The organism is Nonomuraea sp. NPDC050328 (genome assembly GCF_044459405.1).
Classification (GTDB): Bacteria; Actinomycetota; Actinomycetes; order Streptosporangiales; family Streptosporangiaceae; genus Nonomuraea.
Genome location: NZ_JBITIW010000004.1, coordinates 332278 through 387089 on the forward strand (window position 1 = coordinate 332278; position 54812 = coordinate 387089).

Below are 54812 nucleotides of genomic sequence, written 5' to 3' on the forward strand. Positions count from 1 at the left end.
TACGACATCGGTCCAGGGGAGCAGCGAGGCGTGGTGCTCGGTGTCGAAGACGACCACGGTGGTGCCTTCGGGCAGGCAGCCGGCCAGCAGGTTGGTGGAGTCGGTGGTGTTCCGGGTGAAGATCACCGCGTCGTCGGGGCGGGCGCCGGCGAAGGCCCGCACGGTGTGCCGCGCCTGCTCGTAGCGGGCGGTGGTGAGCTGGGAGGCGTAGCCGGCGCCGCGGTGGACGCTGGAGTAGGCCGGCAGGGCGGCGGTCACGGCCGCGCTGACCGGCTCCAGACAGGGCGCGCTGGCGGCGTAGTCGAGGTTGGCGTAACCCACCAGCCGGCCGCCCTTGACCGGAACCTCCAGGTCGGCACCCAGGACCGCGGGCAACTCACGCGCGCCGGACTCGCCGGGCGAGGCGGCGGGGGAGGTGGTGCTCTGGGCGGGGACAGAGCTGAAGATGCTGAGCGTGGACACGGCGAACTCCTTCGAGGCCATGGGCCCCGATCCGTCCGTGGAGCCCGCGCTTGCCCGCCACACCTCGTGACGGACCAGGTCCTCACCCGGGGCACCCCGCCGCGGACGCGAGGGTTGCCGGCCAGCAAGCCGGGGCTGTGCGCTGGCACTCATGACCTTCGTCGGAACTATAACCGACACAGGGGCGGAAACCGCAAGTCGCGAACTTTCTCGAGTCGACGATCGTTGTGTGCAGATTGAGCAAGGAGGTACAGAATGCTGGACTGGGTGACCAACCCAGAGATCTGGATCGGGTTTCTCACCCTGGTCGCACTCGAGATCGTGCTGGGCATTGACAACATCATCTTCATCTCGATCATCGCCGGGAAGCTCCCGCCCGAGCAGCGCGACCGTGCTCGGGTGCTGGGTCTCGCCGCCGCGTTGATCAGCCGCCTGGTGCTGCTGCTCGCCCTGTCGTGGGTGATCAGGCTGACCGAACCGCTCTTCACCGTGCTGGGTCAGGAGATATCCGGACGAGATCTGATCCTCATTCTCGGCGGTCTGTTCCTGCTGGCCAAGAGCGTGCTGGAGATCGGCCACAGCATGGAGCTCAAGGACGGCGAGGGGGGCACCAAGCGCAAGGTCACCTCGTTCGCCTCGGCGATCATCCAGATCATGATCCTGGACATCGTCTTCTCGCTGGACTCGGTCATCACCGCGGTCGGCATGGTCGACGAGCTGGGCGTGATGATCGCCGCGGTCATCGTCTCGGTGATCGTGATGCTCTTCGCCAGCGGCCCGATCAGCCGTTTCGTGGACCGGCACCCGAGCATCAAGATGCTGGCGCTGTCCTTCCTCGTGCTGATCGGCGTCGTGCTGCTCGCCGAGGGCTTCGAGCAGCACATCAGCAAGGGTTACATCTACTTCGCGATGGCCTTCTCCCTGGTCGTGGAGATGCTGAACATCCGGATGCGGAGCAGGCACCGGGCTAAGCAGTAAGGGTCCGCTCGCCGCCGAACAGGCCCGCCGGGTCGAGGCGTCTCTTCGTCTCGGCCAGGCGCGCGCCGTACTCCGGGGTGAACGCCCGCGCGATCTGGTCGAGCCCGGCGGCGAAGTTGAACGGCGTGTAGCCGGTCGCGGCGGCGCCGAGTCCGGCCGAGAAGCGGCCGCCGAAGTCCTGCACGGCGGCGGCGACGTCCGGCCCGGGCGCGAGGCTGACCGCCTCGGCCACGAACTCGCCCTGGGCGTAGGCCAGCCCGGGGTCGAGCTGCGGCGCGCCGCCGATGTGCCGCACCAGCCACAGCAGGTACGGCTCGGCATCCCGGGGCGAGATGCCGGCGAGGTAGTCGATCGCTTCGTCGCTGAGCCCGGCCAGCATCTCCGCGCGCAACATGAACGGCAGCGGATCGGTCGGGTCGGCGGTGATCTCGTCGATCCGGTTCGAGGGCATCGGCCCGGTGAGGTCCATGACGAGTCCCGGCAGCGCCCGCAGCGGCGCGAGCAGCTCGTCCATGCCCGAGTGGTCGGGTCCGGGGTGGCACAGGCAGATCCGGGCGACCGACTGGCCGCGCATCGGCGGCGGCACGAAGGGCGCGTCCGGCACGTGCAGCACACCCACCGCGGAGGTCAGCTCGCGCGGCACGGTGGCCACCCAGTCGCGGTAGGCGAGGAGGACGTCCCTGGCCAGGTCGGCCGGCCACATCATGGACCCGGCGTAGAGCTGCGCGGCCGGGAACAGCCGGGTGCGCAGCGCGGTGACCACGCCCAGGTTGGGCCCGAAGCCGCGCAGCGCGGCCATCAGCCCGGGGTCGCGCTGGTCGTCGACCCAGCGGATCTCGCCGTCGGCGGTGACGAGCTGGAGTTCGACGATGGCCTGCGCGGCCAGGCCGAAGGGCCGGGCCAGGAAGCCCAGGCCGCCGCCGAGGCTGTAGCCGACGACGCCGACGTCGCTGGTGCTGCCCACCAGGGGCGCCAGGCCGTGCGGGTGGGCGGCGTCGATGACCGCCTTCCACTTGGCGCCGGGGCCGACCAGGGCGGTGTCGCCGTCGATGGCGACGGTGTCCATGCCGGAGGTGACGAGGAGCAGGTCGTCTTCGGTGGCGGGGCGCAGCGCGCCGTGCCCGGTGGCCTGCACGCGCACGCGCAGTCCGCGCTGGGCGGCGAAGACGACCGCCTCGGCGACCTGCTCGGCGGTCTCGGCGACCGCCACGTAGGCGGGCCGGTGCACGATGGCGGCGTTCCACGCCGCGCAGAGACCCGGATACTCAGAGTCACCGTGCTGGAGTAGGCGAAGTGGCATGCCTCGAGTGTCGAGGCATGCCCGCACCGTCCGCTAGCTGGGAGAACTACGTAGGAGCCGGGTCAGCAGCGGCTCCACCAGCCGGGCGGCCAGCGGTCCGAAGGCGGCCAGCACGAGGACGTAGGTCGCCGCCAGCGGGCCGAGATCGGGGTGGACCCCGGCGGCCACCGCCAGTCCGGCGATGACGATGTTGAACTCGCCGCGCGGGATCAGCCCGATGCCGGCTCTGACCCGGCCGGCCCGGCCCACGCCGGCCCGTCTGGCCGCCCAGGCGCCGGTCCCGAGCTTGGTCAGCATGCTGATCACCGCGAGCAGGATGGCCAGCCCCGCCACCGGCGGGATCTTCGTCGGATCGGTCTGCAGGCCGAAGAAGACGAAGAAGACCGCGGCGAACAGGTCGCGCAGCGGCGCGAGCAGGGCCCGCGCCTCGTGCGCGAGCTCACCGGACAGCGCGATGCCGACGAGGAAGGCGCCGACCGCCGCCGAGACCTGGAGCTGTTGCGCGAGCCCCGCGACCAGCAGCGCCAGGCCGAGCACCTTGAGCAGCAGCACCTCGGCGTTGGGGCTGCTCACGAAGGCCTCGATGAAGCGCCCGAACTTGAGCGAGATGATCAGCACGCCGGTCACCGTCAGCAGCGCGACGCCGACCGAGACCGCGCCCGCCACCACCCCGACGCCGGCCAGCAGCGCGGTCAGCACGGGCAGGTAGACGGCCATGGTCAGGTCCTCGAAGACCAGCAGGCTGAGCACGACCGGGGTCTCGCGGTTGCCGATCCAGCCGAGGTCGGACAGCACCTTGGCGGTGATGCCGGAGGAGGTCATGTAGGTCACGCCGCCGAGCGCGACCGCGGCCACCGGGCCCCAGCCGAGCAGCAGCGCGGCGATCACGCCGGGGGCGGCGTTGAGCACGAGGTCGACGACTCCGGCCAGGGCGTTGCCGCGCAGGCTGGAGACGAGTTCGTTGGCGTTGTACTCCAGCCCCAGGGTGAGGAGCAGGAGCACGACGCCGATCTCGGCCACGATCGAGACGAAGTCCGTGCTGGTGGCCAGGGGGAGGATGCCGCCCTTGCCGAAGGCGAGTCCCGCGACGAGGTAGAGGGGAATGGGGGAGATGCCGAATCGAAGAGCCAGCGCGCCGAGCACGCCGAGCGCGAGGATGATGGCACCGAGTTCGAGAAAGACGATCGCGGTGTGGTGCACTTAGCCTTCCGTCAGGATGTCGGCGACGGCGGCGGTGTTCTCCTCGTCGCCCACCACCACGGCGATGTCGCCGTCGGCGAACACGAAGTCGGGGCCCGGGCTGGTGTGCACCTGCCCGCGCCGCACCACCGCCACCACCGAGGCGCCGGTGCGGGTCCGGATCCGCGCCTCACCGAGGGTTCGTCCCGCGTACGGCGAGCCCGCCGGAATGGGCAACTGCAGGCTGACGAGCCCTTCGATCTCGCGGTGGAGGTCGTTGAGCCGCTGCACGATGCGCGGGGCGCCGAGCAGCTCGACGAGCGCGTCGGCCTCGTCGTCGTTGAGCTGGATCGCCTCGCAGGCCCGGTCGGGGTCCTCGCGCGAGTAGACGATCAGGTCACGGCGACCGGAACGGTGCGACACGACGGCGATGCGCCGGCCCGACTGGGTGTTGAACTCGTGTTTCAGCCCTATGCCGGGCAGGGCTGTCTGCTCGATCTCCACCCTTTTACCGTATCGGGGGACCTGCGTGGTTTCATCTCCGCTGGGTCAACCACCCGAATGCGCCCAGCCCGTGCGGATCGATGAGCTCCGCCTCCTCGCCGGCCGCCGACAGGGCTCGCACGTAGCCGCGCGGATCGTGGTGGGCGAGGTCGATCGGGGGGCGGGTGCCCGTGATGCCCAGCTCTCGCAGGATCTCGCGCTGTGTGGACAACTCTGTGGATATCGCGCCCGCTTCGGTCCCGGCCGCGGCGCAGGCGTCGAGGGCGACGTGGGCGGTGATGTCGCAGGTCCCGTCGGGTATGGGGGCGACGAGGCGGCCGTCGCGGTAGCCGGCGAGTGATCCACAGGGCGGCCGGTTATCCACAGGGTGTGCATAATCGATGGCGATCGCCTGACCCCTGGCCAGCCGTACCAGCACGGCCGCCCAGGCGGCGTCGCGGGTGCGGCCGATCTCGGCGCGCGCGCCCACCCGGGTGAGCGGCCACCAGCGGTCGAGCCAGGCGCGGTCGGCGGGTGCCGGCGGGTCGCCGAGGCGTTCCTCACCGGTGTCCGGGTCGACCAGGACCAGCCGTGGGCCGTCGGGGGTGAGTTCGACGACGTCGAGCGGGATGTTGTCGAGCCATTCGTTGGCGATCGCGAGGCCGGTCATCGCAGGGGGCAGGTCGTGCCGCCAGCGGATCTCCTCGGGCAGGCCGTCGGGGCGCGGGGAGAGGTCGACCGCGGTGACCCGCAGGCGTTCGCGCAGGCCGCCGGGTGCGGCGTCGAGCACCCGGCGGGCCAGCCGGCCCTCACCGGCGCCGATGTCCACCAGGTCGAGCACGGCCGGCGAGCCCAGGTCGCGATCGAGCCGTTCCAGGAGCGTCAGGATCGCGCGGGCGAAGGTGTTGGCCGCGCTGACCGAGGTCCGGAAGTGGCTGGACGGGCGCTCGCGCAGGTAGAAACCGGCCTGGCCGTCGAGATCGCCGTAGAGTGCGCGCTCCATCGCCGCCCGCCAGGTGAGCCACATGCCATGACTATCTCATGACACGCGGAGTGCTGAGATGGCTACGCGTGGTGATCGCTTTGCGCTAGCGTTACTCGCTGTTACCGGATGGTCGCCCGGCCCGGCCCCCAGCGGGCGCGGTCACACCCGGTGTGGTCCACAGCAGATCCGACGAAAGGAGCCCCCGTGCTCAAGAAGACCGCCGTCGTCGCCGGAGTCCTGGCCCTCATGGCCGTCGCCGCCCCCGCGGGCGCCGACACCACGAGTGGGGACAGCGGCATCCTGTCCGGCAACCAGATCTTCGCCCCGATCACCGCGCCCATCAACGTCTGCGGGAACGCGGTCGGGCTGTTCGGCGTCGCCATCGCCGGCTGCCAGGGCGGCGCCCACGCTCACGTGCACCACTGATACCCCCTGCATCCCTGGCACCACTGGCACCACTGACGGGCGCCGAAGACCCGGCCGGTCATGGACCGGCCGGGCGCACCTCCACGGGTAGCACATCGTCAAACGCGGACGCCGGTTCCAACCCGGAACCCGGGGTCCGCTCACATGCGATGGATCCACTTCCCCTCGTTCGATATTCGATTAGGGGGTGCGATGTTTGTATGCCCTTGTCGGATTTGTCGCTACCTCAACATGCGGCAAAACCCCAGTCACGGCCGATGGACCCGGGGCCGGTTACCCTGGTCGGCATGGAGGCTGGGGATCGGCCGGGTCGACTGTCGGTCGGCGTGCTCGGCACGGGGAAAGTCGGTTCGGCGCTCGGCGCGGCGCTCGCGACCGCCGGGCACCGGGTGGTCGCCGCGAGCGGGGTCTCCGACCGTGCGCACCGATGGGCCGCCGAGCGGCTGGGGGTCGAGCCGGTCCAGCCTGACCAGGTCGTCCGTGCCGCCGACCTGGTGTTGCTGACCGTTCCCGACGACGCGCTGCCCGACCTGGTGGCCGGGCTCGCCGCGACCGGGGCGGACCTGCACGGCAAGATGCTCGTCCACACCAGCGGCGCCTACGGCCTGTCGGTGCTGGAGCCGGCCACCCGTCGCGGCGCGCTGCCGCTGGCCCTGCACCCCGTGATGACCTTCACCGGCCGGGACGACGACCTGACCCGGATCACCGGCGCCTCCTTCGGCGTCACCGCCCCCGACGTCCTGCGGCCGATCGCCGAGGCCCTGGTCATCGAGATGGGCGGCGAGCCGGTCTGGATCGACGACGCCGACCGCGCGCTCTACCACGCGGCCCTGGCCGGGGCGGCCAACCACATGGTCACCCTGATCGCCGAGTCCTCCGAGCTGCTGACCAGGATCGGCGTGGACAACCCGGGCCGCATGCTCGGCCCGCTGCTCGGCGCCGCGCTCGACAACGTCCTGCGGATGGGCATCGGCGCGCTGACCGGCCCGGTCGTGCGCGGCGACGCCGGCACCGTGCGCAAGCACGTGGACGCGCTCATCCTCGCCGCACCCGAGGCGGCCGACGCCTACATCGCGCTCGCTAGGCTCACCGCCGACCGGGCGCTGGCGGCCGGCCTGCTCAAGCCCGAAGCCGCCGAGCGCCTCCTGGACGCGCTGGGAGGCAACATATGGACGTAGCACGCACCGGGGCCGAGCTCCGCGAACTGCTCAAGGGCGGCAGGGTCGCGCTGGTGCCGACGATGGGCGCGCTGCACGAGGGCCACCGCTCGCTGATGCGTCTGGCCCGCGAGCGCGCCGACCAGGTCGTCGTCAGCATCTTCGTCAACCCCCTGCAGTTCGGCCCGAACGAGGACTTCGGCCGCTATCCGCGCACCTTCGACCAGGACCTCGAGGTCTGCGCCGCCGAGGGCGTCGCGGCGGTCTTCGCCCCCTCGGTCGAGGAAATGTACCCGCCGGGCCGCCAGGTCAGCGTCTCGGCGGGGCCGATGGCCACCGTCTTCGAGGGCGAGGTGCGTCCCGGCCACTTCGACGGCGTGCTGACCGTCGTGCTCAAGCTGTTCAACCTGGTGCGTCCCGACGTCGCCGTCTTCGGGCAGAAGGACGCGCAGCAGCTCGCGATGATCCGGCGCATGGTCGCCGACCTCGACGTGCCGGTCGAGATCGTCGGCGCGCCCACGCTGCGCGAGCCCGACGGGCTGGCGTTGTCCAGCCGCAACCGCTACCTGTCGGCCGAGGAGCGGCAGCGGGCGCTGGCCATCTCCCGCGCGTTGCGCGCCGGGGAGATGGAGCGGGCGCCGTCGGCGGTGCTGGCGGCGGCGCGAGCCGTACTCGACGAGGAGGGTCTGGTCCCCGACTACCTCGCGCTGGTGGATCCGGCGACGTTTACCCAGGTGGACGACCGCTACTACGGGCCGGCGGTGCTGGCGGTGGCGGTCAAGATCGGGACTACCCGATTGCTCGATAACGTTCTGCTTGAGCTGTAATCGGCGCGCAAGCCCAAAAGGTCGCGCGGCCAGGCGAAAGGTGAACGAATGCTCAGGACGATGCTGTCCGCCAAGATCCACCGGGCCACGGTGACGCAGGCGGATCTGCATTACGTGGGGTCCCTCACCATCGATGAGGACCTCATGGACGCCGCGGGTCTCCTCCCGGGCGAGCAGGTGCACGTGGTGGACATCGACAACGGCAACCGGCTGGTGACCTACGCGATCACGGGTCCGCGCGGCTCGGGCGTCATCGGCATCAACGGCGCGGCGGCCCGGCTGGTCTCGCCCGGCGATCTTGTGATCATCATCGCCTACGGCCAGATGGAGGACGCCGAGGCCCGCGTCTTCGAGCCGAGGATCGTGCACGTCGACCGCGGCAACCGCATCATCGAGCTGGGCTCCGATCCGGCCGCGGCGGTCGAGGGGACCGTGCGCGGCGACGAGGTGTACGCGCACTGAGCACGAGCGCGCCGATGAGAAGCACGGCCAGGACCGGGCCGACGACGCCGAGCGCGTCGCTCCACGTCCGGTAGGCGGCGGCCTGGGTGTAGCCGAGGGTGACCACGGCGCCCGCCCAGGCCACCGCGCTGGGCACCACCGCCAGCGCGAAGGTCCGGTACGGCATGCCGCCCGCGGCCGAGATCCGCGGCACGAGGGTCCGCCCGGCCGAGCTCCAGTGCCCGACGGCGACCGCCCACCCCCGATGCCGCCCGACCAGGTCCCGGCACCGGTCGAGCAGCCTGACCGAAGGCAGCCCCGTGGTGCGCCCGCGCCAGAAGCCGACGTGCGCACCCGCCACCGTCCCCGCCGCTGCCAGCGGGATCGCCAGCGCCAGGGGCGTGACGCCGAGCTGCGACAGCACGCCGAGGATCAGCAGGATCGAGGTGCCCGGGACGAACAGCCCGGCCAGCAGCCCCGCCTCGACGACCAGGGCGAGCGTGGCCACGCCCAGCACCGCCGGGCCGGGCAGCAGCCCGAGCCAGCCCAGGATGGTCTCGATCATCAGAAGGCCAGCGCCGGACGCGGGGCGGCGAGCCGTACCGGCCGCTCGGCCAGCTTCAGCAGCCGCATCGCGACGACGACGAGCGCCCCGACCGCGAACGCGGCCATGGTCCGCTCGGCCAGCCCGATCAGGAAGCGGTCACCGAAGTAGGTCGAGGCGACGATGAGCCCGCCGGTGACCGTGGCTCCGGCGGCCATGGCGCGCAGGCGGCCGGTCAGGTCGCGCCAGTGCTCGTCGGCGCGCAGGCCATGGGCGAAGGTGAAGGTGGCCGCGATCAGCGCCACGAAGGCCAGGCTCGCCGAGACCCGGTGCAGCCAGCCCGCCGCGCTCAGCTCGACCAGGGTGAACGGGTTGTCGGTGGGCACCAGCGCGGTCACCGCCAGGCCGCCGCACCAGGTGAGCAGGAGCGCCTTGGTCCACCGGCCCATCGGGGCGGCGGCGCGGCGCAGCCCGGCGAACAGCGCCAGCGAGGCGGCCACGCACAGGAAGATGCCGATCGACACCGGCCCGCTGAAGTCCACCGCGGCGAAGTCGCTGATCGTGCTGCCCCAGGCGGTCAGCCGCGAGTCGGCGCCGACGTGCCCGAGGACGGTCATGCCCGCGGTCAGGCCGAGCCCGAGGTAGGCCAGGTGGGCAAGGGGGCGGAAGGAACCGTTCGTCATGGGTTCGACGATCCCCGCAGGCCCCGGGGCGGGTCGCTACCCCCGCGTTCCGACTGATGGTGCACTTTTCTGCACCCTGGAGAGTCCACCCTGAGCCTCTCTCAGGGGCCATCGAATCACCCCATACCCGGCATTACGGTTAGGCGATGTGACCGCCCTCCACCTCCCGGCCAGGCCCCGCCGCCTGCCCTGGTCTGCCCGTACGTGGCTCGACACCCTGCACGCGGTGACCGGGCTGCCGCTCGCGCTGCCCGCCTTCGCCGGGACGTTGCTGCACGCCCTCCTGGCGCTGACCCTGAGCTGGACCGTGTACCCGGCCAGGGCCGTCCTGGGGCGGTTGTCGGCCCGCACGCACGTCTACACCCACCGCCAGCGCGGCCGCTTCGCCGCCTTCCTCGGCGTGGACCTGCCCGCCCCCGCCCTGGAGCCGGGCCGCTTCGCCTGGCGCAAGGCCGAGACCTGGCGGCTGTCGCTCTACCACCTGCTGGTCGCCCCGCTGGTCGGGCTGGCCGGCAGCCTCGCGGTCACCGGGGCCTGGGCGGGCGGCCTGGTGATGGCCACCTCCGCGTTGTGGAGCCCGCAGCCACGCCGCACGCTGCTGGAGCTGACCCCGGCCGGGATCGTCCTGCTCGTGCTCGCGCCGTGGATCGCGCACCTCGTCGTCCGCCTGGACGTACTGCTGGCCCGCCGCCTGTTCGGCCCCACCCTGAGCGAGCAGCTCAGCGTCAAGGTGGAGAGCCTGACGGTCAGCCGCGCCGAGGTGGTCGCCGCCGCCGACGCCGAACGCCGGCGCATCGAGCGCGACCTGCACGACGGCGCCCAGCAACGCCTGGTCTCCCTGGCCATGAACCTGGGCATGGCCCGCGCCCAGTTCACCGACCTGCCGGAACCGGTGGCCCAGGCCATCGCCGCGGCCCACGAGGAGGCCAAGCAGGCGGTCAAGGAACTGCGCGACCTGGTCCGCGGGCTGCACCCGGCGATCCTGGAGGAGCAGGGCCTCGACGCGGCCCTGTCCGGCCTCGCCGCCCGCGTCCCCCTCCCCGTACGGCTCAGCGTCGCCGTCGAGCGCCGCGCGAGCCCCGCGATCGAGGCCGTCGCCTTCTTCGTCGTCTCCGAGGCGCTCACCAACATCGTCAAGCACGCCGAGGCCGCCCGGGCCGCCATCGAGGTGGTCGGCACCGCCGAGCGCCTGCGGCTGACCATCACCGACGACGGCAAGGGCGGCGCCCGGCCCGGCGCGGGCAGCGGCCTGCGGGGTCTCGCGCAACGGGTGGGCTCCGTGGATGGGATCCTCGACATCGACAGCCCCCCAGGGGGACCGACCACCATCACCGTGGAGCTGCCATGCGCGTAGTGCTCGCCGAAGACTCCGTCCTGCTGCGCGAGGGACTGGTCCGGCTGCTCGGCTCGGCGGGCATCGAGGTCGTGGCGGCGGTGGCCGACGCCGAGGAACTGCTGCGCGCCGTCGACGAGCACGAGCCGGACCTGGTCGTCACCGACGTGCGGATGCCGCCCACCCACACCGACGAGGGGCTGCGTGCCGCGCTGGTCCTGCGCCAGCAGCGGCCCGGGCTGGCCGTCCTGGTGCTCTCGCAGTACGTGGAGGAGCGCTACGCCACCCAGTTGCTGGCCACCGCGACCGCCCGGGTCGGTTACCTGCTCAAGGACCGCGTCGCCGACGTGACCGAGTTCCTGGAGGCGTTGCAGCGCGTGGCCTCCGGCGGCACCGCGCTCGACCCCGAGGTCGTCGCCCAGCTCCTCATCCGGGGCAACAGCGGCCCGCTCGACCGGCTGACCCCGCGCGAGATCGACGTGCTGCGGCTGATGGCCGAGGGGCGGGCCAACTCCGGCATCGCCACCACCCTGGTGATCAGCGAGAGCGCGGTGGCCAAGCACATCAACAACATCTTCACCAAGCTCGACCTCAGCTCCGACGGCATGGACCACCGCCGCGTGCTGGCCGTGCTGCGCTTCCTGGAGTCCGGCAGGTGATCTCCCGAGGCAGGTGGCTGGGCTGGGGCGCCTTCGCCACGGCGGTGGCCCTCCTGCTCGGCTGCTTCGCCGGCTGGCTGTGGCTGGAGCGGCCCCCCGAACAGACCCTCCGCAGCACCGCGACCTACCGGTCCGAAGGTCAGGCGCTGACCCTCGACACCTCCGCCGGGCACGGCCGGGTCGAGATCGCCGCCGGGCGGCCCGGCGAGATCCGGGTCGAGCGGACGCTGGCCTGGGACCGGGCCCGGCCCCAGGCGAGCCAGACCTGGCGGGACGGCGTGCTGTCGGTCGCCGTCGGCTGCCCGCGCACCGGCCTGGTCTCGCTGCCCGCCCGCTGCGCCGCCGACTACCGCATCTGGGTGCCGCCGGAACTGGCCGTACGGGCGCGGGTCGGCGACGGCGACCTGACGGTCACCGGGCTGCGGGGCGCGCTGCACCTCACCGTGCCGCGAGGCGACGTGGCGCTGAGCGAGATCTCGGGGCCGACGGTCGCGCGGGTGGGGGAGGGCAGCCTGGTCGCGCTCGGGGTGCGCTCGCCCACGGTCGAGGTGCACGGCGACGAGGGGCTGCTGTCGCTGGCGTTCGCCTCGGTGCCGCAGCGGGTGGAGGCGGTGCTCGGCCAGGGCTCGCTCTCGGTGGACCTGCCGGACGAGGGGCTCTACCGGGTCGAGGGCGGGGTCGTCGAGGGCAGCGAGCGCATCGACGTGGCCATCCGCGAGGCCGCGCCGAGCATGGTGATCGCCCGGGTCACCGAGGGCAGCCTGGACATCGGCTGACCGGACGACGGGGGCCTGTGGCAAAGCCGACCCCGGGAAGAGGCGTGCCGGCGAAGGCGTTATCGTCATAGTGACGAAAGGACGCCCATGATTCCCCTGAAGCTCACGGCGCCCGCCCCCGGCTGGACCGTCTCCGCCGACGTCGTGGTCGTCGGATCCGGCGTCGCCGGCCTCACCGTGGCGTTGCGCCGGGCCGAGCTGGACCCGGCGGCCAAGGTGCTCGTGGTCACCAAGGACGTGCTCTCCGCCGGCTCCACCCGCTGGGCCCAGGGCGGGATCGCGGCCGTCCTCGACCCGGCCGACAGCCCGGCGGAGCACCTGGAGGACACCCTCGTCGCGGGGGTCGGCCTGTGCGACACGCGTGCCGTACGGGCGCTGGTGACCGAGGGCCCGGACGCCCTGCGGCGGCTGATCGACCGGGGCGCGCGCTTCGACCGCGACGGCTCCGGGGAACTGCAGCTCACCCGCGAGGGCGGCCACCGCCGCAACCGCATCGTGCACGCCGGCGGCGACGCCACCGGCGCCGAGGTGCAGCGGGCGCTGATCGAGGCCGTGCGCGCCCACCCGGCGATCCGCGTCATCGAGCACGCGCTCGTCCTCGACCTGCTCAAGGACGCCGCCGGCCGGACCGCCGGCGTGACGCTGCACGTGATGGGCGAGGGCACGCACGACGGCGTGGGCGCGGTGCACGCGCGGGCGGTCGTGCTGGCCACCGGCGGCATGGGCCAGGTCTACTCGGCCACCACCAACCCGGTCGTCTCCACCGGCGACGGCGTCGCGCTGGCCTTGCGCGCCGGCGCGGTCGTGCGCGATCTGGAGTTCGTGCAGTTCCACCCGACCGTGCTCTGGCTCGGCCCCGACGCCACCGGCCAGCAGCCGCTGATCTCCGAGGCGGTGCGCGGCGAGGGCGCCCACCTGATCAACGAGGCCGGCGAGCGCTTCACCGACGAACTGCAGCCGCGTGACGTGGTCGCCAAGGCCATCATGCGCGAGCCGGGCCAGGTCTACCTGGACGGCCGCCACTTCGGCGAGCGGATGTGGCGCGAGCGCTTCCCGACCATCTACGCCGCCTGCCGCGAGCACGGGTTCGACCCGGTCACCGAGCCGGTCCCGGTCATGCCCGCCGCCCACTACGCCTCCGGCGGCGTCCGCACCGACCTGCGCGGCCGCACCTCCATCCCCGGCCTGTACGCCTGCGGCGAGGTCGCCTGCACCGGCGTGCACGGCGCCAACCGGCTGGCCTCCAACTCCCTGCTCGAAGGGCTGGTCTTCGCCGAGCGCATCGCCACCGACCTGCACACCGTACGGCAGGCGCCCGGCGAGGTCGTCGCGGACGAGGCCCCCGGCGGCCTGGTCGACCCGCGCGCCCGCACCAGGATCCAGGCGCACATGAGCCGAGGCGCCGGCGTGCTCCGCTCGGCCGACACCCTGCGCGGGACCGCCAAGGCCCTGGCCGACGCCCTGTGGACCCCGGTCGCGGTCCGCCCCGGCGTCGAGTCGTGGGAGGCGAGCAACCTGCTCACCGTGGCCACCGCCCTGGTCACCGCCGCCCGCCTGCGCGAGGAGACCCGCGGCTCGCACTGGCGCGAGGACCACCCCGGCCGCGACGACGCCGACTGGCTGGGACACATCGACATCGAGCTGACCCGGGAGGGTTTCCGGATGACCTACACCCCGCACACGCTGCCCGAGCCGCTCGTCGCCGAGCTGTCGGCCGCCGGGCTCGACCCGGCCGAGGTGCAGGAGGTGATCGACCGGGCCATCGACGAGGACCTCCAGGCCGAAGGCGACGTCACCACTCTGGCCACCATCCCGGACGACCGGCGCGACGTCGCCGAGGTGGTCGCCCGCGCCGACGGCGTCGTCGCCGGTCTGGCCGTGGCCGAGGCGGTCTTCGCACGCTTCGGCCTCGGCCGCTTCGAACGCCTGGCCAAGGACGGCGAGCAGGTGCGCGCGGGCGACGTGCTGCTGCGCGTCGAGGGACCGGTCCGCACCCTGCTGACCGCCGAGCGCACCGCGCTCAACCTGCTCACCCACCTGTCCGGCATCGCCACCCAGACCGGGCACTGGGTCGAGGCCCTCGCGGGCACCAAGGCTCGCGTGCGCGACAGCCGCAAGACCCTGCCGGGACTGCGGGCGCTGGAGAAGTACGCGGTGCGGGCCGGCGGCGGCACCAACCACCGGATGTCGTTGTCCGACGCCGCGCTGATCAAGGACAATCACGTGGTGGCGGCGGGCGGAGTGGCCGAGGCGTTCCGCGCGGTGCGCGAGCGCTACCCCGAGCTGCCCATCGAGGTCGAGGTCGACCGGATCGACCAGATCGAGCCGGTCCTGGCCGAGGGGGCGGCGGAGATCCTGCTGGACAACTTCACCGTCGAGGACCTGGCGCGAGCCGTACGGATCGTCAACGGCAGGGCACGCCTCGAAGCGAGTGGCGGACTCACCTTGGAAACCGCCAGGGATGTGGCGGAAACTGGCGTGGACTACCTTGCGGTGGGAGCGCTCACGCATTCGGCACCGGCGCTCGACATCGCTCTGGACCTACGGGGGCATTAGTGCTGCTCACGATCGACGTCGGCAACACCCACACCGTGCTCGGCCTGTTCGAGGGCGAGGAGGTCATCGAGCACTGGCGGCTGGCCACCGACGCCCGCCGTACCGCCGACGAGATCGCCGTGGTGCTGCAGGGGCTGCTGACCCAGTCGCCCCTGCTGAAACACGCTGACATCTCCGGGATCGCCATCTGCTCGACGGTCCCGAGCGTGCTGAACGAGATGCGGGAGATGTGCCGCCGCTACTACGGCGACGTCACGGCCGTGATCGTGGAGCCGGGCGTGCGCACCGGCGTGCCGGTGCGCATGGACAACCCCAAGGAGGTCGGCAGCGACCGCGTGGTCAACGCGCTGGCCGCCATCGACCAGTACGGCGGGCCGTGCATCATCGTCGACTTCGGCACCGCCACGTCCTTCGACGCGGTCTCGGCCAAGGGCGAGTACGTGGGCGCGGTCACGGCCCCGGGCATCGAGATCTCGGTGGACGCGCTGGCCGCGGCGGGCGCCCAGCTGCACAAGGTGGAACTGGTCCGGCCGCGGTCCGTGCTGGCCAAGAACACCGTGGAGGCGCTCCAGGCCGGGATCATCTACGGGTTCGCCGGCCAGGTGGACGGCATCGTCGAGCGGATGGCCGCCGAGTTGTCGCCCGACGACCCCGACGAGGTCACCGTGGTCGCCACCGGCAGCGGGGCCGCGCTCGTGACGAGCGAGGCCCGCTCTATCGACGTGCACGAGCCGTGGCTGACGCTGATCGGCCTGCGGCTCATCTACAAGCGGAACACCATGTGAGCCGGCGGCGTCACATCTGCTCGTAGGAGTACACGTACTGCCAGTGCTTGGTGCACTTGGTGACGTACTGGCCGTGCTTGTCGGTCTGGCAGACCTTCACGCGCAGCGCCCGCACGTCGTCCTCCTGGAAGGAGTACCACTTGAAGCCGGGGTAGCCGCAGTGCTTCCTGGTGTAGACGGTCTCCCACTCGTGGGAGGCGTCGCCGAAGTAGTTGGCCTGGAACTTCACGTACGCGCACAGGCCGCCGTGGCGGTACTTGCGCGGGTCGAGGTCGTAGAGCCGGCCGCTGACGGTGGTGCTGTTGGTGTCGCCGTAGTCCTGCCAGTCGACCTTGACGTGGCCGAAGGACTTGGCCAGGCCGTTCTTCGACCAGACCGCCCCCCAGTCGTCGTGGTAGACCGGCGGGGTGGTGGTGGCGGCCACAGCGGTGGTCGCGCTCGCCGCGGCGGGGACGGTGGCGGCCAGGGCGGTGGCGGCGGCGGCCGCGAGCAGCCCGGTGGCGATCTTCTTGATCATCATCTCTCCTTGGGCCCTCCCTGAGCCGGCGCCCTGCCGATCCCCCCTGAGCCCTGTGATCCTTTGATAACGGAGAGTGCTTTCAAGGATCATTCAGGAGACTGACCAACTCTTGCAGTTCGCTAGTCTTGGATGTCGTGGAACTTCCTGAGCAGATGCGTATCCGGCGGGAGAAGCTCGACCGCCTCCGGAGTGAAGGTGTCGACCCGTACCCGGTCAACTTCCCGCGTACCGTCACCAACGCCGAGCTCAAGGAGAAATACACCGACCTGCCGCCCGACACCGCCACCGGCGACCGGGTGGGCGTGGTCGGCCGGGTCATGCTCAGCCGCGTGGGCGGCAAGCTCTGCTTCGCCACCCTGCGCGACGGCAGCGCCGACCTCCAGGTCATGATCTCCCTCGACCGGGTCGGCGAGGAGTCTCTGGCCGCCTGGAAGCGCGACGTCGACCTGGGCGACCACGTCGGCATCGAGGGCGAGGTCATCACCTCCCGCCGCGGCGAGCTGTCCATCCTGGCCGACACCTGGCAGATCACCTCCAAGTGCCTGCGCCCGCTCCCGGAGAAGCACACCGGCCTCACCGACCCCGAGGCCCGCGTCCGGCAGCGCTACGTCGACCTCATCGTCAACGACGAGGCGCGCAAGATGGCCCACATCCGCAGCGCCACCGTGCGCGCGGTGCGTGACTTCTGGCACGAGGAGGGCTACCTCGAGGTCGAGACGCCGATGCTCCAGCCGATCCACGGCGGCGCGGCGGCGCGTCCGTTCAAGACGCACATCAACGCCTACGACATGGAGCTCTACCTCCGCATCGCGATCGAGCTCTACCTCAAGCGGCTCGTGGTCGGCGGCATCGAGAAGGTCTTCGAGATCAACCGCAACTTCCGCAACGAGGGCGCGGACTCCACGCACAACCCCGAGTTCACCATGCTCGAGGCCTACGGCACCTACCTCGACTACAACGACATGGCCGACCTGACCCAGCGGATGTACCAGAAGGCCGTCGTGGCCGCCCTGGACACCACCGTGGTCAACCACGACGGCGTCGAGATCGACCTGGGGCTCAAGCAGTGGCCGCGGATCACGCTCTACGGCTCGGTCTCCGAGGCGCTCGGCGAGGAGATCACCACCGAGACCTCCCTGGAGCACGTGCGCAAGCTCGCCGACCGGCGCGAGATCCACTGGGACCCGAAGTGGGGCCAGGGCAAGCTGGTCCAGGAGATCTTCGAGGCGCTGGTCGAGCACACGCTGATCCAGCCGACGTTCGTCATGGACTACCCGGTGGAGACCTCGCCGCTGACCCGGCAGCACCGCGACAACCCGCTGCTCACCGAGAAGTGGGACCTCATCGGTTTCGGCACCGAGCTCGGCACCGCCTACTCGGAGCTGATCGACCCGATCGAGCAGCGCCGCCGGCTCACCGAGCAGTCGCTGCTGGCCGCCGGGGGCGACCTCGAGGCGATGCAGCTTGACGAGGACTTCCTGGCCGCCCTGGAATACGCCATGCCGCCGACCGGGGGCATGGGGGCGGGCATCGACCGGATGATCATGGCGTTCACCGGCAAGAACATCCGCGAGACCATCCTCTTCCCGCTGGTCAAGCCCACGCACTGACCCGTTCGCCCGACAGCCGGTACGGCCTGCCGTACCGGCTGTTGTCATGTCGGCGGTCATGACCGGACCGGGGGCCGGCGCCGCCGCGGCAGGCGGGATACGGGCCGGGCGGGAATCCGGGATCGGCTGGGTCGAAACCCGGAGGGGCCGAGGCGCTCATCGCGACCGCACAGACGCCGACATATCGTGAGTAGTTCACATTGTGTGGATCATGTCAATGGCGCTGGTCAAGTGGGGGGATCGGCGACCTTGACGACCTTTCCGGAATGCGTTTACGGTTTCGTCGGGCGAGACGCCGCCGAGGGCTTCTGCTGTGGGGGGAGGCTACGGATGGATTTACTCACCGAAGGCGTTGAGTTGAGCCGCGCTGATCTGGCTCTGCTCGCCGAACTGGCCAAGGGAGTGACCGTGGACAGGGTGGGGCGAAGGCTCGACGTCAGCGGCCGGACCGTACGGCGCCGGCTGCGGGTGATCTGCGACCGTATCGGGGTGGCGACCGCGATCGAGGCGGTCGCCTGGGCGGCGCGTCGCCAGCTCATCTGATCCGACGACCGGGCTCGCGGTGGACCGGTCCGCTCGGCTCGGCCGGCTCAGCCGTCGATGCAGTCGGCTCGGTCGGCTCAGTCGGCTCGGTCGGCTCAGTCGGCGATGCGGACCGCGCCCGCCCACGGGCGGTTGCCGATCGGCGCCAGCCGTACCACGTCGCCCGTCTGCGGCGCGTGCACCATCATGCCGCCGCCCACGTAGATGCCCACGTGGTGCAGGTCGTTGTAGAAGAAGACCAGGTCGCCCGGGCGCAGCTCCTCGCGGGAGATGTGCCGGCCGGCGGTCCACTGGTCGCCGGTGTAGTGCGGCAGGCTGATGCCGACCTGCTGGTAGGCGGCCATCACCAGGCCGGAGCAGTCGTAGGAGTTGGGCCCCTCGGCGCCCCAGACGTACGGCTTGAGCTGCTGGGTGAGCGCCCAGCGGGCGGCCTCGGCGGCCTTGCCCTGGCCGATGATCGGCAGGTCCACCCGGGTCGCGCGGCCCCGCGAGCCGGCCTGGCCCAGGGCGCGGCGGTAGATGGCGCTCTCGACCTTGGCGACCAGCTTGGTGATCTTCCCGCGGCGCTCCTCGAGGTCGGCGACCAGCGCCTTGACCTCCTTGATCTGCGCCGAGGCGGTCCGCTCGGCCTCCTCCGCGGCGGCGATGGCCACGGAGACCTCCTTGAGCTGGTTGCTGTGCTGCTCCTCGATCGCGGAGGTGGTGGCGACGTTGTCGAGGAAGAGCCCGGGGTCGCCCGACTGGGTGAAGGCCCAGGTGCGCTCCAGGCCGCCGGAGATGTAGGAGCTCTGTGCCAGGGAGGCGGCTCGCGCCCGCTTGCCGGCGAGGTCCTGCTGGCGGGTGGAGAGCGTCTTCTGCGCCGCCGCGGCGGTCTTCTCGGCCGTCTTCAGCTTGACGCGCTGCCCGTTGAACTGCTCGCTGAGCTGACCGATCTCGGTGTGCATCTTCTCCGCCCGCGCGGCCAGCTCCTTGAGGCTGGGCTCGGGGTCGGCGGTGGCGGGGCCGAGCGGGAGGGCGAGGCTGAGCGCCGCCAGCGCGGTCGCGACGACGGCGAAACGTCTCCTGCGTTCCGGAGGGCGGGCGTCGCCCGCGGTCTTCTCCCCACGGTCGCGCGTGCGCTTCACCAACCAGCCACCTCTCCTGTTCGGGCGCCGACCGGGTTAGCTGCCGGGTTCGGGCCGGAGTAGCCCTACCAGGCCGAAGACCTGGATTCACCCCCGCGCTCCCGGGGAGGGAGCGCTGTGGTTCCCCGGTTCCCCCGACGAGGGGATTGGGCGCACCCCTTCGCGGGATCTCGAAGGGATATCGACGCTGGACACTAGTGCACGATCAGTTCGTGCTCAACCAGAACTGCCAATTCCGTTGAGGTTTGGCATCCGAAGGATCACGGGCGGATCACGTGCTTGCGGCCATAGTCGGGCATTTTGCGGGGTTTACGGTGGTTTGGTGCGTTCGTGAGCCTGGGGGCGGGAGGGACCGCTCCAAACGTTCGCCACAGGATCATGCCCGGGATACGGCCCAGCCGTAAAGGCGTCGGTACGCTGAAGGGTCATGGAGCAGGTCGCCGAGCCCGTGCTGCACAAGAGGCAGATCACCGTCCGTCGTGCCAGGACCGCCGATGTCCGGACGATCAAGATGCTCGTCGACACCTATGCCGGAGCCGGGCCCCGATTGCTGGAGAAGGCCACCGTCACGCTCTATGAGGACGTGCAGGAATTCTGGGTCGCCGAACATGACGGAAAAGTCGTGGGATGCGGCGCGTTGCATGTCCTGTGGGAGGATCTCGCGGAAATCCGTACGGTCGCGGTGGATCCCGATCATCGTGGACTCGGCGTAGGCCACAAGATCGTGTCAGCGCTCATCGGAACCGCAGTGGAACTGGGTCTGCGCAGGGTCTTCTGCCTGACCTTCGAGGTCGACTTCTTCGCCGGGCACGGATTCCGCCCGATACAGGGAACGCCCGTCTCGCCCGAGGTCTATGCCGAGCTCCTGGCCTCGTATGACGAGGGTGTGGCGGAGTTTCTCGACCTCGAACACGTCAAGCCCAACACCCTCGGTAACACGCGCATGCTGCTGCATCTCGCGGCTAATGACTCGGCTGTTGACCGAGTGGAAAGGTGATTGTTGATACCTATGCCGATACCTTGGGCAGCAGCAAGCATGTGTCCTGACATGTGCCACATGCGAACTCGAAGTGAGGTGACACGGTGAGCACCGGACAGCCGCCGTATCCACAGGATGATCCCGGTGAGAACGACAAGCCCCGGGCTCCCGAATACGGACAGCAGTACCCGGGCCGTGCCCCGGGTGAGGCCGACCCCGACGTGACGGTCGTGGGGTATCGCACTGACGGCGATCCCTACGGTCAGCAGGGGTACGGCCAGCAACAGCCATACGGCCAGCAGCAGGGCTACGGCCAGCAGCCTGGTTACGGTCAGCAGCAGCCTGGCTATGGCCAGCAGGCCCAGCCCGACTACGGCCAGCAGGCCGCTTCGGGTCAGCAGGGTTACGGTCAGCAGCCCGGCTACGGGCAGCAGCCGTCGGGCCAGCAGGGTTACGGCCAGCCCGCCTCGGGTCAGCAGGGGTACGGCCAGCAGGCCCAGTCCCAGCCCGGTTACGGCCAGCAGCCCGGTTACGGCCAGCAGCCCGGCTACGGGCAGCAGGCTCAGCCCGACTACGGCCAGCAGGCCGCTTCGGGTCAGCAGGGGTACGGCCAGCAGGCCCAGTCCCAGCCCGGTTACGGCCAGCAGCCCGGCTACGGCCAGCAGGCCCAGTCAGGCTCCGGCCAGCAGCCCGGTCAGCCGGGTTACGGCCAGCAGCCCTCGGGCCAGCAGTACGGCGCCTCCGGCCAGCAGGGCTACGGACAGCAGTCCCAGCCCGGCTACGGCCAGCAGCCCGACTACGGCCAGGCCGCGGGTCAGCAGGGATACGGCCAGCAGTCCCAGCCGGGTTACGGGCAGCAGCCCACCTCCGGCCAGCAGGCCTACGGCCAGCCCGCCTCGGGTCAGCAGCCCGACTACGGCCAGCAGGGCTACGGCGCCCAGCAGCCCTACGGCTCGCCCGGCACCCAGCCCGGCTACGCCCAGCCGCAGTACGGCGCCCAGCAGCCCGGCTACGGTCAGCAGTACGGCGGGGCACAGCAGCCCGCCTACGGCCAGCAGCAGGGCTACGGCGCCACGCCGTACGGCCAGCCGGGCTACGGCCAGCCCGTCGGCCTCCAGCCGCCCGGCGCCCCGGCGCCCCTGGCGGAGTGGTGGCAGCGCCTGGTCGCCCGAATCGTCGACGGTCTCATCTTCGGTGCGATCGCCGGCATCCTGAACGCCCTGTTCATCGCGGTGCTGATCACCTCGTCGAACGCCTGGACGGGCAGCTCCTCGGGATTCCTGAGTGCCACCATCGGCTCGCTGATCCTCTGGATCCTCATCGGCGCGCTGTACATCGGCTACGAGTTCTTCATGACCAAGGCCAAGGGGCAGACCCTCGGCAAGATGGTCATGGGGATCAAGATCGTCCCGGTGGGCCAGGCCATGCCTCCGGGCGGGCTCGCCTCCGACGTCGCGCTCAAGCGGGCCGGCGTCACCTGGGGCGGTTACGCGCTCTACGGACTTCCGATCGTCGGTTTCGCCGGGCCGATCCTGGTCCTGGTGAACGCGCTCGCGCAGTTCTGGAACAAGCCGCTCGCGCAGACCTACGCCGACAAGTTCGTGAACACCGTCGTGGTGAAGGTCAAGTAAGGCCGACCGAACAAAACAGGGGCCGGCTTCCCGCCGGCCCCTGTTTCGTACCCGCTCGCCGTACCAAACTGTGAGATATAGCCCTCCGTCCCGGAGAGGTGAGCGCATATGGCGCCCCCGCCGCCTGAGACCAGAGTGATGCCCGCCGAATGGTGGGAACGCTTCACCGCGCGACTCATTGAGGCGCTGGTCTTCGGCGTCCTGTATTACATTCTGTCCCTTCTGCTCTGGCTGTTCTTCCGGTCTGTCGGGTTGCTGGAGGCGTGGGAGGGCCGGCTGCCGGGGTTGTGCGCGTGGGCGGCGGCCGGCGCGGCGTATACCTGGTACGACTGGAGGGCGCTTTCGGGCCGCGGTCGCACCTTCGGCAAAGCGATCATGAGGATTCGGGTCCAAGGGCAGGGCGGGGCCTTAGGGAAACGCTCGCTCCTCTATCCTGGGCTCGCCATGGCGATGGGGATTCCCGTGGTGAATCTCCTCGCCGGAATGCTCGCGTTCGCCGTGGGTCTGTTCATCTTGATCGACAAGCCGCTACAGCGTGGTCCGCACGACAGGCTCGCTGGCACCTGTGTGGTCAAAGACCCTCGATGACGTGGGAAGCGACACATTTCCGGAAATTTCGCATGATCCGGTAAGAAGTCTGGCCGGACTGGCATTAGGCTGAGTACGCAGTGCCCGTGAACCCGAAGGGGAGACGGGGCGCTGGTCACGCTAGGGTCGGGTACGTGTCCGGCGGCGCGTGGTCGCGCCGCTCGTCCGTGGTGTTGCTCGTGCATAAAGCGCACCCAGTGGAGTCGAGGACGAATGCAAGCTGTAACAGACGTATTGGCAGCCCTGCTTCCCCCGGCGGTCGTGGCCGCCGCCTTCATCTATGGGGTCGTGAAGCTCGTCAAGTCGGAGGCCGCCGCCACCCGCGGGCAAACCGCCGCCGATGGGGCCGAGAAGCAGAACTGATCCGCCGCCTCCAGAATCACGCGGGCGCTGAATTGTGTCCGCGCCTTTCCGGGTATATGTTTGGGCAGGCGAATGCAGTAATACTCCGGAAAGGAATGCGTAGATGGCCAAGCAGATCCAGGAGATTCTCATCGATGACCTCGACGGAGGCGAGGCCAATGAGACGGTCGGCTTCGCTATTGACGGCATCTCCTATGAGATTGACCTCAGCGAGGGAAACGCCAAGAAGCTGAGGGACGCGCTGTCGCCTTTCGTGCAGTCGGCGCGGAAGTCGGGCAGCGGCGTCGCACGCCGTCGTGGCGGCCGTGGGAGCTCCCGTCAGATGACCCGCGAGCAGAGCTCTGAGATTCGCGCCTGGGCCAAGAGCCGCGGACTGAACGTCAGCGAGCGCGGTCGCATCGCGAAGACGATTGTGGACGAGTACGAGCGGGCTCACTAGCGGACGACCATGCGCTTATGACGATCGCCTAGAACCCCGGCGGATGCCATAAGCGCATGATCGCGGGTGGATCCGGTTTATTGGACGTTTCTCCGGCGTGTTTGATCACGCCGTGCCGCTCTGCCGTACCCTCGGGTACGGGAGGGGCGGGTGTTCGCCGTCGGCGATCGGCGGGCGCGCTACATTAGGCCTGGCACGGCCTGTGGATCTCGTGATGTTTCTCCGGATCCAGCTAAACATCGTTCGCTTGCGGCGTATCGGGAACACACCACCCTCAGATGGTAGTTGGATGGAGGGTGAACGCCCTGCTCTCGGGGAACGTTCTCTGCTATAGAGCGGCAGAGGGCGCACCTGGAAGCCTGGGCTGGCATGCGGGATGACGGGACCGGCTAGTTGCCGGCCTGGCTGACCGCTCTGTGAGGAGCGACGAGATGTTCGAGAGGTTCACCGACCGAGCGAGGCGAGTTGTCGTCTTGGCCCAAGAAGAGGCCAGGATGCTCAACCACAACTACATCGGTACTGAGCACATTCTTCTTGGTTTGATCCACGAAGGTGAGGGCGTTGCCGCCAAGGCTCTGGAGAGCCTGGGCATCAGCCTCGAGGGTGTGCGTCAGCAGGTCGAGGAGATCATCGGCCAGGGCCAGTCGGCTCCGTCGGGGCACATTCCTTTCACCCCGCGGGCCAAGAAGGTCCTCGAGCTGTCGCTCCGTGAGGCTTTGCAACTGGGCCACAACTACATCGGCACCGAGCACATCCTGCTCGGGCTCATCCGCGAGGGTGAAGGTGTGGCGGCCCAGGTGCTCGTGAAGCTTGGAGCCGATCTCAACCGCGTGAGGCAGCAGGTCATCCAGCTCCTCCACGGTTACCAGGGCAAGGAGCCGGCCGCGGCCGGCGGTCCGCAGGAGTCCGCTCCGTCGACCTCCCTGGTGCTCGACCAGTTCGGCCGAAACCTGACCCAGGCTGCCCGCGAGGGCAAGCTCGACCCGGTCATCGGCCGCGAGAAGGAGATCGAGCGGGTCATGCAGGTCCTCTCCCGGAGGACCAAGAACAACCCGGTTCTGATCGGCGAGCCCGGCGTCGGCAAGACCGCCGTCGTCGAGGGGCTCTCCCAGAAGATCGTCAAGGGTGAGGTGCCCGAGACGCTGAAGGACAAGCAGCTCTACACGCTTGACCTCGGTGCTCTCGTCGCGGGCTCCCGTTACCGCGGTGACTTCGAAGAGCGCCTGAAGAAGGTGCTCAAGGAGATCCGCACGCGCGGCGACATCATCCTGTTCATCGACGAGCTGCACACGCTCGTCGGCGCGGGCGCCGCCGAGGGCGCGATCGACGCCGCCAGCATCCTCAAGCCGATGCTGGCCCGCGGCGAGCTGCAGACCATCGGTGCGACCACGCTGGACGAGTACCGCAAGTACCTCGAGAAGGACGCCGCCCTGGAGCGGCGCTTCCAGCCGATCCAGGTGGCCGAGCCCTCGCTCAGCCACACGATCGAGATCCTCAAGGGCCTGCGCGACCGCTACGAGGCGCACCACCGCGTGTCCATCACCGATGGCGCGCTGGTCGCCGCCGCGCAGCTCGCCGACCGCTACATCAGCGACCGGTACCTCCCGGACAAGGCGATCGACCTCATCGACGAGGCCGGTTCGCGGATGCGCATCCGCCGGATGACCGCGCCGCCGGACCTGCGCGAGTACGACGAGAAGATCGCGAAGGTCCGCCGGGACAAGGAGTCCGCGATCGACGCGCAGGACTTCGAGAAGGCCGCCGCCCTCCGCGACCAGGAGAAGCAGCTCCAGCTCAAGCGCGAGCGCCGCGAGCGGGAGTGGAAGGCCGGCGACATGGACGTCGTGGCCGAGGTCACCGAGGAGCTCATCGCCGAGGTGCTCGCGACCGCCACCGGCATCCCGGTCTTCAAGCTGACCGAGGAGGAGTCGCAGCGCCTGCTCCGCATGGAGGACGAGCTGCACAAGCGGATCATCGGCCAGGACGACGCCATCAAGGGTCTGTCCCGTTCGATCCGCCGGACCCGCGCCGGTCTGAAGGACCCGCGTCGCCCGGGTGGCTCGTTCATCTTCGCCGGCCCCTCGGGTGTCGGTAAGACCGAGCTGTCCAAGGCGCTGGCGGAGTTCCTCTTCGGCGACGAGGACGCGCTGATCTCGCTGGACATGTCCGAGTTCATGGAGAAGCACACCGTCTCCAGGCTGTTCGGCTCCCCGCCCGGCTACGTCGGGTACGAGGAGGGCGGCCAGCTCACCGAGAAGGTGCGGCGTAAGCCGTTCTCCGTGGTCCTCTTCGACGAGATCGAGAAGGCCCACCCGGACATCTTCAACTCGCTGCTGCAGATCCTGGAGGACGGTCGCCTGACCGACGCCCAGGGTCGCGTGGTGGACTTCAAGAACACGGTCATCATCATGACCACCAACCTCGGCACCCGGGACATCTCCAAGGGCATCGGGGTCGGGTTCTCGAAGGCCAACGACTCCGAGTCGAACTACGAGCGGATGAAGGCGAAGGTCCAGGAGGAGCTCAAGCAGCACTTCCGGCCCGAGTTCCTCAACCGTGTCGACGACATCGTGGTCTTCCACCAGCTCACGCCGAAGGAGATCATCCAGATCGTCGATCTGATGCTCGCCCAGGTGTCGGACCGGTTGAAGGACCGCGACATGGGTCTGGAGGTCTCGCCCGAGGCCAAGCAGCTCCTGGCCGACCGTGGTTACGACCCGGTCATGGGCGCCCGTCCGCTCCGCCGCACCATCCAGCGTGAGCTGGAGGACTCGCTGTCGGAGAAGATCCTGTACGGCGAGATCCGTCCGGGCCAGGTCATCAAGGTGACCATCGAGGGCGAGGGCGAGGAGGCCAAGTTCGTCTACACCGGCGAGCAGGCCCCGGCCCAGGTCCCCGACTCGGCGGCCTCGATCGCGGAGCCGATCCAGCAGAACTGACCGTTCTGCTCGTTCTGAGCGAAGGCCCCCTGCTCCGGCAGGGGGCCTTTTCTCATGCCACCTTCGAGCCGGACGCCTTCCAGACGTTGCAGGAGGCGGGGCTTCATGAAGGCCGCGCTCAGGCAGTCCGAACGTCGCTAGGTAAATCCCCGGATGGTCGTGGGCGCACGGGATTGAGATTGTTGGCCGGATCGGCTATCTCGCCACCGGAAGTAGTACTACACTGCGTAGAGCAAGCTCCGCCAAGTCTCGGACAAGTATCTCACAAGAGCACGCGCCTATGGTGGGGCGTCCTCCCCGGGGAGTAGTAAGCAGTCAACCCAGGGCGGACGCGAAGGTCGCCCTCGAGCCGGGATGCTCGATGCGGGCGAGAACGTCAACAGTCAAAGCCGTGGAGGAATTCGATGCGCCTGCGTCACGAGGACGGAACGCTCGTTCACCTGGCCTACAACGCCGGCGTTCACCCCGCGGAAGACCTGGAGAACCTGATCGCGCACCTGACCAGGTACGCGGTGCCGGTGCGCAAGCGGCTGGGCGTGGAGCGGATGGGCATCGGGCTGTGGTTGTCGCCCGGCGTGGCCGACCACCTGACCGCCGACCGGATCGAGCTGGTACGGCTGCGCCGGTCGCTGGAGGAGCGCGGGTTGGAGGTCGTGAGCCTGAACGGCACCGGCGGGCGCAACCAGGAGGTGCCGGGTCCCGACTGGGCCAAGCCGGAGCGCTACCGCTACACGATGGCTCTGGCCAAGATCCTGGCGTTCCTGCTGCCGGAGGACGTGCGGTTCGGGAGCATCTCCACCATCCCGATCGGCTGGCGGCGCGACTGGCCGGCCGACCTGCACACGATCGCGACGCGCCGGCTGGAGCGGCTGGCCCGCGAGCTGCGCGGCATCTACAGCGTGACCGGCAAGACGATCCGCGTCGGGTTCGAGCCGTGGCCGGGCTGCGTGCTGGAGACCACCGAGCAGGCGCTGGAGCGGGTCGGCGACATCGACTCCGACCACCTGGGTGTATGCCTGGACGCCTGCCATCTGGCCTGTGGCGACACGGAGCAGTCGGGTGAGGCCCTGCGTGGCCTGGCGCTGGCCGGAGCCCCTGTGGTCAAACTGGGGCACGTGCACAACCACACCAACGAATCGCCCGACACCGGGGCGGTGCTGCACGACACGCTCAACGCGATCCTGTCGGGCGCGGTGAACGGCACCGCGCACATCGAGGTCGAGACGCACAACCTGGCCGTGCCGCTCAAGGCCAAGGGGCCGGGCGCGCTGGTGTCGATGCTGGCCGAGGAACTCGACTGGGCCCGCACCAGCTTGACCGGCCTCGGCCTGCAGCTCGCGGCCTGACCTGCGTGTCCCCGGTCAGGTGCTGAACCAGCCGGGGACGTCCAGGCGCCAGGGGTCGGCGGGGGTGACCTTGCGCAGGTCGCTCTCCAGGGCGCGCAGGCGCTCCTCGCCCAGGGTCTCGGCCCAGCCCGCGCGGAGCCGGTCGAAGATCTCCGCCGAGCGCCGCAACGCGTCCCAGCCCCGCTCGCTGATCCGGGCGATCTTCTTCCGGCTGTCCTGCGGGTCGCGCGCGCTCACCACGTAGCCGAGCCGCTCCAGCGTCTCGATCGTCTTGCCCGCGGCCTGCTTCGACACGCCCAGGGTGCGTCCGAGCTCGACCGCGGTGCAGCCCGACCCGCCGATCGCCTGCAGCACGAAGCCGTGCATGGGCCGCAGGTCCGGATGCCCCTGCCGGCCCAGCTCGGCGTGGAGCTCGTCGATGAGCATCCGGAATCCGAGGAAGAGACGGAGTGGCAGCTCGAATCCCGGGGGATCGCTTGACATGATAGACAACCTGCTTGACTATAAAGGACAACGTCTTTGTCTATCTTAGGAGTACGGCATGCTGGTCCGCGAGCAGGAAACCCGTCGATCGGAAACCGCCACCGGCGTCATGACCACCCTGGCCTCGCCCACGCAGGGCGGCTCCGAGCTGTCGTTGTGGCGGGTCGAGGTGCCGGCCGGCGCCTCGGGCCCGCTGCACGAGATCAGCACCGAGCAGATCTGGACCTTCCTGGCCGGTGGCGCGACGGTGCAGCTCGGGGAGCAGGCGCTGACCGTGACCGCGGGGGACACCGTGGTGTTGCCCGCCGGGGTGACGCGCCGCCTGACGGCCGATGAGGAGGCGGGCTTCACCGCCATCTGCACCGCTCCCGGCACCGCCCGGGCCTCGGTGGACGGCAAGGACTTCGGCGTCCCGTCCTGGATCGCCTGAGCCCCGGGTTTTGGAAGGTCAGGCGGGCAGGCGGTAGGTGCCGTCGTCGAGCACCTCCGCCAGCCCGTCGGCGATCAACCCGTCGAGAGCGCGCTCGCGCTGGATCGCGTCCTCCCAGGTCACGTCCAGCGCGGCCTTCGGCACCGGGCCGTGCGCGCCACGCAGGACGGCCAGCAGCCGTCCCCGGCACTGCCGGTCGGTCCCGTCGTAGGTCTGGCCCTTGCGCGGCGGCCCGTCGTGCGGGGGCTTGCCGGCCAGCCGCCAGGCGCACCGGTCGGCGATCGGGCAGTCCGCGCAGCGCGGGGCGCGTGCCGTACAGACCAGGGCGCCCAGCTCCATCACCGCCACACCCCAGGTCGGCGCGCCCACCTCGGGCAGCAACGACTCGGCCAGCCGCCGCTCGACCGCGGAGGTCGCGGTGGGCGGGTACTCCTGGGAGCGTACGGCTCGCGCGAAGACCCGGCGGACGTTGGTGTCGAGCACCGCGTGCCGCCCGCCGAAGGCGAAGCTGGCCACGGCCGCCGCGGTGTACTCCCCGATGCCCGGCAGGGCGAGCAGGGTCGCGTGGTCGTCGGGCACCTCGCCACCGTGCTGCTCGGTGATCGCCACCGCGCACGCGTGCAGCCGCAGCGCCCGCCGCGGATAGCCCAGCCGTCCCCAGTGCCGGACCGCCTCACCGGGCGCCTCGGCGGCCAGGTCCTTGGGGTACGGCCAGCGCTCCATCCACTCCAGCCAGATCGGCAGCACGCGGGCGACCGGCGTCTGCTGGAGCATGATCTCGCTGACCAGGATGCCCCACGGGGAGGCGTCGGGCTGCCGCCACGGAAGATCCCGGGCATTCGCCGCGTACCAGTCGAGGATGGGGGTCTGCAGGTCGGGCACGAGTAAAGACTACGGCGGGTCGCCGGGCGGGCGAGCCGGGATGTGATCCATGCTGTGCGTATGGAGCCGGACACGTTGCGTGGCGATGGTGGAGACGTCTACTGGCGGCGGCGCATGACCCTGCTGGTGGGCGTCCTCGTGGTGGTCGCCGTCGTGGCCTGGGCGTGTTCCGGCGGGTCAGAGGGGCCGAAGAGCCCGACCGCGAGCGGCGCCTCGGCCAGTGCCTCGCCGAGCGCGGACCCCGTGCTGGCGGGCCTGCCGTCGATCACGCCGTCGCCGACCCCGTCACCCACCGTCACCAAGCCTTCGGTGAAGCCCGCCGCCGCGCGGCCGCGCCGTCCCGGCCAGCCGTGTGACCGCAAGGATCTGGTGCTCTCGTTGCAGGGCCGCCAGGAGGTCTACGCCGGGGACGCCCGGCCCGGGTTCGTCTACACGCTGGTGAACACCGGCCCGGTCATGTGCACCTTCGATGTCGGGCCGCGGGCCATCGAGTTCCGGATCACCTCCGGGGCTGACCGGATCTGGTCGACCTCGGACTGTGTGGCCGGCTCCGGCGAGCAGGTCGAGCGGCTGGAGCGCGGCGTGCCGTACGTGAAGACGGTGGACTGGGACCGGCGCAGGTCGGGGGAGAGCTGCGGCGGCAAGCAGCCGGTGGCGCTGCCCGGGACCTACGTCGCGGTGGTGGACACGGGGGAGATGCGCAGCCGGAAGTCGGTCTTCCACCTGCGGTAGCGAGGGTTAGACGTAGCGTTCGAGGATGGACGATTCGGCCAGCCGTGACAGGCCCTCTCGCACGCTGCGCGCCCGGGACTCGCCCACGCCCCCCACGGCCTGGAGGTCGTCGATGCTGGCGGCCAGGAGCTTCTGCAGCCCGCCGAAGTGGTCCACCAGCCGGTCGACGACCGTGCCGGGCAGGCGCGGGACCTTGGCCAGCAGGCGGAAACCACGCGGGCTGACCGGGCTGTCGAGGGCCTCGTTACCCGCATAGCCCAGCACGGTCGCGACGGCGGCCAGGTCGAGCAAGTCGCTGGGAGAGAGCTGGTCCATGTCGTGCAGCGACTGGGCGAAGCTCTTCTGCCGCCGCCCGGAGCCCGACGGCAGGTAGTCGCGGACGACGAGCTCGCGCTCGGAGTCGACGCCGGCGACCAGCTCGTCGAGCTGCAGGGACAGCAGCCGGCCGTCGGTGCCGAGCTCGACGACGTAGCCCTCGATCTCGTCGGCGATGCGGCGGACCATCTCCAGCCGCTGGGCCACGGCCGAGACGTCCCGTACGGTGACCAGATCCTCGATCTCCAGCGCGGACAACGTGCCCGAGACCTCGTCGAGGCGGTGCTTGTAGCGTTCGAGGGTGGCCAGGGCCTGGTTGGCCTTGGACAGGATCGCCGCCGACTCCTCCAGCACGTAACGGATGCCGTCGAGGTAGAGGGCGATGATCCGCATCGACTTGCTGATCGCGATGACCGGGTAACCGGTCTGCCGCGCGACCCGCTGGGCGGTGCGGTGGCGGGTGCCGGACTCGTCGGTCGGGATGGACGGATCGGGCACGAGGTGTACGGCGGCGCGCACCACCTGGTAGTCGCCGGAGCGCAGCACGATGGCGCCGTCCATCTTGGCCAGCTCGCGCAGCCCGGTGGCGGAGAAGCCCACGTCGAGCTGGAAACCGCCGCTGCAGATCTCTTCCACCACGCTGTCGTAGCCCAGGACGATCAGCCCGCCGGTGTGCCCGCGCAGGATTCGCTCCAGACCGTCGCGCAGTTGCGTGCCCGGAGCCAGGGCTGCCAGGACTTCGCGACGGCGGTCATCAAGTGTCGCCACATGGCCCCCGTGTCGCTCTGTTCCATCCTCAGCTTAGCGGGGACCTGCCACCTGGGGGCGGGCCTCCCGCACTTCACTGGTGTGGCGGCACTGTTTTCGCGGGTCGAGCGGGTCTGGCGGGGCTGTGGAGAGGTCAGGTGACGTGGGTGAGCGCGTCCCACACGTTCTCGGCCTCGACGACCTCGAAACCGGGCGCGAACTGGGTCGGGCCGACCGGCACGAGGGTGCGTTGCCGCCCGGGAGCGCCCCGCCGGCCGCCCTCCTCCAGGGAGCCCTTGGGCACCAGCGCCCGGGTGAAGCCGAGCCGCGAGGCCTCGGTCAGCCGGCGCCGCACGTCACGCACCGGGCGCAGCTCGCCGGCCAGGCCGACCTCGCCCAGGGCGATCAGCCCGGCGGGCAGGGCCCTGTCGCCGGCTGCGCTGGCCACGGCGAGCATGACCGCCAGGTCGATGGCGGGATCGGTGAGCTTGATGCCGCCCACGGTGGCGGTGAAGACGTCGCTGCCGCCCAGCCGGGCGTTGAGCCGGCGTTCGAGCACGGCGAGGATGAGCTGCACGCGGTAGGGGTCGAGCCCGGCGCTGGTACGGCGCGGCTGCTGGGCCTCGGTGCGGGCGACGAGCGCCTGGACCTCGGCCGGCAGCGGGCGGGTGCCCTCGACGGTGACCGTGACGCAGGTGCCGGGCACGGGCTTGCTGCGGTGGGAGACGAACAGGCCGGTGGGGTCGCTGATCCCCTCGATGCCGCGCTCGTGCAGGTCGAAGCAGCCGACCTCGTCGGTCGGGCCGAAGCGGTTCTTCACCGCGCGCACCAGGCGCAGCCGGGAGTGGCGGTCACCCTCGAAGTTGAGCACCACGTCTACCAGGTGCTCCAGCGTGCGGGGACCGGCGATCGAGCCTTCCTTGGTGACGTGGCCGACGATCACCGTGGACATGTCGCGTTCCTTGGCCAGCCGTACCAGGTTGGCGGCCACCTCGCGCACCTGCGTGACGCCGCCGGGCACGCCGGTGGCCTGCGAGGTGCCGATGGTCTGCACCGAGTCGACGACCAGGAAGCGCGGCTGCACCTTCTCCACGTGGCTGACCAGCGCCGCCAGCTCGGTCTCGGCGGCCAGGAAGAGCCGGTCGCGGATCGCGCCGATGCGGTCGGCGCGCAGCCGGACCTGGGAGGAGGACTCCTCGCCGGTCACATAGAGCACCGTCTCGCGCTCGGCGAGCTTGGCCGCGGCCTCCAGGAGCAGGGTGGACTTGCCGATGCCCGGCTCGCCGGCCAGCAGGACCACCGCGCCCGGCACCATGCCGCCGCCGAGCACGCGGTCCAGCTCGCCGATGCCGGTGGTGCGGGCGATGGCGACGTCCGCCTTGACCTGGCCGATCGGGATCGCGGGGGCGCTCGTGGCGCCGCCCTGCACGACCCGGACGCCCTTGGCGGCGCCCTCCTCGTCGACCGTGCCCCACGCCTGGCACTCACCGCACCGGCCGACCCACTTCAGCGTGCGCCAGCCGCACTCGGTGCAGCGGTATCCAGCAGCAGTCTTCGCCATGCGGAGCAGGCTAGCGGCCGGGACCGACAAAGACGGCTCCGCCTGGCCCGGTCCCGAGCCCGTGATGGGCGGCGGTAGGCACGAATGCCTGCAGAGCCGTCGTCACGGCCCCTTAGCTGCGGGCCTTGGCGGAGCTACCGCCGTCCAGCGGTCCGGCCCGGCGGCGATCCTGTTCAGGAACCCTTCACCGCACCCGCCGACTGTCGGGCGGAAGGGGGGATCCGCACGGACGACGACCTCCACCAGTGGCGGTCCGCCCTTTCCGGCGCCGAGGAGGAACGCGATCGCGGCCTGCGTGCGCTCTTCGACCGGTTCGATCTTACGTACGAGGACCGCACCGTACCGACTCGCGAGGGCGACGTCACCCTGGGGATCCTTCGTCCTGGGGCTCGGAGAAGCGCACCCTTCCCGCGCTCTACGACATCCACGGGGGCGGGATGGTCCTCGGGACCCGCCATTCGACGCTGGTTCCGGAGCGCGTGCAGTGGGTTCTTGGTCACCCCCGAGTACACCCTCGCCCCGGAAGCGCGGGCGCCACGCGCGGCGATGGAGTGCGACTCGGCACTGGTGTATCTGGCCGCGCACGCTGACGAGTTCATGATCGACCCGTCTCGGATCATCCTCTCCGGGATCTCGGGAGGCGGGGGTCTGGCCGCCGGCGTCGGGTTGCTCGCACGGGACAACGGGGGACCGCAGCTTCTGGGGCAGATGCTCAACTGCCCCAGAAGCTCGACGACTGCCACCGGACGACCTCGTCGCAGCAGTTCAGCGCAGCGCGGGGAGCGATCGACTCCTGGGTGAGGGAGACGAACGTCTACGCGTGGAACGCGATCCTCGGCGAAGGGCACGAGGAGCGGGAGGTGAGCATCTACGAGTCCCCGGCTCGTGCCGACGACCTGCGAGGGCTGCCTCAGACCTTTATCGACGTCGGCGGATGCGAGGTGTTCCGTGACGCGGCCATCGCCTACGCGTCGACGTTGCTCGCCGGCGGCGTATCCACAGAGCTGCACGTCTGGCCCGGCGGCTACACGGCTACGAGAATTTCGCGCCCGAGGCGGCGGTCTCGATCCGGACGCGTGAGGCGCGAACCAAGTGGCTCGAGCGGGTCCTCGCAGCCGGTCGTGCACGCCCGTAACCCGGCGGCTCGCACCGCTGGACGGGCCTCTGGCTAACGGAGGACCCGGTAGCGAAGGTGGGCCTCGCTCGCGAAGGCGGATGTTTCGAGGCGCTCGAGCTCGATGTGCCGCCCAAGGCCGGCGAACAGCGAGATGCCGTCGCCGAGCAGGACCGGCGCGACGTCCAGGTGGAGCTCGTCGACGAGACCGAGCCGCAGGCACTGTCGTGCGATGCTTCCGCCGAGCAGACTGACCCAGCGGTCCCCGGCCGCTTGCGTGGCCAGCCTGACGGCCTCGGCGATGTCGTCGACGACGAAGGTGTACGTGGTGCCGTCGCGCTCGATCGGCTCATGGGGGCTGTGGGTCATCAGGTAGACGGGGACCTTCAGCATGCCGCCGTACGGGATCTCGCCGTCCTCGATGGTCTGGGTCTTGTTCGCGCCGCCGACCACCGCGCCGATCCGGCTCATCACCGCCTCGACGACGGCGTCGTCCTCGGGGGCAGAAGGCCGGCCGAACATCCAGTCGACCCCGCCGTCCTCCTTCGCCAGGAATCCGTCGAGAGTGATGGTCGCGTGGACGATCACGGTAGCCATGGCCGCTCCTGTCTCGTAGAGGTGAGTCAAGCGACTCACCTCTATCACCGTAGACGTGCGCGTCATGGTGAGTCAATGGACTCACCTCGATGAGATACTGGCCGGATGACACGTGGACGCTCCTCGTACCACCGTGAGGTGGCCGCGACCAACCGCGAGGCGATCCTCGGCGCCGCCGCGCAGCTCTTCCTGGAGTTCGGGTACGACCGCACGCCTCTGGCACGGGTCGCCGAGCGCGCAGGGGTGTCCAAGGCGACGCTCTTCAAGCAGTTCCCGACCAAGGCCGAGCTCTTCGAGGCGACGGTGCTCGCGGCCGGCGGATCGCCGGCTCCGGAGCCGGTCGAGATCCCGACCGGCGACCTCCACGCGGGCCTGGTGGTGCTGGGTCGCGCGTATGCGGAGCTGGTGACCCGTCCTCGCATGGTCGCCCTGATGCGGACCGTGATCGCCGAATCGCCCCACTTCCCCGAGCTGCGCGAGCGGACCTTCGACTTCGGCACGCTGCCTGTACTGCAGGCACTGGGGCGCTATCTGCGGGAGGCGCACTCCGCGGGAAGCGCCGACATCGCTGATCCGGATCTGGCGTCCGCACAGTTCCTCGGCATGATCGCGTCCGCGATCTTCTGGCCGCGGCTCATGCACGGCACGTGGTCGATCACCGAGGAAGAGCAGGCGCGAGCGGTCGACGAGGCAGCCCGGACGATCGCCGCGCGCTTCGCGGCAACTTCCTGACGTGATCGGGGCGGTTGTCAGAAATATGTAGACCGGTCTATTCTCAGGCCATGGGGCAGAAGGGCATGGAAACGCGGAACCGGATCCTGGGCGCGACACTGGATCTGGTCGAGTCCGGAGGGTACGCGGCCGCAGGGCTGAACCAGGTGATCGCGACCAGCGGCGCACCACGCGGCTCGTTGTACTTCCACTTCCCCGAGGGCAAGGACCAGCTCGTCGGCGAGTCGATCCGGCGGGCCGGCCAGGCGGTCGGCGACGCCTTCGAGGAACTGGCCGGGTCCAGCGCGTCCATGGCGGAGTTCGTCGAAGGGATCCTGCGGCATCTGGGTGACCGGCTGGAGGAATCGGGCTGGCGCAAGGGGTGCCCGGTGGCCACGGTTGCCCTGGAGATGGCAGCTACCAGCGACCCGCTGCACCAGGCCTGCTCGGAGGTGTACACCTCATGGGCGGCCGCCCTGCGTGAACGGCTCTCGGGGCGGGCGGACGCCGACGACCTCTCGGTCACCGCCCTGGCCCTGATCGAGGGAGCGCTACTGCTGGCAAAGGCACACCGCAGCAGGCGACCGCTGGAGCAGGTCGCCGGTCAGCTCGCCGCTCTGCTCCGCTAGACGGGCTCGCCGCTGGAGGCGGGCCTTCTTTCTGACCTGAAAATATGTAGACCGATCTATTCAGAGGATTCCTCATGGATGCGATGGTTTTCGGAGCGACGGGTTTCCTCGGCCGGTCCCTGGTGGCCGAACTGCTGGCCAAGGGACAGCGGGTGGCGGCAGCCGTGCGCAAGGACACCCTCACCCCCTGGCTGCACTCACAGAACGTCGACACCAGCGGCCTGACGGTCGTCACGGCCGACATCACCCGGCCGCTGTCGGGTCTGCCCCAGGTGCGTGACGTCTACAACACCGCGGGCCGCTACGCGTTCGGCCTCAGCGTGGAGGAGGCGCGGGCGGCCAACGTGACCGGCGCGCTCAACGTCCTGGAATGGGCCGCGACCCTGCCGGAACTACGCAGGCTCGTGCACGTCAGCGGCTACCGGGTGAGCAACGTGCACCCGGACTACGCCCACCTGGGCGCCTACGAGGCGTCGAAGGCCGAGGGCGATCGTGAGATGCGCGCCAGGGCCGCTGAGCTGGGGGTCCCGCTGAGCATGGCCAACCCCAGCTCGGTGATCGGTCCTGGCCAGTACATCGGTCTGGGCTCGCTCGTGCGGGATCTGTGGAACGGGCGGCTGCCCGCGCTTCCGGGCGGCCCCGACGTCTTCGTGCCGATCGTGACGACCGGCTACTTCTCGCGGTTCCTGGCGGAGATCCCGGCCTCGCCCGAGGTGGAGGACTACTGGGTGCTCGACGAGTCGACGCCGCCACTGCCCGAGCTCGTGGGCGTGGTCGCCGCTCACCTGGGCGTGCGGGCGCCTCGCCGTACCATCCCGCTCGGCCTGCTGCGCCGGCTGCCCAGGAAGATCACCGGGGCCGACCCTGAGACGCTGTCGTTCCTGTCGGCCGATCGCTATCCGACGGGTACGGCTCGCGCGCTCGCCGCCAGGACCGGCCTGCGGATGCCCCCGGCCGGCCAAGCCCTGCGCGCCTGGGCCGACGGCCTGGTGGCCGGCCGCTTCGGCGCCGCGCAGCCGTGGCTGAGCCCGTACGGCTTCCGCGACCGCACGTGGACGATGGGCGAGGCGCACCGGCCCGCGCAGGTCCTGCTGCACGGGCTGCCGATGAACGCCGACCTGTGGGCGCCGGTGGCCGCTCACCTGTCCGGCCCGATCCTGGCGGCCGACCTGCCCGGCCTGGGCCGCTCGGCCGCCACGGACCAGCCGACGCATGAGTGGCTCGCCGACCTGATGGCCCCGGTCCGGACCCGGCCCGCGCTGGTCGCCCACTCGGCGGCCGCGGGGCCGGCGCTCCGCTTCGCCGTCGAGCATCCCGACCGCATCAGCAAGCTCGTCCTCGTCGCCCCCGCCTTCCTGCAGGCGCCGAGCCCGTGGCTCACCCGCTCGCGCTTGGCCGTACCCATGCTGCGCCGCATGTCCGCGGCCCGCCTGGCGGCCACGCTCGGCCTTCCCGAGGGACCGGAGGTGGCGAGCGCCGCGGCGGACCTGCGCCGTCCGGGGGCGGCGGGCCGGGTGATCGCCGCGATGCGCGCCTCCTTCACTGAGCGTGAGGCGACACTGTCGCTGTTGCGGCGTGTGATCGTCCCGGTGGAGATCATCGTGGGCTCGGCCGACCCTCTGACCGTGGACGTCGACCACCCGGTGACCGAGCTCGCCGGAGCCGGGCACTACCCTCAGCTCACCCACCCCGCCGAGCTGGCCCGTCACTTCGAACCACTCACCGCTCCCACGGCTGGGACGACCGCGAACGTCACGCTGAGCTGAGCAGATCCCGCAGACGCGCGAGCCGTACGGCATCGCCCGCGGCCTTGGCCGGGTGACGGTGGGAGGTTCCGGGAAGTACGGCGAGCATGCGGTAGGGGGCGGCGCGCACCTCAGACGTGGAATGCCGGGCAAGCCCTTTCGCCGGCGAGTGGCTGGCCGCTCGTGCCAGCCATCCCGGCGTCGGTGCGGGACGAGCCGTCAGTCAGTGTCAGCGGGGCGGGCGCCCGCGCGCAGGATGTCGGTCATCTCGTCAACGGCGGGTGCCCGGCCGGGCTTCGCGACGGGGGCGGTGATGGCGACCTTGGCCTGCCAGTCCCAGAACCGGGTGACCGCCCGGATCGAGCGGATGCGGTCGTCGCCCAGGCCCTTGGTCTTGGTGGTCGTGGTGAAGTGCCAGGCGAGCCGGTCCGGCAGGCCGCGGTCGTCGTACAGGTACTGCCACCAGATCTCGTCGGCGCCGACGTTCGGGGTACCCGCCGCCTCGCGGAAGGTGGGGGAGATCCGGTACAGCTCCTTGAAGGTGATGGTTCCGCTGTGGGTGTAGATGCGCTTGCGGCGGCCGGTGGCGCGGTCCTTGATCCACGGGGTGACGTTGAAGCGGTCAGCGGTAGCGATCAGCTTGGCCAGGGTGGCGGGTTCCAGCACGTTGATGATCTGGTCGCCGTACGCCGCGGCGGCCCCGCTGGCGCGCCCGGTGCGAAGCCAGGAGCGGGTCTTGGGCAGCAGGTGGTAGAGCCAGCCCTTCGTGCTGATCATGCGGGTCGTCCCGGCGGATGCGAGCAGACCGGCCCAGTAAGCGTCGCCCTTGTCGGCCTCCTGCTGCATGAGGACTTCGCCCTCCAGGTCCACGATGCGGGTGATCTCGGAGGCCGTGGCTCCGGTGGGGCTGAGCTTGAGCTTGCCGGTGCCTCGGAAACCGAGGCCGCCGGTGATCTGCTGACGGGGGGAGTCGTTCTGCCAGAACAGGTCGGTCTGGGCACCACCCAGGAACTCGATCGTGACTCCGGCGCTGCGGGCCAGCAGGGCGCGCACGGTGGCCACCGGGTCGGGGGCGGCGGAGGCGTGGGCGGTGCCGGGGAGGGCGGTGGCGAGAGCCACGGTGGCGATGAGAGCTTTCATGTCCTGTCCGGTGAGGGGGGTGAAGATCGTCGCTCATTGTGGCGGAGCAGGAGAAAGCCTGTCGATTCTGGGGCGAATGTGTTCGTACCGGGCTAAGCGCTCTTCTTTGGACTGCGAGGTCCCCGTCGGACCCGGCTCTTGGGCCGCCATGATGACCTACACGCTCACCGAGGCCAGCGCATCTTAGGGTTTTCTGTCAGGCAGGGCCGCGTACCACGTGCCGTCATGTTCCGGTCCGGGCAGCCACGCCGGGGGATCGGCCAAACCGAGCGCCTCCTCAGCCCAAGCCAGCATGTAGGCGTCCGTGGCCGCAGGCGGCTGCTGGTGGCCCAGGCCTTCGCACGGTGGGAGCTCAGCGTGCGAGGAGCACGGCCGAGGAGGACACCCGCGATCATGGTCCCTCGGCCACACCATACGGCTGGCCGACCCGTCGTCGGCGGAGGAACGGCCGGTTCTCTGACCGGCGAGGAACCGGAGATCTGCGTGTCGGCAGCTCGGATGTCTGCCACGGGTGCCAAGTCCTGAGCACGAGCTGCCGAGACGACGGAGACTTGGGTGTCGGCCGTGCGGAGATCATCGCCGGAGCTCACGCCACCAGGATAACGATCAGCGCCGGATCCGCCCTGTTTCGCGGCCGTCCGGGACGGACGCCGCTTGCTCGCCATGCGGGGTTCTCAGCTACTCGGTTTGTAGGGCGGGGCGATTCCCCAGCCCCACCGGGGTACGGGAGCCTGGTCCATTGGGGTGGCGCCGGGCTGGGAGTTGGCGAGGGCGAGCCGGGTGCCCCATTCGATGTAGCCCATGAACGCGGCGCGGAACTCCGGGTCGTCCGGCAGGCCGACCTCGTCGGCGGCGTCGGCCAGCAGGCTCACCCAGCGGCGGCGCTGGGCCTCGGTGATCGCCTTGCCGAGGTGCATGCGCAGCATGTGCGGGTAGCCGCCGCGCTCGCCGGTGTAGCGCGCCGGGCCGCCGAAGACCTCCGCCAGCCACATGGCCACGTATCGGGGGTGGTCCGAGTCCATGTGCGCGAACAGCGGCCCGATGAGCTCGTCGGCCATGACCTTTTCGTAGAAGCGTTCGGTGAGCCGTTCCAGGGCCTCGGTGCCGCCCAGCCACTCGTACAGGGTGGGGACGGAGCCGCCGGCGCCGCGCACCGCGGTCGGCTTGTAGTGGCGCATCTCCTCGATCATCCCGATGTACGGGCGGATCTCCGCCAGGAAGGCGGGGAACAGCTCGCCGCGCCTGAATCCTTCGAGGTGGTCCTGGGCCGAGGTCCAGGCGATCCGCAGGGTGTAGCAGGCGGGCTCGTCCACGCAGCGGCTGAGTTCGTAGTCGACGCACTGGGGCGCTTGCGCGAGCAGGCGGGAGGCTCTGCCGTAGGCCTGCTCGAACTCCGCCGAGAGTTCGTCGGGGAGGCGGTAGCGGATGTACTCGACGATCATCGGAGCTCCTCCGGGAGACGGTGATCAAAACCTTAACGCCAATGTGTAATCGTGTAATAGCCCCGTCGCTGAGGAAGGCACAAGCCAGTGCGGAACAGGTCCTACTTCACCGCGGAGGACTTGGCGTGCCAGGTGTCGCACGCGCCGGTGGTGCCAGCCTTCCAGCCGCGTTCCATCCAGGTCACCTGGGTGCGGGGCAGGCCGTGGCTGCGGTCCCAGGAGGCTTCCTGGTCCCAGCGGGCGGTGTAGGCGCGGTAGTCGTCCCAGGGCGCGCGGGAGGGGAACATGGAGTCGTAGAGCGCGCCGAGCGCGACCCCGGCGAAGCACTCGGTCTGCAGCTCCGAACGCCGGTTGACCAGGTCGGCCGCCTTGCGGCCCTTCTTCTCGGCCTGCCAGAAGGCCTTGTCGATGTAGCTCATGTAGCCGGACATCTTCTGGACGTGGTGACCGTACTCGTGGGCGGTCAGGATGGCCAGGTCGATCCGCATCTCGGGCCAGACGTCGTCGGGGCGCACGACGACGGTGAAGCGCTTGTCCTCCTTGAGCCCGGCCAGGTCGCAGTACATGCCGCCGGCGTTCTTGCCCCACTCCAGCCCGCAGAAGCGCGCCGGGGCCTTGCGGACGAAGGTGGCGCCGGGCGGGGTGTAGCGGAGCCCGGCACGGGCGAACTCGCGCTTCCAGAACCGGTCGAGGCAGCCCTTCACCGCGGTGAGGTAGCGCTTCATGGTGTCCCACTTGCGGACCTTGACGGCCGGGGTGCCGCTGCAGGACAGGGCCTTGGCCTTGCTGAGCTTGTTGAGCGGGTTGTGGTCACGCGCCTGGTCGAAGGCGGGCGGCGCGCTCGGGCTGGGCTGCCGCGGGGCGGTGGCGGCCGCGGCCCTGGCGGGAGCGGCCGTCGGGGTGGGCGTGGGAGCGGGCTCGGAGGCGGCCGGAGGAGCGGTCGCACAACTCGCGAGCAGCAGCATGCCGACCAGCAGAAAGGGGGATTTGCGGAGCACGTCCGCAAATCATGCCATATGTCTGGTTTGTCGGAACTAGTGCTCCAGGCCGAGCTCCTGGACGAGCAGGCGCTTGGGCTTGGCGCCGACGATCTGCTTGACCGGCTCGCCGTTCTGGAAGAGCAACAGCGTGGGCAGCCCCAGCACCCCGTAACGGGCGCCGATGTCGCCGTACTCGTCGTAGTTGAGCTTGCCGATGGTCAGGCCGTACTCCGCCTCGATCTGCTCCAGCACCGGCGCGACCATCCGGCACGGCCCGCACCACTCGGCCCAGAAGTCGACCAGCACCGGCTTGTCGGCCTGGAGCACCTGCTCCTCGAAGTTGTCGGCGGTCAGAGTGATCATGAAATTCTCCTCGTGCAACTGGCTGCGAGCTGGGCGGAGACCTCCGCGCGGCGAAGGAGCAGGGCGCGGATCTCGTCGTCGATCTCGGCGATCTTCCGCCGGTAGACCGCGACCGACTCCGCGCAGGAGCCGCCCGAGGGGTGGCCGCCGCGCAGGCAGTCGACGAAGGGCCGCGTGTCCTCCAGGGTGAACCCGATGGACAGCAGCGCCCGGATCTCCGTGACGAGCTTGACGTCCTCTTCGGTGTACTCCCGGTAGCCGTTGCCGCCGCGCCGGGCCGAGAGCAGGCCGTGCTGCTCGTAGTACCGGAGCGAGCGCGGGCTCACCCCTGCCCTTCGGGCCAGCTCTCCGATCCGCATGCCTCCAACGTAAACGTTGACGCCTGTGTCAAGGTCAAGCGGGTCACAGCGACAGGTCGCGGAAGGCGGTCGCGGACGGGTGCAGGTTGACCAGGTCGGGCGCGGGCCGGTAGCCCGGCACCACGCTCAGGTCGAACCCCTGGGAGAAGCCCCGCACCTTGGCCGGCCCCGGCTTGAGCACCAGGGTGACCTCCACGCCCTCGGGGGGCGGGTTGAGGAAGGCGACCCCGCGAGCCCGGCCGACCCGGATGCCCTCGACGGTGAACTCCGCGCCGCCGGTCACCTCCAGGCCGATCTCGTTGCGGCCGCTGAGCCGTACCCGCACGGTACGGCCGGCCGCGGCGCTCTCGTCGGCGAGCACCTTGATCTCCGGAGCCGCCAGCGGAGCGGGCGGCGCGGCGATGGCCGGGGTGTCGCGGCCGAAGAAGTGCTCGGCGTCGACCGGCCCGCCCGCGACGCCCTCGGCCGGCGGCACGCTCCACGCCGCCTTGCCGGTGGCGGTGTCGAGGGCGTAGGCGAGATGCTGCTGCCTCGGGTGGGCGACGTCGAAGCGGTCCACCGCGAGCCCGCCGCCGGTCAGGGCGAGCGCGACCACCGCCGCGAGCGCTGGCACCGGCCAGCGCGCGGTGGCCAGCAGAGGCGTGACCAGTAGCAGGAAGAGCGCGAAGGTGGGCGCCGCGACCAGGCCGCCCATCACCAGCCCGAGTCCGAGACCGCTGAGCGCCGAGCCGACCAGCAGCACAGCCCCCGGAGCCAGGCCCAGGGTCAGCGCGGCCACCGCGGGCCAGCTTGAGGGAAGGGCTCCAGGCGTCCGGTCGAGGCGGAGCGCGGCCAGCCAGCCGAGCGCCGCGGCCAGCGCCGGCCAGGCGTAGGGGTGGGAGCCGCCCGGCAGGAAGAGCGCCGAGAGCACGCCGAGCAGGGCCACGACGACGACACCGCCCGCGCCCAGCGCCGCTGCGGTCAGCCGCCGTCCGCGCAGGAGCACGAACCAGCCGGCCACCAGCGCCGCCGTGGCGACCAGCAGCGCCGCCTGGTACAGGCCGGGCCGGTAGGGGTCGCCCAGCAGCATGCCCGCGTACTCGGGCCGGATGAGCTCCAGCAGCGGCATGAACCCGGCGGCCAGCCCGGCCGCCCCCGCGACCGGCAGCAGCGCCAGCCCGGCCGCGGCGGCGGTGGCCGGCAGGCTGAGCAGCGCCCGCCGCCGGAGCACGACGACCAGCAGCCCGGCCGCGACCAGGCCGAGGAGCGCCACGGGCAGCTCCAGCCAGGCCGGGTAGCGCACGAACAGGCCGGGGACGTTGAAGTAGACGAGTTCCTGGCCGTTGCGCAACGTCGCCAGATCCGCCGCGCCGAGCGCGGTCGCCAGCGCGAGGGTGTTCTCGCCCATCTGCTGCAGGCTGCCGCGGTCGAGGTGCGCGGGGTCGTCGAGGGGCGTGTGGTAGTACGCGCCGCCTCCGACGATCGCCGAGTCGAGGGCCAGCCAGTTCGCCTGGGTGAAGGCGGTGAAGTCGGTGTCGTTCGGCAGCATCTTCATGATCGCCGCGAAGCCGGAGTCGGCCGCGGGATGCGGTACGGCGGAGCCGTACAGGCTCATCAGCGGCGCGCTCCCCGCCGAGGCGCGGAAGGTGAGCACCGGCCCGGTGACCCCGCGCGCCTCGTTGTTGACCACCACCACGGGCCCGTCGCCCAGCGCCCGCTCGCGGGTGAGCGCCTCGGCGCCCAGCAGGCCGACCTCCTCGCCGTCGGTGAACAGCAGCACGAGGTCGTTCTTGAGCGCGCGCGGCAGCCGCGACGCGGTCTCCAGCATCGTCGCCACCGCGATGCCGTCGTCGGCCGCGCCCGGCCCGGCGTGCACCGAGTCGTAGTGCCCGGCCAGCACCACCTTGCCGGTGGGCGCCGTGCCGGGCCGTACCGCGATGATGTTGCGCGTCCGCGCCAGCGGGATCACGTCGTCGGCCAGCTCGCGCGGGAACTTGCCCACCGCCTCGTGCACCCGCGTCTCGAAGCCCAGCTCGCGCAGCTCGGCCAGCAGGTGCTCACGGACCCGGTCGTTCTCCGCCGACCCGGTCGGCCGCGGCGCCTTCGCGACCGCCTCGACGTGCCGGAAGGCCCGCTCGGCGCTGAACCCGGCGGCTCCGGCCCCCGCGGGCGCCGGCGGCGCGACGTCCCAGACGGTCAGCGCGGCCAGGACGGCGAGGCAGGCCAGGGCGATGTATCCCCTCATGCCTCCGAGGCTAGGGAACGATCAAGCGCCTGGATTCGGCCTCGGGGACCATCCCGGCATCCGCCGAAAGAGTGACATCGGAGGGGAAGAACCGCCACCGCAGCACGTTCGGGTAGGGCAGGTCGAGGCCGGGGGTCTCGGCGGCGGCGGCCTCGGCCACCTCGGGGCTGAACTCGATGCGGAGCACGGCCTCCAGGTCGGCCCGGGTGGCGAAGCTCATCCGCAGGTCGAGCTCCTCGCGGTGCCAGCCCTGCCGGGCCCAGAAGGTCTCGACGCGTTCGGGGGAGTACTGCGGCACGGTCCGGCGGAACCAGCGGCCGAAGGAGCCGCGGGTGGCGTCGAGGTCGATGACGAAGGCGGCGCCGCCAGGTCGCAGCACGCGGGCGAGCTCTGCCAGGCCGGGCTCGCAGCCGGGGCCGAAGAAGTAGGCCCAGCGGGCGACGGCCACGTCCACGGAGCGGTCGGGCAGGGGGAGCGCCTGGGCGGTGGCGGTGTGCACGGTGACGCCGGGCAGGGCGGCGCAGCGGCGGCGGGCGGCGGCGGCGAGGTCGCCGTGCGGCTCGACGCCGATCACCGCACGGGCGTGGGCGGCGTAGGCGGGCAGGTGGTAGCCGGTGCCGCAGCCGACGTCGAGGATGGTGGCGCCGTCCCAGCTCCGCAGCTCGCGCAGCCGCCGGTCGGCCACCCCGTCGGGATCGACCGCGCGGTTCTCCGTCTCGTAGACGCCCGGGGTGTTCCAGATGTTCGGACTGGGGATCGCCCCCTTCTGTATGCGTGGCATGGTTCAACGATAGGAGCGAGCGCGGCTTAGGCTGGCAACGTGGCAGACGTCATCCGCGTGCCCAATGCGAAGATCGCATTGTCCACGGCTTCGGTATATCCGGAACGCACTCCCGACGCGTTCGAGCTCGCCGGGCGCCTCGGCTACGACGGCGTCGAGATCATGGTCGGCGCAGACCCGGTGAGCCAGGACATCGACGTCATCGAACGGCTGTCGGACCACTACCAGGTGCCGGTGCTGGCCATCCACGCGCCGTGCCTGATCGTCACGCAGCGCGTGTGGGGCCGCGACCCCTGGGCGAAGCTCGTGCGCGCCCAGCAGGCCGCCGAGCGGCTCGGCGCCTCGACGGTCGTGGTGCACCCGCCGTTCCGGTGGCAGCGCGACTACGCGCGCGACTTCGAGACCGGTCTCGCCCGCATGCGCGACGAGACCGACGTCGTCTTCGCGGTCGAGAACATGTTCCCGCTCAAGGCCAGGGGCAAGCAGGTCGTCCCGTACTCGCCCGACTGGAACCCGATCGACTTCGACTTCCCGAACGTCACGCTCGACCTGTCGCACACCGCGGTGTCCGGCAGCGACGCGATGGAGATGGCGGTCAAGCTCGGCGACCGGCTCGCGCACCTGCACCTCGCCGACGGCAAGGGGGTCACGAACCTGGACGAGCACCTCGTCCCCGGCCGTGGCACCCAGCCGTGCGCGCAGGTCCTGGAGCGGCTGGCCAACACCGGCTTCACCGGCAACGTCGTCCTGGAGATCAACACCCGCAAGGCGGCCAGCCGTACCGAGCGGGTCGACGACCTCGCCGAGGCGCTGGCCTTCGCGCGGCTGCACCTCGCGACGGCCTCATGATCGAACGTGCGCTGGGCCGGGTCTTCGACCGGGTCGCCGACGCCTACGACGCGGCCCGGCCGGGCTATCCGGACGGGCTGTTCGAGGCGCTGACCGAGCTGTCGGGCGTGCGTCTGCCCGGCGCGCTCGTGGTGGACGTGGGCGCGGGCACGGGCATCTCGACCCGCGCCCTGCTGGCGCACGGCGCGCGCGTGGTCGCCCTCGACCCGGGCGCGGGCATGCTGGCCCGGCTGGTCGCGCGCACCGACGACACCGGTACGGCAGGCGCCGTGCTGGCCGACGGCAACGCGCTCCCGCTGCGGGACGGCGTGGCCGACCTGGTGTGTTACGCCCAGTCCTGGCACTGGCTCGACCCCGTCGCCTCGATCGCCGAGGCCCGGCGGGTGCTCCGCCGTACGGGCAGGGTGGCCGCCTGGTGGAACACGCACGACACCGCGCGGGCGGAGTGGCTGGCCGCCTACGAGGCGCGGCTGGCCGAGCTGGCGCCGGAGTACTGGGGCCCGGCGCACCCGGAGTGGCGGGTGCCGTCGATCGCGGCGGTGCTCGACGTCGAGGAGCGCTGGATCCCGTGGACCAGGCTGGTCGGCGTGGAGGAGTTCCTGCTCGACCTGCGCTCGCACTCCTACATGGCCGCGCTGGAGCCCGGCCGGGCCGACGAGCTGGTCGGGCGGCAGCGCGAGCTGCTGCGCGAGGCGGCGACCGACGGCATGTTGTCCGTCCCGGTGCGCGTTTACCTGGCGGTGGGCGCGTGAGCGAGGGCGCCGCCCGGCGGCCGGGTCGCCGGCCGGGTTCGGTGGACACGCGGGGCGAGATCCTGTCCGCGGCCCGCCGGGTGTTCGCGGAGAAGGGGTTCGACAAGGCCACCGTGCGCGGGATCGCCAGGGAGGCGGCGGTGGACCCGGCGCTGGTGCACCACTATTTCGCCTCGAAGGAGGGCATCTTCGCGGCGGCGATGCAGCTCCCGATCAGCCCGGAGGACGTGGTCCCGCACGTGCTGGAGGGGCCGCGGGAGGAGATGGGCGAGCGGCTGGTCCGGCTGATCCTCGGGATCACCTCCGACCCGGAGCGCCGCCAGTCGGTGATCGCGCTGCTGCGCTCGGCGGTTACCAACGACCAGGCCATGGGCATGATCAGGGAGTTCATGACGAACGCCCTGCTGTTCCGTGTCGCCGACACGCTCGGGGTGCCGCGGTTGCGGATGGAGGCGGCCTTCGCGCAGATGTTCGGTCTGGTGATGGGCCGCTATGTTCTGTGCCTGGAGCCGCTGGCGTCCGCGGACGTCGAGGAGCTCGTGGAACTGGTGGCTCCGACGATCCAACGCTACCTTGACCCATAGAGCAATGTTCTAGATGGTAAAGTTACCCGCCAGTAGGAATCCTGGCGGGTACGTGGATGACCGGCCGTCGTACGCTGGCAGCCAACGCAATTCTGTGGGAGGGGCCTCGTGCTCTGGGTAGCGATCGTCGCGCTCGTCATGACCGTCGCGGCGGTGGCCGTCGCCGGTCGCCGTGCGTTGTTCCTCTTCAAGCTGGCCACCTCCGGTCCACCCGCGCCCGAGCGCGTCGAGTACGCCAAGACGCACGTGCCCGAGGAGCTGAAGGCGCAGATCGTCGAGGTGTTCGGGCAGAAGAAGCTGCTCAAGTGGACCGCCTCCGGCGTCGCGCACTTCTTCGTGATGTGGGCCTTCTTCATCCTGCTGACCGTCTACATCGAGGCGTACGGCGGGATCATCCAGGGCGCGATCACCGGCCGGCCCAACTTCCACATCCCGCTGATCGGCCAGTGGTCGGTGCTGGGCTTCCTCCAGGACTTTATCGCGGTCGCCTGCCTCCTCGGCCTGGTCGCCTTCGCGATCATCCGGATCAAGAACTCGCCGAAGACCGAGGGCCGCAAGTCGCGCTTCTTCGGCTCGCACCTGGGCGGCGCCTGGCTCGTCCTGTTCATGATCTTCAACATCATCTGGACGCTCTTCCTGGCCCGTGGCGCCGCCGCGGCCAACGGCAACCTGCCCTACGACGGCGGCGCCTTCGTCTCCCTCGCGCTCGGCGAGGTGCTGCCGGCCAGCGCGCTGCTGGAGGAGATCGCCCTCCTGCTGCACATCGGCTTCATGCTGGTGTTCCTCATCATCGTGGTGAACTCCAAGCACCTGCACATCTTCACCGCGCCGCTCAACGTGCTCTTCGGCCGCCGCCCCGACGGGCTCGGCGCCGCCGAGGAGATGCGGATCGACGGCAAGCTCGTCGACTTCGAGGACGAGGACCTCGACCCGGAGAAGCTGGGCCGCGGCAAGATCCAGGACACCACCTGGAAGGGCTACCTCGACTTCTACTCCTGCACCGAGTGCGGACGTTGCCAGTCGCAGTGCCCCGCCTGGAACACCGACAAGCCGCTGTCGCCGAAGATGCTCATCCTCGACCAGCGCGACCACGCCTTCAAGATCGCCCCCTACCTGCTCCCCGGCGCCGACACCTCGCACGCCGGCCAGGACGTGCTGGCGCTGCTGGAGAAGCCGCTGGTCGGCGAGGACGGCGTCATCCACCCCGACGTGCTGTGGTCCTGCACCAACTGCGGCGCCTGCGTCGAGCAGTGCCCGGTGGACATCGAGCACATCGACCACATCCTCGACATGCGCCGCTACCAGGTCATGGTCGAATCGTCCTTCCCCTCCGAGGCGGGCGTGATGATCAAGAACCTGGAGAACAAGGCCAACCCGTGGGGCATGTCCGAGATGAAGCGGGCCGACTGGATCGAGGAGCTCGACTTCGAGGTCCCGCTGGTGGACGAGAAGCTGCCCGAGGACACCGAGTACCTCTTCTGGGTCGGCTGCGCCGGCGCCCTGGAGGACCGCGCGAAGAAGACCACCAAGGCCGTCGCAGAACTGCTGCACATCGCCGGCGTCAAGTACGCCGTGCTCGGCCCGATGGAGGCCTGCACCGGTGACCCGGCCCGCCGCCTGGGCATGGAGTTCATCTTCAACATGCTCGCCAAGCAGAACATCGAGACGCTGAACGAGGTCGGCGCGAAGAAGATCGTCGCGACCTGCCCGCACTGCTTCAACACCCTGGCCAACGAGTACCCGGCGCTGGGCGGCACCTACGAGGTGGTCCACCACACGCAGTTGCTGGCCAAGCTGGTCGACGAGGGCAAGCTGGTGCCGGTCACGCCGATCGAGGAGAAGATCACCTACCACGACCCGTGCTTCCTCGGCCGCCACAACAAGGTCTACAGCCAGCCCCGCGACATCATGTCGAAGGTGCCCGGCGTCCAGACCCAGGAGATGCACCGCCACAAGGACCGCGGCTTCTGCTGCGGCGCCGGCGGCGCGCGCATGTGGATGGAGGAGCGCATCGGCAAGCGCATCAACACCGAGCGCGTGGACGAGGCGCTGACCACGAATCCCGACACCGTCTCCACGGCCTGCCCGTTCTGTCTCGTGATGCTCGGTGACGCCATCAACGAGAAGAAGAACGGCGGCGAGGCCAAGGAGTCGCTGGAGGTCGTGGACGTGGCCCAGCTCCTCATCCGCTCTGTCAAGTCCTGACAAGGCCGCAGGTCAAGCCCGAAACGTGGCATCCACATAACGGGAAAATCACGGTAACCTCAACGTCGCACAGCTTTCATCGACGGGGAGGGGGCTGCGGATGCGCGTCGTCGTGACGGACGCGGAGGTCACCCTGGCCGACGTCCTCTCGCTGCGACTCGCCATCGACCAGCCCCTCCCCGCCGGAACCAGCCTGGTCCTGCGCCACCGCGCCAGCGGCGTCGAGCGCGAGATCCGGCTGGGACCGCTGGAGACGGCCAGCCTCGCGGTCTCCCTCGCGCCGCTCGGCCTGACCGCCGGGCGGTGGGACGCCTACCTGCGGCACGAGGACCGGCGCACCCGGATCAAGAGCGTCGACCCGGGCTTCTCGCTCGACCACCTCGACGCCTACGCGCTCTGCCGGCGCACGCTGGCCTACCGCTCCTACCGCACCCGCAACGGCTTCCTGGCGTTGAAGATCGACGACGCCTCGCCCGCCGCCGAGGTGCGGGCGGTCTGGTTCCGCGAGGGCCGCTTCGAGGTCACCGGGCTGCTCGCCTACACCGGCCTCGACGACGACGACGCCCGCCACGAGGCCAACCTGGCGCTGCACCGGCGGCAGGCCACCATCCGCACCGCCGCGACCGTGCAGGGCATCCGCTTCCACGCCGCCGTCTCCCTGGTCGACGTGGTCGCCGACGAGCACGGCGTCTGGGAGCCCACCCTGGAGGTCGAGGGGGTGCCCGGCGCGCTGCGGCTCAGCGCGCGCCTCGACGACATCGACGGCAAACGCCGCCGCGTGCACTACCCGGCCGCGCGGGTGGACGGGGTGCCGGTACGGCCCAGCTACACCGCCGACGACGAGCTGCGGATCGAGGTGGGCGGGTGAGGATCACCCTGGTGCTTCCCTCCGCGTACGGCATGCGAGGCGACGTGCGGGCCACGCTCAACCTCGCCGGGGCCCTGGCCGAACGGCACGACGTCGAGGTCATCAGCATCAGGCGGTCCAAGGACAAGCCGTTCTTCCCGGTGGCGGCGAACGTGGAGATGCGGACGCTCATCGACGCCCGGCCGGGTGTCCGGCACGTGTTGCCTCGCGGGCAGGTGCGGACGGAGGTGGCCCTGTGGCGGACGTTGCGGGCGCTCCGGAGTGACATTCTCATCACCACCCGGCCCGCCCTGTCTGTCCAGGCCGCCAGGTACGCGCCGCGTGAGACGCTCCGGATCGCCCGGGAGTGGGGGCGGCCTGCCGTACCGGCTCCGGTGGTGAAGCACTACCCGCGGCTCGACGCGGTCGTGACGGCCGGGGAGTCGGCGCGGGCGGAGTGGGGACGGCTGCTCGGGGAGGGCCCCGCCGTCCACGCCATCCGCGACGCGCTGCCGGTCGCGCCCTGGCCCCGCTCGCGGATGGACAACCGCATCGTCGCCGCCGGCGGGCGGTGGGTGCCGGTGAAGGCCTACGACCGGCTGATCCGCGCCTTCGCCGTCGTCGCCGACAAGCGGCCCGACTGGCGGTTGCGGCTGTACGGCTCGGGGCCGGAGGAGTCGCGGCTGCGGGCGCTGGTCGCCGAGCTCAACCTGCACAACCACGTGTACTTCATGGGCGTGACCTCCGACCTGGCCGGCGAGTTCGCCAAGGCCTCGATCGTGGCCAACACCTCCCGCTCCGAGGACCTGGGCATGACCCTCCTGGAGGCGATGAGCTGCGGGGTCCCGGTCGTCGCCTTCGACGGGGCCCGCGGGCCGGCCGAGTTCGTCGCCACCGGCTACAACGGGGTGCTCGTCCCCGAGGGCGGCAACGAGCCGGAACGGCTCGCGCTGGGGCTGCTGGCGATGATCGACGACGAGCGGCGCAGGCGGTCGCTGGCGGCGGGCGCGATGGAGACGGCCCAGGCCCACACCCCGGTGCAGGTGCGGGAGGAGTGGGAGAAACTCATCGCGGATCTACGCTGAAGTTGCCGGTACCTTGGAGTCATGCATGGGTACAGCGGAGACAAGCAGGCATACCTGACGCGGCTCAGGCGTATCGAGGGCCAGATCCGTGGCCTGCAGCGCATGGTGGAGGACGACTCCTACTGCATCGACGTGCTCACCCAGATCTCCGCTGCCACGCGGGCGCTCCAGGCGGTCGCGCTGGGGCTGCTGGAGGACCACATCTCCCACTGCGTCGCCGACGCCATCAACTCCGGCGGGCCCGAGGCGGACGCGAAGGTGAAGGAGGCCTCGGCGGCGATCGCCAGGCTGGTCCGGTCGTAGGACTGACTAGTTATTCGTGACCCGCTGAGAACCACTGTCCCGGACCCCTGCGGAGCCCGGGACTAGGTCATGTTGATTGGTTCTCATCGGCTTGCCGAAGTCCGCAATCCGAGCGCGTCGTCGAGCTCGTCCAAGGTCAGCCGCCGCTCGCTGATCGCTACGGCGGTGAGCACCTCGGCGTAGAGCGCAATCTCGTCCAACGCGACACGGTCATGGACCCGAGAGTCCAGGTCGTCGTGCCCCACCGCGTCGTCCTTCCTTCCGCAGCCCACACCCTCATCGAGGTTACGGCGGGGGGCCTTGCGGCGACATGGCCCATCGGAGTCATTCCTTTCTGCGCCGCGATACCCCCATCAGGATCATTTCCCGAATCTGAGATCACAATTCGGCGAATGCGCTATTGGTCTGCGTGAGAGGGCGATATAGGCGGAGTAAGGGTGAAATAGCGGGATTAGTGGTTTACGTGGGGGTCGTCGCGCTCGTGGACGATCCGCTCGGCCATCGCCGCGGGGCCGGCGAACCGTCCCGGCTCCTCCTCCACCAGGCGGCACCAGGCCAGGGCTGTGGCGTAGGCCGCGCCCAGGATCGCCGCCGCCGTGGCCCGGTCCGGGGGCTCCAGGGCCTCGATCTCGGCCGGGGGTTTCCGGTACGGCGGAGCAGGCCGTACGGTCGCCCCGCTGCCGGACCATTCGGCGGCCCCGCTGCCGGACCTTTCGGTGGCCCCGGTGCCGGACGGCGAGGCGGCCCCGGTGCCGGACGGCGCGGCGGCGGCCCAGCTTCGGCCGGTCGCTCCGCTGTCCTCGGTTCGCGGATCCCACGCCCCGGTCCGCTCATCGGGCTCAGGCTGCCACGCCCCGGTCTGCGCGCCGGCCTGGGGGCCGGTGTGAGGGTGCCATGCGCCGGTCTGTTCGGCGGGCTCGGGATGCCAGGAGCCGGTCGTCGGGTCGCTGACCGGGGCGATCCTGGTGGGGGCGGCCGGGAACGAGGCCGAGCCCCACGCCTGGTCCGAGGGCGCGGGCTTGAGGTGCGCCCGCAGCCGGTGGTCGAGCCAGGCGGGCATCCGGGAGCCCGGATCCGGCAGGTCGGCCAGGAAAGCCGCGGTCAGAGGCAGGGGAGCCGGGGCGAAGGCCAGGGTTTCGGTCAGGTCGTAGAGCGCGTGCCGGAACGCCTCACCGGGGGCCCGCTCGCCCAGCAACGCCCGGTCGAACCGGGCCGGACACCGGGCCAGCCACGCCTGCAGTACCGCATGGTCACCCAGCAGCGCGGCCCGGTCGTCCAGGTCGGGCCGGCGCAGCAGCGGGTCGAGGATCGCCACGAGCGCGTCGGCGCGCGGCAGGAAGCGGGGATCGGCCGCGAGCGCGTGCGCGGTGTCGGCCATGAGCGCGACCAGTCGCAGCGCGGCCCGGTGCTGGTCGGCGCGGACCCGTTCGGCGAAGAGCGTGGCCAGCGAGAGCAGCGGCGTGGCCGGCAGCCACCGCACCCACTCGTCGCCGGGCAGCGGACGGCCGAGGTACTCGCCGAAGATGGTGATGAGCCGCTCGTTGCCGTCGAAGGCGGGCGCGTAGGCGCTCCACATGACGGCCCCCCAGATGGCCGCGACCGTGCCGGGCACGTCGGAGGCGAAGACGTCGGCGAACGCGGTGAGCGGGAAGGTCTCGCACGAGCGGCGGCCGTTGGCGCGCAGCAGGACCCGGATGTGCTCGGTCAGCGCTTCGGGCACGTCGGGCCCGATGAAGCCCTGCACCGAACCGGTGGCGGGCACGCAGTCGGGGCCGCTGGGGATGAGCGGGGGGATCACCGCGAGCGCGGGCTGCGGGACGCGGGTCGCTGGACAGCCGCGCGGCGGCGGGGCGAGATGCCAGCGGCCGTCTGAAGGGTCCTGGACGTGCCAGCGGCCGTGCGCGCCGTACAGCCAGCGGGCGCCGTCGGGCGTGACCAGGATGCGGGCGGCCAGCGCCTGGGCCTTGGCGGGCACGGACAGCCCCGGCCAGCGCGGGTCGAGGACCATCGCGCGAGCCTCCGCCTCGGCCTCGGCGAAGGGGTCCCAGGCTGGTGCGTGCGGGTCCCTTTGGTCGGGCATGGCGGCAATGGTACGCGGGCGGCGCCTGCCGTACCCGAGGGTGGCGGGGAGCTACGGACGGGACCGCGGGTTACGGACCGGCCCATGGTGCGGGCAGAATGTCCGATATGCGGGTAACGGTGCTGGGAACGGTGGCCATTGTGGGAACGGTCGCCGCCTGCGGCGCCACGCCGGCGGCGCAGGTGACGCCCACGCCCTCCGCGTCGCCGAAGGCGCTGACGCTCGCCGCGGCCACGCCGCCGGACCCGGGCGGCGAGGTGGGATCGGCCTCCGGGGAGTTCGAGAGCCCGGCCGAGATGGCCGTCTGGAACCGGCTCAACCTGACCGAGGGCCACCTGAACCGGCTGTCCACCCTGGAGATCACCGGCGGCCAGCTGAAGCTGGTGCCGAAGACCTCGACCTGGTTCGACGGCTTCCGCGGCCCGCTGGTCTACCAGGAGTTGGCCGGCGACATCGTGCTGCACACGCGGGTCAAGGCGGAGGGGTCGAAGGGCGGGCGGCCCAAGCAGAAGTTCTCCCTCGGCGGCGCGATGCTCCGGGTGCCCGGCTCCGACGCCAAGCCGAACTGGCTGTCGGTGACCGTCGGCACCGGCGACACGCCGGGGCGGGTCGAGGTCAAGGAGACGCTCAACGGCAGCTCCAAGCCGCAGGAACTGCCGGTGAAGGACGGCTGGGTCGAACTCGTGCTGGCCCGCTCGGGGCCGGTCGTGGTCGCCTTCTACAAGGAGGAGGGCGGCGCCTGGAAGGTCGGCCGGCGCTGGCTCCGCCCCGACCTGGCCGAGGTCGAGGTGCTGCAGTGGGGCGTGACCGCCTACACCGACTGGGACAGCCTGGGCACGCTGAAGAAGGACGCCGCCAAGGCCAACACGACGGAGATCAAGGGCAGGCCGGACCTGAAGCTGAGCGTCGACTTCGTCCGGTTCCTGCGCCCGCGGCTGCCCGAGGGCGTGGACGCCATGAACCCCGCCGCGGTGCCGGACGACGTGCTGATCAAAGCGCTGACGCCTGCCGGTGCCTGAGCGCCTTGGCCATGTAGGTGTCGGGGGTCCGCGCGAAGATGGCGCGGTCCTCGTCGGTCAGCTCGCGCACGATCCGGCCCGGCGTGCCGGCGACGAGCACGCCCGCGGGGATTTTCTTTCCCGGTCCGACCAGGGCCCCAGCAGCGACAAGAGTGCCCGCGCCGATGCGCGCGCCGCCCAGCACGATTGCGCCTATG

56 protein-coding genes and 2 riboswitches (2 of these 58 only partly in view) are annotated in these 54812 nt (G+C 70.7%); of the genes, 33 read left to right on the forward strand and 23 right to left on the reverse strand.

Annotation, left to right across the window (positions count from 1 at the left end; all coding sequences use genetic code 11):
* A protein-coding gene (locus ACIBG7_RS17810; RefSeq protein WP_397336891.1) for an aminotransferase class V-fold PLP-dependent enzyme crosses the window boundary here: on the reverse strand, positions 1-462 show its start. 837 nt of this gene lie to the left of the window's left edge; only the first 462 of its 1299 coding nucleotides appear in the window; its start codon is at positions 460-462; its stop codon lies off the left edge, out of view.
* 41 nt (positions 463-503) lie between these two features.
* Positions 504-619: riboswitch (SAM riboswitch) on the reverse strand.
* A 98-nt stretch (positions 620-717) separates the two neighbouring features.
* Between ACIBG7_RS17810 and ACIBG7_RS17815 the strand changes: the two genes are divergently transcribed.
* Positions 718-1440, forward strand: coding sequence for a TerC family protein (locus ACIBG7_RS17815; RefSeq protein WP_397336892.1), 723 nt, complete (start codon positions 718-720; stop codon positions 1438-1440).
* Here the strand turns inward: ACIBG7_RS17815 and ACIBG7_RS17820 are convergent.
* From ACIBG7_RS17820 to ACIBG7_RS17835, 4 genes are read right to left on the reverse strand one after another with little or no spacing between them, the layout of a single operon-like run.
* On the reverse strand, positions 1430-2740 hold the full coding sequence (locus ACIBG7_RS17820) for an FAD-binding oxidoreductase (protein WP_397336893.1): 1311 nt from the start codon (positions 2738-2740) through the stop codon (positions 1430-1432). The two genes, ACIBG7_RS17815 and ACIBG7_RS17820, sit on opposite strands and share 11 nt — an antisense overlap.
* A gap of 33 nt (positions 2741-2773) precedes the next feature.
* On the reverse strand, positions 2774-3940 hold the full coding sequence (locus tag ACIBG7_RS17825; RefSeq protein ID WP_357929347.1) for a cation:proton antiporter: 1167 nt from the start codon (positions 3938-3940) through the stop codon (positions 2774-2776).
* A complete protein-coding gene (locus tag ACIBG7_RS17830) occupies positions 3941-4423 on the reverse strand; it encodes a cation:proton antiporter regulatory subunit (RefSeq protein WP_357929345.1) in 483 nt (160 codons plus the stop codon).
* A gap of 31 nt (positions 4424-4454) precedes the next feature.
* On the reverse strand, positions 4455-5429 hold the full coding sequence (locus ACIBG7_RS17835; protein ID WP_397336894.1) for an SAM-dependent methyltransferase: 975 nt from the start codon (positions 5427-5429) through the stop codon (positions 4455-4457).
* Positions 5430-5591: 162 nt separating this feature from the next.
* On the opposite strand from ACIBG7_RS17835, the gene ACIBG7_RS17840 reads away from it, so the two are divergent.
* The 4 genes from ACIBG7_RS17840 (at position 5592) to panD (ending at position 8259) form a co-directional block, all read left to right on the forward strand.
* Positions 5592-5813 carry a chaplin family protein gene (locus tag ACIBG7_RS17840; protein ID WP_357929340.1) on the forward strand — a complete coding sequence of 74 codons (222 nt, stop codon included), beginning with the start codon at positions 5592-5594 and terminating at the stop codon, positions 5811-5813.
* Between the two features lie 287 nt (positions 5814-6100).
* Positions 6101-6991, forward strand: a complete 891-nt coding sequence (locus ACIBG7_RS17845) for a DUF2520 domain-containing protein (RefSeq protein ID WP_357929337.1) — start codon at positions 6101-6103, stop codon at positions 6989-6991.
* The gene (panC, locus tag ACIBG7_RS17850; protein ID WP_357929336.1) at positions 6982-7797 is read left to right on the forward strand and encodes a pantoate--beta-alanine ligase; all 816 of its coding nucleotides are present in this window, start codon (positions 6982-6984) and stop codon (positions 7795-7797) included. The genes ACIBG7_RS17845 and panC overlap by 10 nt, the downstream gene beginning before the upstream one ends.
* A gap of 48 nt (positions 7798-7845) precedes the next feature.
* Complete coding sequence (gene panD, locus ACIBG7_RS17855) at positions 7846-8259, forward strand: aspartate 1-decarboxylase (protein WP_357929333.1); 414 nt, start codon at positions 7846-7848, stop codon at positions 8257-8259.
* On the opposite strand, the gene ACIBG7_RS17860 is transcribed toward panD, so the two are convergent.
* The gene (locus tag ACIBG7_RS17860; RefSeq protein WP_357929332.1) at positions 8186-8803 is read right to left on the reverse strand and encodes a VTT domain-containing protein; all 618 of its coding nucleotides are present in this window, start codon (positions 8801-8803) and stop codon (positions 8186-8188) included. The genes panD and ACIBG7_RS17860 overlap by 74 nt on opposite strands.
* The gene (locus ACIBG7_RS17865) at positions 8803-9465 is read right to left on the reverse strand and encodes a DUF998 domain-containing protein (RefSeq protein WP_357929329.1); all 663 of its coding nucleotides are present in this window, start codon (positions 9463-9465) and stop codon (positions 8803-8805) included. Before ACIBG7_RS17865 ends, ACIBG7_RS17860 begins: the two co-directional genes overlap by 1 nt.
* A 148-nt stretch (positions 9466-9613) precedes the next feature.
* Here ACIBG7_RS17865 and ACIBG7_RS17870 point away from each other — a divergent pair, with 148 nt between their 5' ends.
* The 5 genes from ACIBG7_RS17870 to ACIBG7_RS17890 all read left to right on the forward strand — a co-directional run bounded on the left by ACIBG7_RS17870 (position 9614) and on the right by ACIBG7_RS17890 (position 15574).
* Entirely contained in the window at positions 9614-10819 is a 1206-nt protein-coding gene (locus tag ACIBG7_RS17870; protein ID WP_357929326.1) for a histidine kinase, read from the forward strand.
* Entirely contained in the window at positions 10810-11457 is a 648-nt protein-coding gene (locus ACIBG7_RS17875; protein ID WP_357929325.1) for a response regulator transcription factor, read from the forward strand. Before ACIBG7_RS17870 ends, ACIBG7_RS17875 begins: the two co-directional genes overlap by 10 nt.
* On the forward strand, positions 11454-12233 hold the full coding sequence (locus tag ACIBG7_RS17880) for a hypothetical protein (RefSeq protein WP_397336895.1): 780 nt from the start codon (positions 11454-11456) through the stop codon (positions 12231-12233). Before ACIBG7_RS17875 ends, ACIBG7_RS17880 begins: the two co-directional genes overlap by 4 nt.
* A gap of 87 nt (positions 12234-12320) precedes the next feature.
* Complete coding sequence (locus tag ACIBG7_RS17885; protein ID WP_397336896.1) at positions 12321-14789, forward strand: L-aspartate oxidase; 2469 nt, start codon at positions 12321-12323, stop codon at positions 14787-14789.
* Complete coding sequence (locus ACIBG7_RS17890) at positions 14789-15574, forward strand: type III pantothenate kinase (RefSeq protein ID WP_357929315.1); 786 nt, start codon at positions 14789-14791, stop codon at positions 15572-15574. The genes ACIBG7_RS17885 and ACIBG7_RS17890 overlap by 1 nt, the downstream gene beginning before the upstream one ends.
* 10 nt (positions 15575-15584) lie before the next feature.
* Here the strand turns inward: ACIBG7_RS17890 and ACIBG7_RS17895 are convergent, their stop codons facing one another.
* Positions 15585-16094, reverse strand: a complete 510-nt coding sequence (locus ACIBG7_RS17895; RefSeq protein WP_357929313.1) for a hypothetical protein — start codon at positions 16092-16094, stop codon at positions 15585-15587.
* A 134-nt stretch (positions 16095-16228) separates the two neighbouring features.
* Here ACIBG7_RS17895 and lysX point away from each other — a divergent pair, with 134 nt between their 5' ends.
* Both lysX and ACIBG7_RS17905 read left to right on the forward strand, forming a co-directional pair.
* Entirely contained in the window at positions 16229-17704 is a 1476-nt protein-coding gene (gene lysX, locus ACIBG7_RS17900; RefSeq protein ID WP_397336897.1) for a bifunctional lysylphosphatidylglycerol synthetase/lysine--tRNA ligase LysX, read from the forward strand.
* A 357-nt stretch (positions 17705-18061) separates the two neighbouring features.
* On the forward strand, positions 18062-18247 hold the full coding sequence (locus tag ACIBG7_RS17905; protein WP_357929308.1) for a LuxR C-terminal-related transcriptional regulator: 186 nt from the start codon (positions 18062-18064) through the stop codon (positions 18245-18247).
* A gap of 95 nt (positions 18248-18342) precedes the next feature.
* Here ACIBG7_RS17905 and ACIBG7_RS17910 read toward each other — a convergent pair whose 3' ends face one another.
* On the reverse strand, positions 18343-19371 hold the full coding sequence (locus tag ACIBG7_RS17910; protein WP_357929305.1) for a C40 family peptidase: 1029 nt from the start codon (positions 19369-19371) through the stop codon (positions 18343-18345).
* A gap of 9 nt (positions 19372-19380) precedes the next feature.
* Positions 19381-19534: riboswitch (cyclic di-AMP (ydaO/yuaA leader) on the reverse strand.
* 264 nt (positions 19535-19798) lie between these two features.
* Here ACIBG7_RS17910 and ACIBG7_RS17915 point away from each other — a divergent pair.
* The 6 genes from ACIBG7_RS17915 (at position 19799) to ACIBG7_RS17940 (ending at position 27656) form a co-directional block, all read left to right on the forward strand.
* Complete coding sequence (locus tag ACIBG7_RS17915; RefSeq protein WP_357929303.1) at positions 19799-20368, forward strand: amino-acid N-acetyltransferase; 570 nt, start codon at positions 19799-19801, stop codon at positions 20366-20368.
* An 86-nt stretch (positions 20369-20454) separates the two neighbouring features.
* Entirely contained in the window at positions 20455-21981 is a 1527-nt protein-coding gene (locus ACIBG7_RS17920) for an RDD family protein (RefSeq protein ID WP_397336898.1), read from the forward strand.
* A 138-nt stretch (positions 21982-22119) separates the two neighbouring features.
* Complete coding sequence (locus ACIBG7_RS17925) at positions 22120-22569, forward strand: RDD family protein (RefSeq protein ID WP_357929297.1); 450 nt, start codon at positions 22120-22122, stop codon at positions 22567-22569.
* 466 nt (positions 22570-23035) lie between these two features.
* Complete coding sequence (locus ACIBG7_RS17930) at positions 23036-23371, forward strand: Lsr2 family protein (protein WP_357929291.1); 336 nt, start codon at positions 23036-23038, stop codon at positions 23369-23371.
* A 431-nt stretch (positions 23372-23802) separates the two neighbouring features.
* Positions 23803-26310 (forward strand): ATP-dependent Clp protease ATP-binding subunit, encoded by a 2508-nt coding sequence (locus ACIBG7_RS17935; RefSeq protein ID WP_357929288.1) that lies wholly within the window; start codon positions 23803-23805, stop codon positions 26308-26310.
* A 404-nt stretch (positions 26311-26714) separates the two neighbouring features.
* Complete coding sequence (locus tag ACIBG7_RS17940) at positions 26715-27656, forward strand: TIM barrel protein (protein WP_357929283.1); 942 nt, start codon at positions 26715-26717, stop codon at positions 27654-27656.
* A 15-nt stretch (positions 27657-27671) separates the two neighbouring features.
* Here ACIBG7_RS17940 and ACIBG7_RS17945 read toward each other — a convergent pair whose 3' ends face one another.
* A complete protein-coding gene (locus tag ACIBG7_RS17945) occupies positions 27672-28139 on the reverse strand; it encodes a MarR family winged helix-turn-helix transcriptional regulator (RefSeq protein WP_397336899.1) in 468 nt (155 codons plus the stop codon).
* A 58-nt stretch (positions 28140-28197) separates the two neighbouring features.
* Between ACIBG7_RS17945 and ACIBG7_RS17950 the strand changes: the two genes are divergently transcribed.
* On the forward strand, positions 28198-28569 hold the full coding sequence (locus ACIBG7_RS17950) for a cupin domain-containing protein (protein WP_357929279.1): 372 nt from the start codon (positions 28198-28200) through the stop codon (positions 28567-28569).
* Between the two features lie 18 nt (positions 28570-28587).
* Here ACIBG7_RS17950 and ACIBG7_RS17955 read toward each other — a convergent pair whose 3' ends face one another.
* Positions 28588-29343 (reverse strand): A/G-specific adenine glycosylase, encoded by a 756-nt coding sequence (locus ACIBG7_RS17955; protein ID WP_357929476.1) that lies wholly within the window; start codon positions 29341-29343, stop codon positions 28588-28590.
* Between the two features lie 168 nt (positions 29344-29511).
* On the opposite strand from ACIBG7_RS17955, the gene ACIBG7_RS17960 reads away from it, so the two are divergent.
* The gene (locus ACIBG7_RS17960) at positions 29512-30183 is read left to right on the forward strand and encodes a hypothetical protein (protein WP_397336900.1); all 672 of its coding nucleotides are present in this window, start codon (positions 29512-29514) and stop codon (positions 30181-30183) included.
* Between the two features lie 6 nt (positions 30184-30189).
* On the opposite strand, the gene disA is transcribed toward ACIBG7_RS17960, so the two are convergent.
* Positions 30190-31266, reverse strand: a complete 1077-nt coding sequence (disA, locus tag ACIBG7_RS17965; RefSeq protein WP_357929273.1) for a DNA integrity scanning diadenylate cyclase DisA — start codon at positions 31264-31266, stop codon at positions 30190-30192.
* Positions 31267-31399: 133 nt separating this feature from the next.
* The gene (radA, locus tag ACIBG7_RS17970) at positions 31400-32806 is read right to left on the reverse strand and encodes a DNA repair protein RadA (RefSeq protein WP_397336901.1); all 1407 of its coding nucleotides are present in this window, start codon (positions 32804-32806) and stop codon (positions 31400-31402) included.
* 84 nt (positions 32807-32890) lie between these two features.
* Between radA and ACIBG7_RS17975 the strand changes: the two genes are divergently transcribed.
* The gene (locus tag ACIBG7_RS17975) at positions 32891-33607 is read left to right on the forward strand and encodes an alpha/beta hydrolase fold domain-containing protein (RefSeq protein ID WP_397336902.1); all 717 of its coding nucleotides are present in this window, start codon (positions 32891-32893) and stop codon (positions 33605-33607) included.
* A complete protein-coding gene (locus ACIBG7_RS17980) occupies positions 33523-33978 on the forward strand; it encodes an alpha/beta hydrolase fold domain-containing protein (RefSeq protein ID WP_397337128.1) in 456 nt (151 codons plus the stop codon). The genes ACIBG7_RS17975 and ACIBG7_RS17980 overlap by 85 nt, the downstream gene beginning before the upstream one ends.
* Here the strand turns inward: ACIBG7_RS17980 and ACIBG7_RS17985 are convergent.
* A complete protein-coding gene (locus ACIBG7_RS17985; RefSeq protein WP_357929267.1) occupies positions 33975-34517 on the reverse strand; it encodes a dihydrofolate reductase family protein in 543 nt (180 codons plus the stop codon). The two genes, ACIBG7_RS17980 and ACIBG7_RS17985, sit on opposite strands and share 4 nt — an antisense overlap.
* Positions 34518-34655: 138 nt before the next feature.
* Between ACIBG7_RS17985 and ACIBG7_RS17990 the strand changes: the two genes are divergently transcribed.
* The 3 genes from ACIBG7_RS17990 to ACIBG7_RS18000 all read left to right on the forward strand — a co-directional run bounded on the left by ACIBG7_RS17990 (position 34656) and on the right by ACIBG7_RS18000 (position 37623).
* The gene (locus ACIBG7_RS17990; protein WP_397336903.1) at positions 34656-35249 is read left to right on the forward strand and encodes a TetR/AcrR family transcriptional regulator; all 594 of its coding nucleotides are present in this window, start codon (positions 34656-34658) and stop codon (positions 35247-35249) included.
* 65 nt (positions 35250-35314) lie between these two features.
* Complete coding sequence (locus ACIBG7_RS17995; RefSeq protein WP_397336905.1) at positions 35315-35857, forward strand: TetR/AcrR family transcriptional regulator; 543 nt, start codon at positions 35315-35317, stop codon at positions 35855-35857.
* A gap of 74 nt (positions 35858-35931) precedes the next feature.
* Positions 35932-37623, forward strand: a complete 1692-nt coding sequence (locus ACIBG7_RS18000) for an alpha/beta fold hydrolase (protein ID WP_397336906.1) — start codon at positions 35932-35934, stop codon at positions 37621-37623.
* Between the two features lie 198 nt (positions 37624-37821).
* Here ACIBG7_RS18000 and ACIBG7_RS18005 read toward each other — a convergent pair whose 3' ends face one another.
* From ACIBG7_RS18005 to ACIBG7_RS18035, 7 genes are all read right to left on the reverse strand, one after another.
* Positions 37822-38742: a hypothetical protein gene (locus tag ACIBG7_RS18005; RefSeq protein WP_397336907.1), complete on the reverse strand. Its 921-nt coding sequence runs from the start codon at positions 38740-38742 to the stop codon at positions 37822-37824.
* 674 nt (positions 38743-39416) lie between these two features.
* Positions 39417-40184 carry an antibiotic biosynthesis monooxygenase gene (locus ACIBG7_RS18010; RefSeq protein WP_397336909.1) on the reverse strand — a complete coding sequence of 256 codons (768 nt, stop codon included), beginning with the start codon at positions 40182-40184 and terminating at the stop codon, positions 39417-39419.
* Between the two features lie 101 nt (positions 40185-40285).
* Positions 40286-41182 (reverse strand): neutral zinc metallopeptidase, encoded by an 897-nt coding sequence (locus tag ACIBG7_RS18015; protein WP_397336911.1) that lies wholly within the window; start codon positions 41180-41182, stop codon positions 40286-40288.
* Between the two features lie 36 nt (positions 41183-41218).
* On the reverse strand, positions 41219-41527 hold the full coding sequence (trxA, locus tag ACIBG7_RS18020) for a thioredoxin (protein ID WP_357929251.1): 309 nt from the start codon (positions 41525-41527) through the stop codon (positions 41219-41221).
* Positions 41524-41886: a MerR family transcriptional regulator gene (locus tag ACIBG7_RS18025; RefSeq protein WP_357929248.1), complete on the reverse strand. Its 363-nt coding sequence runs from the start codon at positions 41884-41886 to the stop codon at positions 41524-41526. Before ACIBG7_RS18025 ends, trxA begins: the two co-directional genes overlap by 4 nt.
* Before the next feature lie 43 nt (positions 41887-41929).
* Positions 41930-44110, reverse strand: coding sequence for a M28 family peptidase (locus tag ACIBG7_RS18030; RefSeq protein ID WP_397336912.1), 2181 nt, complete (start codon positions 44108-44110; stop codon positions 41930-41932).
* A gap of 10 nt (positions 44111-44120) precedes the next feature.
* Positions 44121-44891: a class I SAM-dependent methyltransferase gene (locus ACIBG7_RS18035; protein WP_397336913.1), complete on the reverse strand. Its 771-nt coding sequence runs from the start codon at positions 44889-44891 to the stop codon at positions 44121-44123.
* 39 nt (positions 44892-44930) lie between these two features.
* Between ACIBG7_RS18035 and ACIBG7_RS18040 the strand changes: the two genes are divergently transcribed.
* The 7 genes from ACIBG7_RS18040 (at position 44931) to ACIBG7_RS18070 (ending at position 51516) form a co-directional block, all read left to right on the forward strand.
* Positions 44931-45740, forward strand: coding sequence for a sugar phosphate isomerase/epimerase (locus tag ACIBG7_RS18040; protein ID WP_357929228.1), 810 nt, complete (start codon positions 44931-44933; stop codon positions 45738-45740).
* Positions 45737-46492, forward strand: coding sequence for a class I SAM-dependent methyltransferase (locus ACIBG7_RS18045; RefSeq protein WP_357929225.1), 756 nt, complete (start codon positions 45737-45739; stop codon positions 46490-46492). The genes ACIBG7_RS18040 and ACIBG7_RS18045 overlap by 4 nt, the downstream gene beginning before the upstream one ends.
* On the forward strand, positions 46489-47076 hold the full coding sequence (locus ACIBG7_RS18050) for a TetR family transcriptional regulator (protein WP_357929222.1): 588 nt from the start codon (positions 46489-46491) through the stop codon (positions 47074-47076). Before ACIBG7_RS18045 ends, ACIBG7_RS18050 begins: the two co-directional genes overlap by 4 nt.
* Positions 47077-47184: 108 nt before the next feature.
* Complete coding sequence (locus tag ACIBG7_RS18055) at positions 47185-49281, forward strand: (Fe-S)-binding protein (protein ID WP_357929220.1); 2097 nt, start codon at positions 47185-47187, stop codon at positions 49279-49281.
* Positions 49282-49381: 100 nt separating this feature from the next.
* Entirely contained in the window at positions 49382-50149 is a 768-nt protein-coding gene (locus tag ACIBG7_RS18060) for a hypothetical protein (protein WP_357929217.1), read from the forward strand.
* Complete coding sequence (locus ACIBG7_RS18065) at positions 50146-51213, forward strand: glycosyltransferase (protein ID WP_357929214.1); 1068 nt, start codon at positions 50146-50148, stop codon at positions 51211-51213. Before ACIBG7_RS18060 ends, ACIBG7_RS18065 begins: the two co-directional genes overlap by 4 nt.
* A gap of 21 nt (positions 51214-51234) precedes the next feature.
* The gene (locus ACIBG7_RS18070) at positions 51235-51516 is read left to right on the forward strand and encodes a metal-sensitive transcriptional regulator (RefSeq protein ID WP_181610929.1); all 282 of its coding nucleotides are present in this window, start codon (positions 51235-51237) and stop codon (positions 51514-51516) included.
* Positions 51517-51967: 451 nt separating this feature from the next.
* Here the strand turns inward: ACIBG7_RS18070 and ACIBG7_RS18075 are convergent, their stop codons facing one another.
* Positions 51968-53596 (reverse strand): hypothetical protein, encoded by a 1629-nt coding sequence (locus ACIBG7_RS18075; protein ID WP_397336915.1) that lies wholly within the window; start codon positions 53594-53596, stop codon positions 51968-51970.
* A 131-nt stretch (positions 53597-53727) separates the two neighbouring features.
* On the opposite strand from ACIBG7_RS18075, the gene ACIBG7_RS18080 reads away from it, so the two are divergent.
* Positions 53728-54615, forward strand: coding sequence for a hypothetical protein (locus tag ACIBG7_RS18080; RefSeq protein ID WP_357929207.1), 888 nt, complete (start codon positions 53728-53730; stop codon positions 54613-54615).
* Here the strand turns inward: ACIBG7_RS18080 and ACIBG7_RS18085 are convergent.
* Positions 54587-54812: the final stretch of a gamma carbonic anhydrase family protein gene (locus ACIBG7_RS18085; protein WP_357929205.1), read on the reverse strand. The gene runs 305 nt beyond the window's last position; only the last 226 of its 531 coding nucleotides appear in the window; its start codon lies beyond the right edge, outside the window — the gene reads right to left on this strand; the stop codon is at positions 54587-54589. The genes ACIBG7_RS18080 and ACIBG7_RS18085 overlap by 29 nt on opposite strands.

What these genes read in the sequence shown, in the direction of transcription:
- ACIBG7_RS17815 (WP_397336892.1), top strand. Translation starts at nt 718, where the DNA reads ATGCTGGACTGGGTGACCAACCCAGAGATCTGGATCGGGTTTCTCACC.
- ACIBG7_RS17820 (WP_397336893.1), bottom strand. Translation starts at nt 2,740, where the DNA reads ATGCCACTTCGCCTACTCCAGCACGGTGACTCTGAGTATCCGGGTCTC.
- ACIBG7_RS17835 (WP_397336894.1), bottom strand. Translation starts at nt 5,429, where the DNA reads ATGTGGCTCACCTGGCGGGCGGCGATGGAGCGCGCACTCTACGGCGAT.
- ACIBG7_RS17845 (WP_357929337.1), top strand. Translation starts at nt 6,101, where the DNA reads ATGGAGGCTGGGGATCGGCCGGGTCGACTGTCGGTCGGCGTGCTCGGC.
- panC (WP_357929336.1), top strand. Translation starts at nt 6,982, where the DNA reads ATGGACGTAGCACGCACCGGGGCCGAGCTCCGCGAACTGCTCAAGGGC.
- panD (WP_357929333.1), top strand. Translation starts at nt 7,846, where the DNA reads ATGCTCAGGACGATGCTGTCCGCCAAGATCCACCGGGCCACGGTGACG.
- ACIBG7_RS17860 (WP_357929332.1), bottom strand. Translation starts at nt 8,803, where the DNA reads ATGATCGAGACCATCCTGGGCTGGCTCGGGCTGCTGCCCGGCCCGGCG.
- ACIBG7_RS17865 (WP_357929329.1), bottom strand. Translation starts at nt 9,465, where the DNA reads ATGACGAACGGTTCCTTCCGCCCCCTTGCCCACCTGGCCTACCTCGGG.
- ACIBG7_RS17875 (WP_357929325.1), top strand. Translation starts at nt 10,810, where the DNA reads ATGCGCGTAGTGCTCGCCGAAGACTCCGTCCTGCTGCGCGAGGGACTG.
- ACIBG7_RS17885 (WP_397336896.1), top strand. Translation starts at nt 12,321, where the DNA reads ATGATTCCCCTGAAGCTCACGGCGCCCGCCCCCGGCTGGACCGTCTCC.
- ACIBG7_RS17895 (WP_357929313.1), bottom strand. Translation starts at nt 16,094, where the DNA reads ATGATGATCAAGAAGATCGCCACCGGGCTGCTCGCGGCCGCCGCCGCC.
- ACIBG7_RS17915 (WP_357929303.1), top strand. Translation starts at nt 19,799, where the DNA reads ATGGAGCAGGTCGCCGAGCCCGTGCTGCACAAGAGGCAGATCACCGTC.
- ACIBG7_RS17925 (WP_357929297.1), top strand. Translation starts at nt 22,120, where the DNA reads ATGCCCGCCGAATGGTGGGAACGCTTCACCGCGCGACTCATTGAGGCG.
- ACIBG7_RS17930 (WP_357929291.1), top strand. Translation starts at nt 23,036, where the DNA reads ATGGCCAAGCAGATCCAGGAGATTCTCATCGATGACCTCGACGGAGGC.
- ACIBG7_RS17935 (WP_357929288.1), top strand. Translation starts at nt 23,803, where the DNA reads ATGTTCGAGAGGTTCACCGACCGAGCGAGGCGAGTTGTCGTCTTGGCC.
- ACIBG7_RS17940 (WP_357929283.1), top strand. Translation starts at nt 26,715, where the DNA reads ATGCGCCTGCGTCACGAGGACGGAACGCTCGTTCACCTGGCCTACAAC.
- ACIBG7_RS17945 (WP_397336899.1), bottom strand. Translation starts at nt 28,139, where the DNA reads ATGTCAAGCGATCCCCCGGGATTCGAGCTGCCACTCCGTCTCTTCCTC.
- ACIBG7_RS17950 (WP_357929279.1), top strand. Translation starts at nt 28,198, where the DNA reads ATGCTGGTCCGCGAGCAGGAAACCCGTCGATCGGAAACCGCCACCGGC.
- ACIBG7_RS17955 (WP_357929476.1), bottom strand. Translation starts at nt 29,343, where the DNA reads ATGCTCCAGCAGACGCCGGTCGCCCGCGTGCTGCCGATCTGGCTGGAG.
- ACIBG7_RS17960 (WP_397336900.1), top strand. Translation starts at nt 29,512, where the DNA reads ATGGAGCCGGACACGTTGCGTGGCGATGGTGGAGACGTCTACTGGCGG.
- radA (WP_397336901.1), bottom strand. Translation starts at nt 32,806, where the DNA reads ATGGCGAAGACTGCTGCTGGATACCGCTGCACCGAGTGCGGCTGGCGC.
- ACIBG7_RS17975 (WP_397336902.1), top strand. Translation starts at nt 32,891, where the DNA reads ATGCCTGCAGAGCCGTCGTCACGGCCCCTTAGCTGCGGGCCTTGGCGG.
- ACIBG7_RS17985 (WP_357929267.1), bottom strand. Translation starts at nt 34,517, where the DNA reads ATGGCTACCGTGATCGTCCACGCGACCATCACTCTCGACGGATTCCTG.
- ACIBG7_RS17995 (WP_397336905.1), top strand. Translation starts at nt 35,315, where the DNA reads ATGGAAACGCGGAACCGGATCCTGGGCGCGACACTGGATCTGGTCGAG.
- ACIBG7_RS18000 (WP_397336906.1), top strand. Translation starts at nt 35,932, where the DNA reads ATGGATGCGATGGTTTTCGGAGCGACGGGTTTCCTCGGCCGGTCCCTG.
- ACIBG7_RS18005 (WP_397336907.1), bottom strand. Translation starts at nt 38,742, where the DNA reads ATGAAAGCTCTCATCGCCACCGTGGCTCTCGCCACCGCCCTCCCCGGC.
- ACIBG7_RS18010 (WP_397336909.1), bottom strand. Translation starts at nt 40,184, where the DNA reads ATGATCGTCGAGTACATCCGCTACCGCCTCCCCGACGAACTCTCGGCG.
- trxA (WP_357929251.1), bottom strand. Translation starts at nt 41,527, where the DNA reads ATGATCACTCTGACCGCCGACAACTTCGAGGAGCAGGTGCTCCAGGCC.
- ACIBG7_RS18025 (WP_357929248.1), bottom strand. Translation starts at nt 41,886, where the DNA reads ATGCGGATCGGAGAGCTGGCCCGAAGGGCAGGGGTGAGCCCGCGCTCG.
- ACIBG7_RS18030 (WP_397336912.1), bottom strand. Translation starts at nt 44,110, where the DNA reads ATGAGGGGATACATCGCCCTGGCCTGCCTCGCCGTCCTGGCCGCGCTG.
- ACIBG7_RS18035 (WP_397336913.1), bottom strand. Translation starts at nt 44,891, where the DNA reads ATGCCACGCATACAGAAGGGGGCGATCCCCAGTCCGAACATCTGGAAC.
- ACIBG7_RS18045 (WP_357929225.1), top strand. Translation starts at nt 45,737, where the DNA reads ATGATCGAACGTGCGCTGGGCCGGGTCTTCGACCGGGTCGCCGACGCC.
- ACIBG7_RS18060 (WP_357929217.1), top strand. Translation starts at nt 49,382, where the DNA reads ATGCGCGTCGTCGTGACGGACGCGGAGGTCACCCTGGCCGACGTCCTC.
- ACIBG7_RS18070 (WP_181610929.1), top strand. Translation starts at nt 51,235, where the DNA reads ATGCATGGGTACAGCGGAGACAAGCAGGCATACCTGACGCGGCTCAGG.
- ACIBG7_RS18075 (WP_397336915.1), bottom strand. Translation starts at nt 53,596, where the DNA reads ATGCCCGACCAAAGGGACCCGCACGCACCAGCCTGGGACCCCTTCGCC.